The organism is Gallibacterium genomosp. 1 (genome assembly GCF_000771875.1).
In the GTDB taxonomy this organism is placed as follows: Bacteria; Pseudomonadota; Gammaproteobacteria; order Enterobacterales; family Pasteurellaceae; genus Gallibacterium.
In genome coordinates this window covers 115344-173014 of sequence record NZ_JPXX01000005.1, presented here as the reverse complement: position 1 = coordinate 173014, position 57671 = coordinate 115344, and the positions used below count along the sequence as shown (strand labels likewise).

The window sequence follows — 57671 nt, the reverse complement described above, 5'->3', positions numbered from 1 at the left end:
TGATGCTCGTACTCGCCTGCTTGCACTATTAGATCAGGATAGCACTGTCGAAATTGCTGCCGAATTAGAACCGCAAGATATTCTCAAATTCAAAGATCTAAAAAAATATAAAGACCGTCTTTCCGCCGCTCAGAAACAGACTGGTGAAAAAGATGCAATGATTGCATTTTCAGGCAAACTTTATGAAATGCCAATTGTTGCTGCAGCCTCAAACTTTGATTTTATGGGAGGCTCTATGGGTTCAGTTGTGGGTGCAAAGTTTGTTAGAGCAGCAGAAAAAGCCATTGAAAACAACTGTCCGTTTGTTTGTTTTTCTGCTAGTGGTGGAGCGCGTATGCAAGAAGCATTAATTTCATTGATGCAAATGGCAAAAACCAGTGCAGTATTAGCAAGAATGCGTGAAAAAGGTGTTCCATTTATTTCCGTTTTAACCGACCCGACTTTAGGCGGTGTATCCGCTAGTTTTGCAATGCTTGGTGATATTAATATTGCCGAACCGAAAGCATTAATCGGTTTTGCCGGCCCACGAGTAATTGAACAAACAGTGCGTGAAAAATTGCCAGAAGGTTTCCAACGCAGCGAATTTTTGTTAGAAAAAGGTGCGATTGATATGATCGTACATCGTAAAGATATGCGACAAACATTGGCAAGTATTTTAGCTAAATTAACCAACCAACCTTCTCCATTCAAAATGCCGGAAATGGTGGAAGAAACATCTGAGTAAAATAAAGGCATCTGTTTTAATGGCAGATGCTTTTCATTACTCTCAGAGTCTTCTCATATCTTCATTATTTAAGAGCATATAATATAGCAACATCAGTAAAATCATTCTTTCACAAGAACCTATTCCTCATCTAATATTGTAAATTAAATTTTTACTAATTTATCTACCCTTTTATCAGCTCTGTTTTATAATAGCATCTTATTTTTCTTTCTAAACTTTCCTTATGTTTGCAATTCAAGAAGCCTATAAAGCCGGGCTATTACAAAAAAAGTATTGGCTTAATAATTTAATTGCCGGCGTCATCGTCGGTGTTGTTGCACTCCCTTTAGCAATGGCATTTGCAATTGCTTCCGGAGTAAAACCTGAACAAGGTATCTATACTTCCATTATTGCTGGTTTAGCAGTCTCTCTTTTCGGTGGTAGTCGGTTACAAATTGCCGGCCCAACAGGGGCATTTATCGTAGTATTATCTGGTATCACTGCACAATACGGCATTGAAGGATTACAGATTGCAACTTTAATGGCAGGAATTATCCTATTTGCACTCGGTATCAGTAAAATGGGAGCTATTATCAAATTTATTCCAGCTCCAGTCATTGTCGGTTTTACTGCTGGTATCGGAGTCATTATCTGGGTTGGTCAATGGCGTAACTTTTTTGGGTTACCGCCAATTGAAGGTAGCCATTTCCATCAGCAAGTTTGGCAGCTCATTCAGGTTTTCCCTCAATTGCATTTTGCGACAACTACATTAGCAATCGCTGCATTATTGTTAGTTCTTTATGCACCTAAAGTGAAATACCTACATCGCGTGCCTGGGCCATTAATAGCTTTGGTTGTTATTACTATAGTTCAACAATTCGCTCAATTTGAAGGTGTTGCCACTATCGGTTCTGTTTTCGGCGGTATTCCACAAGGCTTACCGGAATTTAAACTACCTCGTTTGGAATGGACACAAATGATGACATTGATCGGCCCTGCTTTTACTATTGCGATGTTGGGAGCAATTGAATCACTGCTCTCTGCTGTGGTTGCTGATGGAATGTCAGGTACGAAACATCATTCCAATCAAGAATTGATTGGACAAGGTATCGCCAATATATTGGCACCGCTATTCGGTGGTTTTGCCGCAACCGGTGCCATTGCACGTACAGCAACTAATATTCGTAATGGCGGCAATAGCCCACTTGCAGGTATTATTCACGCCATCACTTTAGTTATCATTCTGGTTGTTCTCGCACCACTCGCTTCCAATATTCCACTTGCGGCATTGGCTGCTATTCTGTTCGTAGTAGCTTGGAATATGAGTGATGTTAGACGTTTTATTAATATGGTTAAACGTGCGCCTCGTGCCGATATAGTGATTTTACTGATCACCTTCTTTTTGACTGTTTTTTCTGATTTGGTGATTGCGGTTAATATTGGTGTTATTTTAGCCACTCTCTATTTCTTGAAACGTATGGCCGCAAGTGTTGAGGTTTCACCGAACAGTGCCGATCAAATTAATCAGGAGTTAGGACGTCAAGGAGAAAAAGAAGGATTGCCGGAATCAGCACTAGTGTTTGCCTTAGAAGGACCATTTTTCTTTGGTGCAGTTGAAAATTTTGAGCGGGCTTTAGCCGGTACCAATACCGATGCCAGATTTTTGATTATTCGTTTAAAATGGGTTCCTTTTATTGATATGACCGGTATTCAAGCTCTAGAAGATGTCATTAATTCGTTGCAAAAACGCAATGTGATCGTTCTGCTTTCCGGTGCTAATAAAAGAGTGGATCGTGAATTACGAAAATCCGGAATATTAAATTTAATCGGTGAATCTCGTTACTTTGCCCATTTTGAACAAGCTCTGGAACACGTTATTGAATTAGATCAACAGGCTCACTAAACTTGTAGTGCTCAATGTGATCCATATATGTAGTAAAAGATAGAAAATGACAAAACAAGCACCCAAAAAACAGACTAAGCCTAAGAAAAACAACCCTAAACTGAAACAGCGATTTTTCACTTTTTCGATAAAACTCGGCATCACTGCTCTTTGTATGGGTAGCTTTTATGCTATTTACCTAGATGGAAAAATTCGTTCAAAAATGGATGGGCAAATTTGGCAACTTCCTGCCGAAGTATATAGCCAAATTCCGGTTATACAACAACCGGAACATCCTACATTGCTCGAAGTAAAGCAACTACTGATTGATAACGGTTATCGTCAAACCTCTCTGCTTGCCGCTCCGGGTGATTTCAAAATTGATAACAATGATACTTTGGTGTTAATTCGACGGGCTTTTCCTTTCCCTGATATTGCTGAACCGCAACGTGTTTTACGATTACGATTCCAACAGCAACAACTTCACGTCATTGAAGATCTGGTGGCACGAAAAGCAATCACTGAATTTCGCTTATCGCCAAAATTGATTGCAATGTTAAATTCTGATGACGAAGAACGTTTGGCTATTCCATTACAACAATACCCACGTTTTTTGATTGACACCCTTATTTTAACCGAAGATCGCAACTTTTTTACTCATGATGGCGTTAGCTTTATCGGTATTGCTCGAGCCTTAGTTAATAATTTAAAAGCCGGTCATACTGTTCAAGGTGGAAGCACATTAACGCAACAACTTGTTAAAAATCTCTTTTTAAGTAATGAACGTACACTAAGTCGCAAGGCAAATGAAATCATTATGGCATTAATGTTAGATTGGCATTATGACAAAAACCGAATTTTGGAAACCTATCTAAATGAGATTTATTTGGGGCAAAGTGGTGATACACAAATTCACGGTTTCGCCCTCGCCAGTCAATTCTATTTCGGTCGTCCGATTCAAGAAATCAGTTTAGACCAAATTGCGCTGCTGGTAGGAATGGTCAAAGGCCCTTCACTTTATAACCCGTGGCGCAATCCTGAAAATGCAACCAAACGGCGCAATGTGGTATTACAAATGATGCTGGAGCATAACATTATCGATCAATCTTTGTATCAGATGTTAAGCCGACGTCCATTGGGTGTCCAAAGCCAACGCCCGGTGCAACAGGCTCAACCCGGTTTTATGCAAGCGGTTCGACACGAATTAACCGATCTGCTCGGCAATAAAAAGCTCAATTTTTTATCCGGTGCGAGAATTTTCACTACGCTTGATCCTAAATTGCAGACACAAGCGGAAAACGCCATTATCAGTGCAACAACTGCCTTGAAGTTACGCCATAAAATTCCGGATTTGGAAGCAGCGATGATTATTGCCAATTATCATACTGGTGAAATTCAAGCATTAGTGGCAGGAACGAATGTACAATATGCCGGCTTTAATCGTGTTTTGTCAGCAAGGCGACAAATTGGCTCTTTAGTGAAACCGTCCGTTTATTTAACGGCGTTATCCTATCCGGAGCGTTTTGCCTTGAATACCCCGATTAAAAACCAACCCATCAGTATTCCGCTACGTGGACAACCGGCGTGGCAACCGCGCAATTACGATCGCAAATATAGTGGTTCAGTGACCTTATTGAATGCCTTAGTTCGTTCCTTAAATATTCCGACAGTAAATATCGGAATGGCGGTAGGGTTGGATAATATTATTCGCAATCAAAAAAGTATGGGGTGGGATCAAGTCAAAATTCCTCGCGTGCCGTCAATGCTGCTCGGCTCTTACTCTATTTCTCCCTATGATGTAACTAAACTTTATCAGGTCATCGCCAATAAAGGGGCAAAAGTACCATTAACCACTATTCGTCACATTGTCGAGCGTGACGGTCACCAATTTTATCAACATCAAACCAATCCGGAACAGGTCGTTGCTGAAGAGGCTGCTATCGAAACACTGTTTGCTATGCAACAGGTTGTCGATCGCGGTACGGCACGTTCGCTGCAAGCCGATTTCGGCAAACTGCATCTTGCCGGCAAAACCGGCACCACCAATGATGGCCGTGATACTTGGTTTGTCGGCATTGACGGCAATAATGTCACCACTGTCTGGGCAGGGTTGGATAACAACCGCAAAACAAAATTAACCGGTGCTTCCGGCGCGTTGCAAATTTACAAAGCATTATTGCCTACTATTTCGGTGAAACCTTTCAAACTGCCACATACCGATACATTAAAATGGGTGAGAATCGATAATCACGGCAGTTGGAGTTGTGACAACGGAATGGAAATCCCTGTTTGGACTTCTCATAACCCTTGTGCAGTACAACCGCAAAATTCAGCTCCTGCACAAAGTGTATGGGATGCGTTGCAATTAAACGAATCCTCCGATGAGGCAACCGATGATGATAATCCGGATAACAACCAAGTACCAGTAGAAGAAGCTGTTCCTGTACATTAAAAAATATCAGCCAACAGGCTGATATTTTCTTACATCTTCAATTTATCCTGAACAATTCTCGCTTGTCGTAAGAATCTCTGACGTTCTTTACTTGCCATAGTATTATTCATACCCGGCAATTTCACTTTCATTGGGTTAACCGCAACGCCATTGATATGAAATTCATAGTGTAAATGCGGACCGGTTGAACGCCCGGTATTACCTGATAATGCGATGCGTTGCCCTTTCTTTACTGTTTGCCCCGGTTTAACTAATGAGCGACTTAAATGCATATAAACAGTTTGATACTCACGCCCGTGTCGTAACATTACATAACGTCCTGCACCACCTGCCTGATAAGATACCTTCACCACTACGCCATCTGCTGGCGCAATAATTGGTGTACCAATCGGCATTGAAAAATCGACGCCTTTATGTGGTGCAATACGCCCTGTTACCGGATTTTTTCGACGTGGATTAAAATGCGAAGAAATTCTATATTGACGCTGTGTCGGATAACGAGAAAAACCTTTACCCAAAGTTTCACCGTGATTATTGTAATAACGTCCATTCTCTGCTTGAATAGCATAATAACTCTTGCCTCGGCTGATAATATGAATTCCCATCACATTTCCTTGACCGGTCAATTTATTATTCAAATATTCACGATTAACCAAAATAGCGTAACGATCACCTTTTTGTAATTTGGTTAAACTAATTTGCCACTGTAAGGCATTAATCAGCTGATAAATTTGTTTGGAATCTAAACCGTTTGCACGCAAATGGTTATACAAATTACCTTCAATATCCCCCTTTAGTACTTCTTCTTTCCAAATACTTTGCTTTTGGATAACTTGCATCGTAAATTGACCATCTGCCTGCCGCTCATAAATACGCTCCTCTTTTCGAGAAACTAACCAGTTTAAATATTGTAAATCGCCATCCTTAGACAAAATCCAATAAAGCTGTTGCCCAGTTTGTAGTTTTTTCAAAGTCGGATCTAACTGATACAACTCATTGACGGTATCTACCTCTAAACCGCTCGATCCCAATATATCAGCTAGAGTATCACCGTCTGCTACAGTCGCACCGAATTGATTGGTAATACTAAGCGCCTGTCCAGCTGCATTGAGAAGTTCATTAAGTGCATCTTTCGCATCTTGTGGCAACTCATCATCACTAAAAAAGGTATCATCCGATAACTGATCATCAAAATTTTCATCACTATCTGTATCTGTCGCATTAGTATCATTACTCTGTGTAGTCTGATTGTTTTCTATTTGATTACTATTTTTCCATTTTAATCGAGCTTTATTTTGCTCATCAGCAGCAGATGTTTTAGTTTCAACCATTTCTTTCAATAGCTGCTCACCCGTACCACTCATTGGTTTAGTTTGATGCAATAAAAAATAAAGTATTGATGTAAAACAGAGAATCGCAACACTAGCAAGTAGTGTTCTAATTATTATTTTTCGCTTTAAACGATCTCTGGCTAATTTAATATGTTGCATTTTAATTAACTCAAATAACTAACTCATATAATCTATTTTGAATTGAAATAAGACATAATATTAACGGAAAAATTCCCCTTTTTAGGAACATATTTCATTAAATGCATAAATCTTAAACATTATCTAAAAATTTATTTGATCCCCTACAGGATTTGCATAAAATACAGACCGATTTTTAGAAAGGTACCGTTATTATGCACACTTCACAACCGCCCCTAGTTGAATTAAAAAATATTTCAGTTGAGTTTAATAACAAAATTGTATTGCAAGATGTTTCGTTATCAATTCAACCACGATCCATCACTACTATCGTTGGGCCGAACGGCGGTGGAAAATCTACTTTGCTTAAAGTTTTGTTAAAACTGATTATGCCTAAGAGTGGATCTGTCCACTATGCTGCCAATACCAAAATTGGTTATGTACCACAAAAAATACATTTGGATAACTCATTCCCTATTACAGTAAAAAAATTTCTTTCACTTAAACCGAAAACAACGAAACAGGATATTGAAAAGGTACTACAATTGCTTTCTATCACCCGTTTAGGGGAACAAAGTATGCAAAAATTATCCGGTGGAGAAATGCAACGTGTTCTATTGGCGCGCGCTATCTTGAACAAACCTAATCTATTGGTATTGGATGAGCCAACTCAAGGTGTTGATATTATTGGGCAAAATGAACTTTACCAGTTAATTAATCAAATGAGGGAACGATTTGATTGTGCTGTACTAATGGTTTCTCACGACCTACATTTAGTGATGGCAAAAACCGATCACGTACTCTGCATCAATCATCATATCTGTTGTGAGGGTACGCCGGACTCCATCAGTGCTCATCCGAATTTTATTGACTTTTTTAACAATCAGAATGAACAGAATGTTGCTATTTATACGCACCATCATAATCATAAACACAATCTACACGGTGATGTCTGCTGTTCTGGCGAACATCATTCTGCTGATTGCCAACATCAACATTAAGGTTAATTATGTTTGAAATTATTTTTCCTGCTTGGATAACCGGCATTATTTTATCTTTAATCACAGCCCCACTCGGTGCTTTTGTTGTTTGGCGGAAAATGGCTTATTTTGGAGACACCCTGTCACATTCTGCACTGCTCGGTATTGCTCTAGGCATCGTCTTTGATCTTAATCCTTATATTGCCATTCTTTTGCTGATTATTTTATTGGCTCTTATTTTGGTTTGGTTGGAAAATAACACGCATTTTGCGGCTGATACCCTGCTCGGCATTATTGCTCACACTTCCCTTTCCTTAGGTGTTGTCACTATTGGCTTAATTGGCGGCGTCAGGGTTGATTTGATGAATTATCTGTTCGGCGATCTGCTTGCCATTACTTATCAAGATTTACTCTGGATAGGTATTGGCGTTATTTTAGTATTGAGTATTCTATGTTACTTCTGGCAAGCATTGATTTCTGCCACAGTAAACCCGGAATTAGCGCAAATTGAAGGGGTTGATGTCAAAAAAGGACGCATTGTGTTAATGTTGCTAACTGCCATTACGATTGCATTAAGTATGAAATTTGTCGGCGCATTAATTATTACCTCTCTACTGATTATTCCTGCTGCTACTGCTCGCCGTTTTTCCCGCACACCGGAAAGTATGGCAATTGTTGCCGTGGTAATCAGTATGATTGCAGTAACCGGAGGATTACTACTCTCGGCATTTTATGATACAGCTGCCGGTCCATCTGTGGTGATTTGTTCTGCTTTACTATTTGTTTTATCATTACTCAAAAAACAACAGGAGTAGCTATGAGCAAACTTTTAGAAGATCGTAATGATATTGAACTACTGGTTAATCGCTTTTATGATTCGCTTTTAGCCGATGAAAGAATTGGATATATGTTCGCTCATCTACGCGGAAAACATTGGCAAACCCATTTAGAAAAAATGTATCGATTTTGGGAAAGTAATATTTTTGATATGGAAAGTTATCAAGGAAATCCAATGTTGGCACATATCAAAATACACAACCGCCAGCCAATGAGCGAAGAGATGTTCGCTATTTGGCTATCTCACTGGCAAAATACGGTAAATCAGCTCTTCTACGGAGAAAAAGCTGAAAAAGCCCTTTTTCGAGCGGCAACAATTAAAGATTTGATGCAACAACGTGTACTCACTGATGAGCTACCAATGTTTATGCAGAAAATCAGACCAATTCGAGGTTAATAATGAGCTATTGTGATTATGTTAATCAATTAGCGGAGGATGAAGATCCATTTAATAAATCATATCACGATCATCGTTATGGTTTTCCGATTGAAGATGATAATGAGCTGTTTGCCCGTTTAGTAATGGAAATTAATCAAGCAGGGCTTAGCTGGACGTTGATCTTAAAGAAAGAGCAGGGCTTTCGACTTGCTTATGACCAATTCAATATCGCAAAAGTGGCTAACTATAATGATGAAGATCGCCAACGCTTATTGAATAATCCGGATATTATTCGCAATCGTCTTAAAATTAATGCCGCTATTTATAATGCCAAACAGATCTTACAACTACAGCAACAATTCGGTTCATTTAAAACGTGGCTTGATCATCACTATCCCCAAACACTCCCCGAATGGGTTAAACTGTTTAAAAAACAGTTTAAATTTGTTGGCGGAGAAATTGTTAATGAATTTCTTATGAGTACTGGTTACTTACCGAACGCTCACGATAAAACCTGCCCGATTTATCAAAAAATTCTACAAACAAATGTGAAATGGAAAGAATCATCTTGAATTGGTGATGTATTAATTTGTCTACTATGCCTCAAGAAATAGCCAATGCTATTTAAATGGTGTTATTACAGGAGCTAAAGACAAATCATCAAAATGAGGAATGTGGGACAAAATCAGAAAATTTCATCAATCCTTGTCCTATAATGGTTTATAGAATTGATGTAACGTTTTATAAAACCATTATTTAAAAAGTTACATCAACGTTACATCAATCTTGAAAACAAATGCAATCCTATGCAACAAATAAAAATGACCTTTTTTATATTTTTCAATAACTTGCAACGCTATGCAATGTTATGAATATAACCAGTGGTGGAGCTGGGGGGAGTTGAACCCCCGTCCGAAATTCCTCTACCTTCAGCACTACATGTTTAGTCTAGTCTTTAATTTCACTTAATCACTGCGGACAGACACGCGATAACTAAGCTAGTTTGATTCAATTTAGTGTTTCGATCCTCAAACGGCGGCTTCCACACGATCTCGTTTAAGTTGACTCCTCTTTAATCCCCGTCTTACGAGCGGAAGCTAGGGAGAGAAGGCTTTACGCAGGTTATTAAGCTGCTAAAGCGTAGTTTTCGTCATTTGCGACTATTGTTTTGCGGTTTATTTACGAGGCCTACCGCACCTCGACATGCACCTTAGGCTTTGCTAATCCCGTCGAATCCTAGATCAGCCCCAAAATTGGGCAACAGTTTAACAGAAAGAAAAAAAAAGAAAAGTTAAAGTTATCCTTTCTTTATTAGAAAGAATAACTTTTAAGCTATAAATTTAATAAACGTTCTAGAGAAGGTGCAAAATAGTAACTGCCTGTTACTGGTTTAGTAAAACCTAATAGTCGATCTGTTTTTCCGTCTAATTCTCCAAACATACTAAGTAACTGCTGTTCAATATTGTGAAGCTTACTGCAATAAGCAATGAAATATAAACCGTGTTTACCACTTACTGTACCATAAGGTAAGCTTTGGCGAATGATTTTTAAGCCTTTTCCATTTTCTTTTAAATCAACACGACCAACGTGTGAGGTCGGTGGCACATCATCAAGTTCAACACTATCCGGTTTCGTTCTTCCAATAACTTATTCTTGTTTTTGCTGATCTAATTTTTGCCATTTATCCAATTGGTGTTCCCAACGTTGAGCGAATACATAACTACCATCTTTATCTATTCCGTCAGCCACCAGCCCAATTGATCTGCGTAATTCATCTCCTACTGGATTTTCAGTTCCATCAATAAAACCTGTAAGATCTCGTTCTTCTACCCAGCGGAAACCGTGAGTTTCTTCTTTAACCTCAATTGCTTCACCAAAAATTTGTAACGCTTGCTGTGCAAGAGAAAAATTTACATCATGTCGCAACGAGAGAATATGAATTAATAAATCATTCTGTGTTGAAGGCGCTGCCAAATTTCCCTTTCCTAATTGAGTAAAAGGTTTTAATTCTGTCGCATCAGTTTGATTAGATAACTTTCTCCAGGCATCATTACCAAAGGCTACAATACTATAAAGATGTGCATCAGGATATTGTTGTTGTAATGCTTCTGTTGCTTTGATCAAAGCTTTACAGGATTGAGCTACTGCCGAAAAATCAGCAATGTTTGCTTCAATAAAAATTGCCGCTTTGCAATGTTCCAATAAAATGCCTGTTTGTGCGGTCATACTTTCCCCTATTTGTTTCAATAAAAATAATTGAACGTTATTATAATGCAAATGGGGAAAAGGTTGAGGCATTATTTTTAAGCAAACGTTTGCTTAAAAATATTAAAAGAGATTTTCATTTCAATCAAAAATCTGTATAATGCCGCCGCAATATTTTTTAATCATTTTATTTATTAACTTTTAACAAAGAGAGATATTGCAATGCTTAGAGTAATTAAAGAAGCCCTCACCTTCGATGATGTTCTTCTTGTTCCTGCACATTCCACCGTATTACCAAATACGGCAAATCTTTCAACCCAGCTTACTCAAAAAATCCGTTTAAATATCCCTATTCTGTCTGCCGCGATGGATACCGTAACTGAAGCCAAAATGGCGATTGCACTTGCACAGGAAGGTGGTATCGGCTTTATCCATAAAAATATGAGTATTGAACGCCAAGCTGAGCGTGTACGTAAAGTGAAAAAATTTGAAAGCGGTATTGTTAATGATCCAATTACCGTACGCCCAACTACGACACTCGCTGAAGTAGCAGAATTGACAAAGAAAAATAAATTTGCTGGATATCCAGTGACTTCAGAAGATGGGGATTTATTAGGAATCGTAACCGGTCGTGATACTCGTTTTGTTTCTGATTTATCGTTACCAGTTACATCAGTAATGACACCAAAAGAACGACTTGTAACTGTAACTGAAGGCAATTCATTCGATCGGGATCATATTTTTGCCTTGATGCATCGTCATCGTGTGGAAAAAATCTTAGTAGTTAATGAGCAATTTAAATTAAAAGGGATGATTACCCTTAAAGATTACCAAAAATCTGAACAGAAACCAAATGCCTGTAAAGATGAATTTGGACGTTTACGCGTTGGTGCAGCGGTTGGTGCCGGAGCTGGTAATGAAGCTAGAATTGATGCTTTAGTAAAAGCTGGTGTAGATGTTTTATTAATTGACTCGTCTCACGGTCATTCTGAAGGTGTGTTACAGCGTGTTCGTGAAACACGTGCAAAATATCCTGATTTACAAATTATTGCTGGTAACGTAGCGACTGCTGAAGGTGCGATTGCTTTAGCTGATGCTGGTGCGAGTGCAGTGAAAATTGGAATTGGGCCAGGTTCAATCTGTACAACTCGTATCGTGACAGGGGTAGGCGTGCCGCAAATTACAGCAATTGCTGATGCAGCAGAAGCATTAAAAGATCGAGGTATTCCTGTTATTGCAGATGGTGGTATTCGTTATTCAGGTGATATTGCCAAAGCGATTGCTGCTGGTGCATATTGTGTTATGGTGGGGTCAATGTTAGCAGGAACAGAAGAAGCACCAGGCGAAATTGAACTTTATCAAGGACGTGCTTTTAAATCTTACCGTGGTATGGGGTCTTTAGGGGCGATGGCAAAAGGTTCATCAGATCGCTACTTCCAAAGCGATAACGCCGCCGACAAACTCGTGCCAGAAGGCATCGAAGGACGCATTCCATACAAAGGCTACTTAAAAGAAATTATCCACCAACAAATGGGCGGCTTGCGTTCTTGTATGGGCTTAACGGGCTGTGCCACCATTGAAGATCTCCGCACCAAAGCCCAATTTGTGCGAATCAGCGGTGCAGGTATTAAAGAAAGCCACGTCCATGATGTTACCATCACCAAAGAAGCGCCAAATTATAGAATGGGGTAAATAAAAGTGCGGTCAATTTTTTGGAGGTTTTATAGATGAAATTTATTAGGATGTTAAGTTTAAGCACTCTACTATTAACAGGATGTGCAATGTTTTATCCTCAATACAGTGGAGAAAGTACAGCTGATTCTCAATTAAAATCTGATACTGAGCGAGCTTTAATTTTCCCATTTGTGCATTACTATAGTTGTTCTATAGGAAAGATAAAAATTCATACACAAATATTAAATGTTGAACAAGAGCCTAATAGTAATACATTAAAATTGGCTCAAGAATTATGGAAAGTAAATGCTTGCGGAAATCTTAAAGATATTTATATAGATTTCATCCCTGATGGACATGGTGGCACTTTTATAAAAAGTAGATTTACACCTTAAAAATATTATTAATTCTGAGAAAAATAAAAAATGAACAACATCCACAATCACAAAATTTTAATCTTAGACTTTGGTTCGCAATATACCCAATTAATCGCACGCCGTATTCGTGAAATTGGCGTTTATTGTGAATTATGGGCATGGGACGTTGCAGAAGACGATATTCGCCATTTTGCACCAAATGGGATCATTCTTTCAGGTGGTCCGGAAAGTACAACTGAAGCAGGAAGCCCACGTGCACCAGAATATGTATTTAAAGCAGGTGTACCTGTACTTGGTATTTGTTATGGTATGCAAACTATGGCAATGCAATTAGGTGGTTTAGTTGAACCATCTAATGAACGTGAATTTGGTTATGCATCAGTTGAAGTCGTTACACAAGATAAATTATTTGCCAATTTAGCAGATGCACATTCTGCACAAGGTAATGCATTGCTTGATGTATGGATGAGCCACGGCGATAAAGTTACCCAATTACCACCGCACTTTCAAATCACGGGAACAACTCCAACTTGCCCGATTGCGGCGATGTCCGATGAAAGCCGCCATTTCTATGGCGTACAATTCCACCCAGAAGTTACCCACACCAAGAGTGGCTTAGCCCTTTTAACCAATTTCGTGGTGAATATTTGTGGTTGTGAACGCAACTGGACACCAGAAAACATTATCGAAGATGCCGTTGCTCGCATTAAAGCACAGGTGGGTGATGATGAAGTGATTCTCGGCTTGTCTGGCGGGGTAGATTCCTCCGTTACCGCTCTTCTTTTACACCGTGCTATTGGTAAAAATTTGCACTGCGTCTTCGTGGATAACGGCTTGTTGCGCCTAAACGAAGCTGATCAAGTGATGGAAATGTTTGGTGATAAATTCGGTCTAAATATTATCCGTGTTGATGCTGAGGATCGTTTCTTAAATGCGTTAAAAGGTATTGATGATCCGGAAGCAAAACGAAAAACAATCGGTAAAGTATTCGTTGAGGTTTTCGATGATGAATCTAAGAAATTAACTAGCGTAAAATGGTTGGCACAAGGCACTATTTACCCTGATGTAATCGAATCCGCTGCTAGCAAAACCGGAAAAGCACACGTTATCAAATCTCACCACAATGTGGGGGGCTTGCCTGATTATATGAAACTAGGTTTAGTTGAACCATTACGCGAATTGTTCAAAGACGAAGTGCGTAAAATCGGTTTAGCACTTGGTTTGCCTGCTGAAATGCTCAATCGTCATCCATTCCCAGGTCCGGGGTTAGGTGTACGTGTACTTGGTGAAGTGAAAAAAGAATATTGCGATTTACTTCGTCGTGCCGATGCAATCTTTATCGAAGAACTTTACAATTCGGGTTGGTACTATAAAGTTAGCCAAGCGTTTACCGTATTTTTACCAGTCAAATCCGTTGGTGTAATGGGAGATGGACGTAAATATGATTGGGTTGTTTCCTTGCGTGCGGTAGAAACTATTGATTTTATGACAGCACATTGGGCTCATTTACCTTATGATTTGATCGGTAAAATCTCCAACCGTATTATTAATGAAGTAGATGGCATTTCCCGTGTAGTCTATGATGTCAGCGGAAAACCTCCTGCAACGATTGAGTGGGAATAGAAGCTATTTCATCGACAATGACTTTACAAAGTAAAATAAAAATTAGACCGTAGCTTAGTCGTTACGGTCTTTTTATGTCCTTCAATTGCCAAGAGTGATAAAAAAATTTGGAAATGTAGCGTGAAAATGATATGAAAGCAAAAGAAACAAACCAAATAACAGATCTATTGAAAAATATTTAAAGAAAGGATGGTGAATAAGGTGAATAAATTGAAGTTAGGAAAATTAGAGGAAGTTGACATTAGAGAACTATGGAAGCACGAACAGTATGATTTTTCTGAATGGCTTGCCAAAGAAGAAAATATAGAAATGCTAAGTAATAAAGTAGGATTAACATTGACTGATATAAATAAAGAGGTTTTTGTTGGTTCATATCGCTGTGATTTAGTTGCAAAAGATGAAACTACAGAAATTAAGGTTATCATTGAAAATCAGTTGGAAACGACCAACCATGACCATTTAGGAAAAATTATAACGTATGCTTCTGGGTTAGATGCAAATGTAGTAATTTGGATTGTTAAAGAAGCAAGAGAAGAACACAGAAGTGCGATAGAGTGGCTAAATAATAAGACAACTACAGATATTTCCTTTTTTCTAATAGAAATACGTGCATTTAGAATAGGAGATTCTTTGCCAGCACCTCAATTTGTGGTTGTAGAAAAACCTAATGATTTTGTCAAGGTAACAAATGTGGGCGTAGATAATGGAGAATTAAGCAAAGCTCAATCCGAAAGATTTAACTTTTGGAATAAATTTAATGAAATTGTAGCTTCAAGGAATAAACCTTTTAATATAAGAAAAGCAACAACAGATCATTGGTATAATGTTGCTCTTGGTACAAGTGAGGCACATATATCTATTACATTAGTAAATAAAACAAACAGCATTGGGATAGCAGTTTATATAAATGATAATAAAAAACTTTTCAACAAGCTGTACTCTGAATCCGAATCAATACAAAATGAATTAGGATTTAATATGGATTGGCAAAGATTAGATGATAAAAAAGCTTCTAGAATTATTTACTATATTGATGGATTAGATTTTAATAATCATAAAAACTATGATGAACTTATAAATAAAGTAATAGATAAAGTGATTGCTATCAGAGATGCTTTTAAAGATCGCTTATAGTAGAACTAGAATAGGAAGAAAAAATACAAACGAGCTTCAATTAAACAAATTTGCCAGTAAGTAAGCTAACCCAACGCAAGAAAGAAATTTAATTGGAACTTGCGTTGGGATATTTTTAGATAAAAGGAAAATTATTTTCGGCGTTGTTGCAATTCTACCTGACGCATTCCCCAGATACATAACGGAATAAAGGCTAGCAACACCAGTGAACCTAAAATAACACTCTGCCAAGCAAAATGTCGCCATAAGAAAATCAGATAAAAGCCGACAACACTTGAGCCGAAATAATAAAACGAGAGATATAACGCTGAGGCTAATGCTCTTGCCTGTTTAGCCTGTTTGCCGACCCAACCGCTTGCCAATGCGTGTGTTGTAAAAAAACCAACGCTACAGATTAATAACCCCATAATAATTAATGGCAATGATGACACCAACAACCATAACACACCAATAACCAATACACACCATCCTAAAAACATCCCTTGCAAAGACGAATAACGCTGTGTTAATTTCCCGGTCAAACTGGCTGCGAAAGTTCCGCTTAAATAGCATAAAAACAGCAAAGATACTTGTGTGGTTGAAAAATTATAAGGTTCGCTAAGCAGACGCAAACTCACTACAGAATACAAATTAATAAAGACACCGAAACCTAACCCTCCAATAAAAAATGTCCTCCATAATTTTGGATTTCGGATATGTCCGCACAAATTATTTCTTAAATTAGTAAATTCCAATGTCTGTTTCTGAAAATTCTGTTCTTTAGGCAGGCAATAAATAATCAGCAACGCACCAATGACTGCTAATACCCCACAAAATAACATTGGCATATTCAGACCAAAATGATCGGCGAGGAATCCACCCAACAAACGTCCTGAAATACCACCTAATGAGTTTGCTGCTATATATGAACCGACAACAGAAGTAATAGAACGAGGTTCAAATTCCTCACTAATGTAAGCCACCGCCACTGCCGGCAAGCCTCCCAATGTTATTCCTTGAATAACACGCAATGTAATCCAACTGCTTACGCTATCTGCAAAATAAAGAATTATCCCCAAAATTGCCGTTAAAATAAGGCTAATCATCATCATTAATCTACGACCGAAACGATCTGCCAATAATGCCCACGGAATTAAACTCAAACTTAAACCTAATGAAGCACCAGCAAAAATCCAATTCGATAATGTAATAGATACTTGATAAGTTTTAGCAAACTCAGCCAGAATTGGTTGTGCCGAATATAAATTACAGAACACTAAAAAAGAAGAAAATGCCAATGCAACACTAGCAAAATAGAATTCTCGGGAATGGAGTGTAATCATAATGTTTTATCATTTTAGGAAAGCGTGATTTTATCTTAATCCTTTAACATTTATTTTACAAATATTTTATTCCGCACAATATTGCAATACAACCACTTCATCACCGACTCGCACTACTCCACTATTTATCGGCACTAAATTAATACCGAATAATGGCTCACCATCAGCATTAGTATGAATTTTCTTTAAGGTACGAAAAGGCTCACACTTTGCATCCAATTCACCACTTTGCAAATTTCTCGTTGTTAAAACACAACGTGATGAAGGCTTGGTGTGTAAAAATTCCATTTCCCCAATCTTAATTTTTAGCCATCTTTCTTCCGCAAACGCTTCTCCTCCTGTCACCACCAAATTAGCACGGAATTGATCAATGCTGATTGAGGCAGGACAAGCCGCCTGCACTGCCTCAAAGGAGCTTTGCGTAACTAATAACAATGGATAGTCATCCGCAAATGAAACACTATTTTCAGGCATTTTTTTCACAAAACGTTGATCCATTTCCCCTAACCAGCGTAATACTACTTCTTCTTGCAATTTCTCGCTAAACCAACGATTAATATTCGCTGGAGCAATGAATGAAAGGAAATGCGTTCCCCAAACTTCACAGCTTTCCTGAACATTAAAATCACGATAACGCACAACAATTTTCGACCCATCACAATGACGCACAATCAATCCCTGAGCCACAGGAAATGCAGACAGTTGATACAACGCTCCGTGCTTACGCGCAGTAATAAATCTTCCATTAACATCCGTTAACATAAATTCACGATCAAAATTCAAACCGCGAGATTGTACATAAGCTTGTTGCACAAAATAGGGTTGTGTCGATTTAATTGGGAATAGGGTAATTTTTTGCACTTGATTCATTTTGCTTTTCCTCTTTTTTCTCCTGTATCGGCACTAATCTATAACGTTTTCAACTTAAAAACCATATTTTTAATAAAAACATATCTTTTAAACAGATCTGATAAGGATTAAACAAAAAAATCGTGATATCTTAATTTTTTATAAAAATTATAAAAAATTATTTGACACCATCTAATTTTTAATTTTATTTTCTATGCTAAATTTAAATAAAAACTAATTTTAATAAAAAATATCTAATTAAAATTAGACTTTATTAGAAAAACTACGATTGCCCATAGATTCTTATAAAAACATACAGGAGAAAATTATGAAACTCGTTAGTGCAATTATTCAGCCATTCCGTTTGGATGAAGTTCGTGAAGCTTTAACCGACATAGGTGTACACGGCATCACGGTTAGTGAAGTCAAAGGTTTCGGTCGTCAAAAAGGACATACTGAAATTTATCGTGGCAGCGAATATACCATCGACTTTTTACCAAAAATTCAGATCGATATTGCTGTCAGCAATGATTTGGTGGAAAACGTGATTGAAACCATTGTGGAAGCTGCCCAAACCGGTCGTGTCGGTGATGGCAAAATTTTTGTATTGCCACTTGAACAAGTCGTCCGCATCCGTACACGCGAAACCGGAGATGATGCACTCTAAATTTATTCAATAATGCAAATACAACACACTTAGGGGAAATTAAAATGAGAACATATCGTTGGTTATTAGCATTTCTACCAATCACTGCTCACGCAGAACTAACTGATTGGATACAACCAATCTCCGCTATCAGTGCTGGAGATACCGCTTGGGTAATGTTAGCTGCCATTTTAGTGCTATTTATGACTATTCCGGGGTTAGCACTCTTTTATGCAGGAATGGTTCGTAAGAAAAATATCCTTGCCACAATGGTGCAAAGTTTTGCTGTTTGCTGTTTAGTGGCTGTTATTTGGTTGATCTGTGGATATAGTTTAGTCTTTACACCAAATAACGCCTTTATTGGTGGATTGGATCGCCTATTCTTAAACGGATTAAACGTTTTTACTGAACAAGAGAAACTCACTATTTATCCGGGTGCCGCTTCGATTCCAGAATCAGTATTTATGGTATTCCAAATGGCGTTCGCAATTATTGCCGGTGCGATTATTACCGGTGCTTTTGCTGAAAGAATTAAATTTGGTGCGGTTTTGGTTTTTGTCGGAATCTGGACATTATTGGTTTACGTCCCGACTGCCCACTGGGTATGGAGTATCGGCGGTTGGTTAGCGGAAGACGGTGTTCTCGACTACGCAGGTGGAACCGTTATCCATATTAACGCCGGTGTTGCTGGATTATGTGCTGCGCTCTTTATCGGCAAACGTATTGGTTATGGCAAAGATGCAATGCCTCCATACAACCTTACATTAACCTTAATCGGTTGTGCAATGCTTTGGATTGGTTGGTTTGGTTTTAACGCTGGTTCTGCCCTTGCTGCCGACAGCCGTGCTGGAATGGCATTAGCCACCACACAAATTGCTGCTGCTGTTGCTGCATTAACTTGGATGCTTTGTGAAGTGATCAGCAAACATAGACCTTCCGCATTAGGATTAGCATCTGGTGCAATTGCAGGATTAGTCGGCATTACGCCAGCAGCAGGTTTCGTGTCAGCACAGAGCGCAGTTTGGATTGGTTTAATCACTAGTGTATTCTGCTTCATAGCAGTAACAAAAATAAAATATAAATTAGGCTATGATGATTCACTCGATGCATTTGGTATTCACGGAATCGGCGGTATTGTAGGTGCGGTATTGACAGGTGTCTTTGTTTCAACTGACATCACTGGTGGCGATGCCAGCATATTAGCTCAAGTAGAAAGTGTCCTCATTACCCTGATCTACAGCAGTGTAATGTCTGTCTTCATCCTTTGGGTAATGAGCAAATTTACAGACATCCGCGTTTCAACCGATGAAGAACGCCAAGGTTTAGACCTCGTTTCTCACGGCGAACGCTTAGAATAATAAGAACCGAATACTTTCCTATTGCTGTACCAATAAAAAAGGTGCAGCTTTTTTGATCTGTACCGTTCTCTATTCTGCTTATTCAGCAGCAAGTTTAATAAAGATTAGCCCGTTTAGAATGCAAAATCGTCTGTAAATTAGAAGAAGTAAGATAATCTTTTTGTTTCATATCAGAACTCCTAGAGACAAAAAAGTGCGTTTACACGCACCTTTCATTATTTAATGTTCACTAATTCTATTTAATAATTTATAAAAAATAGTTTCCTGATGACTTGCCAACGTTTGAAAATCACCTTGCTCAACCACTTGAGCATTATCCATTACTACAAGTTGATCAAATTGATCCAAACCACTTAATCGATGAGTAACCATAATCAATGTTTTATCTCGACAATGTTGCAATAACAAAGCGAGAATATGACGTTCCGTTTCACGATCCAATCCCTCCGTTGGTTCATCTAATAAAATTATCGGGGCAGATGATAATAAAACTCGTGCAATACCTAAACGGCGTTGTTCACCACCCGATAAAGTTCTGCCACCATCACCCAGCCAACTATCTAGCCCCTGTTCCTGTTCAAGCAGATACTCTAACCCCACTTGCCTAATCACCTCATTAAGCTTTTGATCATCGGCATTAGGGTTTGCCAATAACAAATTTTGACGTAATGTATCACTAAAAATATGAACACGTTGTGTCAATAGGATCATCTGTGAACGCAATGTTGGCTCACTATAAGCCGCTATCGGTTCACCTGCTAACAAAATTTGCCCCTGTGTTGCATCATAATTACGAATCAGAAGCTGCAATAATGTCGATTTACCACTACCGGTTTTTCCCAAAATGGCTATTTTTTGTTGTGCGGTGAAAGTGAGATTAATGCCTGATAACGCCTGTTCGGTACGATCCGGATAATGAAAATGAACATCTTGAAATGTTAATAATTTATCTGTGTGGCTTAGGTTGATTTGTTCAAGGTTGCCGTCAAATGTGACTAACGGCTGCTGCGTAATAATATCATTTACACGTTCCGCCGAAGCAATAACCTGCCCTAAGTGTAAGAATGCCGCACCAATCGGCATTAAAATTTCAAACGAGGCTAACGCAGAAAAAGTGACCAAGGCAATCAATGCCAATTTAAATTCATCATTGCCCATTGGCGTTGCTGCCGCCATCCATAACGTGCAAACAATCATTAAGCCATTGATAAACAACAAAATCGCACTGGATAAGCCTGATAACTGTGCCTCTTTTTGTTGATATTGCAACCAACTTTTTTCTGTTGTTGCTAATTGTTGTTTTAAATTATCGCTGGCATTAAACAGCAATAATTCAGCTTGAGCTTGGATATATTCAACAAATTGACTGCGGTATTGCGCTCGGGTTGCCGTCAGTTTTGCCCCGAACTTTCTACCCAAACGATAAAAAATGGTTGGTAACACCACTAATAACAATAAAAGCGTGCCGGCAATAAAACAGGCAATGGTTTTATCGAGAAAACTCAAGCCAATGCCGATAAAAACAATCATCAAAACTGCACTGACGAACGGTGCAAACAGCCGTAAATAAAGGGTATCCAGCGTGTCCACATCCGCCACTAACCGATTCAATAATTCGCTATTACGATAACGGCTCAACACTGCCGGACTTAACGGAATAATTTTGGAAAAAATCATTACACGTAATTTTGCCAAAATTTCAAAGGTCACATCGTGGGTTACTATTTTCTCAAAATAACGTGCCACCGTACGTCCAACCGCCAATCCCCTTACTCCGGCAGAGGGATAGAAAAAATTAAACATTAACGACACGCCGGCAATAGCCGCTGCAGCTAAGAACCAGCCGGAAAGAGTTAATAAACCAATACTCGCCGCCAAACCGGTCAGCATCAAAATAATGCCTAACATCAAACGTGCCGGCGAGTGTTTAAACATCGCTAAAAATGGTAATAATGATCGCATCACTTTATCCTTAATTCACTTCCGTTTGTCGTTGTGCCAATAATTCAGCAAAAAAGCCTTGATGTTGTAATTGAGCAAAGTGTCCTTGTTGCACAATTTCTCCTGCTTGCATCACTAAAATGCCATCGGATTGCTTCAAATCCTCAATGCGATGGGTAATCATCAATGTAGTTTTCGCTTTACCTAATTGTTGCAAGCTGTTCAACACCTTATTTTCAGAACGGGCATCCAAACTGGCGGTCGGCTCGTCCAACAACAATAATGGCGTATCCTGCTTCAATAACGCTCTTGCCACCGCTAAACGTTGTGCTTGCCCAACTGATACCCCAAAACCGCCATCCTGTAATGGTTTATCCAATAAAGGGATCAGTTCTTCAACATAAGCCTGTTGCAAAGCAGATTTGAGTTGTTCATTGCTAGCATTCTGATTAGCAAGACATAAATTTTCGCGAATTGTGCCTTGCAACAACAATGGGTTTTGCCCCACCCAAGCCAATTTCTGCCGCCATGCATTCAGATCCAGTTGATTCAGTTCAATACCATTAATCAATAAGCTTCCTCGATAAGGCAAAAATCCCAACAATACGTTCATTAGCGAGGTTTTTCCGGCTCCACTTTGTCCGACCAATGCAATATTTTCGCCTGCATTAATCGTGAAAGTTAACGGTTTCGTCAAAGCCTTACCGTCCGGCGACAACACCTCTAACGCTTTAGCTTCAATATGAATTGAGCTGCCATTGATGGTTTCATTTCCTTGCTGTGCGATTAAAAAATCTTGAGAAAGGAACTCTTCTATCGTATCCGCCGCCCCGATTGCTGCCGCTTTGTCGTGATAATAAGTGCCGAGATCACGCAATGGCTGATAAAATTCGGGCGCTAAAATCAAGCAAAAAAAGCCGGCAAACAGTGTTACACCTGTGCCATAACTACCGAATTCAATTTGACCTAAATAACTAAACCCGAAATAAACCGCTGTCAAAGCAATTGAAATTGAAGTGAAAAATTCAAGTACCGCTGATGAGAGAAAAGCGATTTTCAACACATCCATCGTTGTTTCACGAAAATCTTCAGTACTGTCTTCGATTTGTTCCGTCTGTTGTTGTGTGCGGTTAAAAATACGCAAATTTTCCAATCCTTGTAAACGATCCAAAAACTGACCGCTCAGACGGGAAAGTGTGGTGATATTACGCTGATTTGCTTCCGCCGCCTTAATGCCGACCAACGCCATAAAAATTGGAATCAGCGGCGCGGTCAACAATAAAATCAAGCCTGCCGCCCAATTTACCGGGAAAATAGCAATTAATAAAATCAATGGTGCCGCCCCTGCCAAATATTGCTGAGGCAAATAACGCGCATAAAAGTTATGCAAATTCTCTACCTGCTCCAGTGCCAACGTTGCCCAGCTACCTACCGGCTTATAAGACAATGTGGCCGGACCGACTTGCTGCAATTTAGTTAAAATCTGTTGGCGTAAATGTCGACGCAACCGTTGTCCGCTGTAAAAACCGACTTTCTCTCGCGCGTAAAGCAACCCAGCCCTGACCAAAAAAATGATCGGCAAGGCAATAAATGAAGGCAGCAGCTGTTCTCGCGGCAACTGCGCAATGATGAGATCGTGCAGTAATCCTGCTAATAACCAAGTTTGAACAACTAAGAGAATTGTGGAAATAATCGCAAATAGAAGGTTTAGTCTTAAAGGCTTGCGAATCAGTTTATTTTGCTGTTTTAACCAGTTTTGTAATTGTTTTTGGCGTGATTTTTCCATAATGGTTTAAAGACAAAAAGAGAAACAAAATCCCCTCAAAAAATTGAGGGGAATAACATCATTAAGCACCTTTCGCTTGTTGGGCATCGAGATAACGTTCCGCATCCAACGCTGCCATACAGCCGGTTCCTGCTGAAGTAATTGCCTGACGATAATGTTGATCCATCACATCGCCGGCAGCAAATACACCTTCAACCGAAGTCGCGGTGGCATTGCCTTGCAACCCTGATTTCACCACAATATAACCATTATTTAATGCCAATTGACCGGCAAAAATATCGGTATTCGGTGCGTGACCAATCGCTACAAAAACACCATCTACACTCAAAGTTTCTTGTTGTTCAGATTGTGTGTCTTTTAACTGTAAGTGAGTAACCCCCATATTGTCCCCACAAACCTCCGCTAAAGTACGATTAGTGTGCAACACGATTTTCCCTTCTTCCACCTTCTTCATTAGACGATCCAAGAGAATTTTTTCGCTACGAAATTCATCACGACGATGCACTAAATGTACAGTGGACGCAATATTAGCTAAATATAACGCCTCTTCTACAGCAGTATTACCACCACCAATCACAGCTACCGGCTTATTGCGATAGAAGAAACCATCACAAGTAGCACAAGCTGATACACCGCGACCTTTATAATTCTCTTCCGATGGTAAGCCTAAATATTTTGCTGATGCTCCAGTAGCAATAATTAGGGCATCACAAGTAAATGTTTGGCTATCACCATATAAAGTGAATGGACGCTTGGCGAGATCAACTTTATTAATATGATCGAACACAATTTCTGCTTCAAATTTTTCAGCGTGTTCCAACATTCTTTGCATTAATTCGGGGCCTGTGGTTTCACCTGCATCACCTGGCCAATTTTCAATTTCATTGGTTGTAGTTAATTGTCCACCTTGTTGTAAACCGGTTACCAATACTGGTTTTAAATTTGCACGCGCCGCATAAATTGCAGCAGTGTAACCTGCTGGGCCGGAACCTAAAATTAATAATTTACTATGTTTTGTTTCCATTTTTTGCCTCTACTCTTGTTCTTACAAAAACGTCGTTAATATAACAATGAATACACTAACCGACGATATTTATTCGTTAACGGATCACTATTGCCTAAAGCGGATAAAATCGCCAAATACTGACGTTTCACCTCGCCCTCTTCGGCATTCAGATCCTTTTGTAAAATTGATAATAATAAATTCAACGCCTCTTCATTGCGATTTGCCTGATGCAGTTGTACTGCCAATTTAATCGCAATTTCCGCTGTCGGATTTTTTTGATAATCCTGTTGTAATTGCTGAATTTCCGGTGTATCCGCCGCTTGAATTAAGAGTTCAATTTGTGATTGCAGACCTTGCCAACGGCTATCCCTGTCTTGTATTGGAATCTGATTCAGAATTTCCTGTGCCGGCTCAACCTTTTTCATTGCAATATAGGTTTCAGCATATAACAGTGCGACATCACTGTTTTTCTTATCAGAAAGTTCCCACGCCTGTTTTAACAACGGCAATGCCTGCTCATAATTTTCTACCGCTAAATAATCCAACGCTTGGTTAAATTTAATTTCATCCTCTTTCGGTAAAATCACTTGCAAACGTTGCTCCAATTCCGCCTCTGGTAACATACCTTGAAAACCATCCACCGGTGCGCCATCTTTAAAAAGATAGGTGGTCGGCAACGCCTGAATACGAAATTGCGCTGCAATCATCTGTTCCGTTTCACAATTAACCTTCGCCAGGATGAACTGCTCGGCATATTTTGCAGCAAGTCGCTCCATCGTTGCGACAAAATCAAGTGAAGTGCGATCTGAAGCCGCATAAAACAGAAATGCCAGTGGCTGTGTTTTGCCCATATCCAACACTTCTGCCAGATTCTGCCCGTTTACCTCAATAATTTGTTGCATATATTATTCCTATTCTTCCAACAAAAGTTGTTAGAGTTTAGCAAAAAGCGCGTACATTCGCAGTATCAATTTAGGTTGATTCCGTCTATTGTAGGATTTTTCAGCGGAACACTTAATCAAGAAAGAAGTTATAAGTACTTTTGTGTATAATTTGCCGGTTAAATTTATTATGAGAACGATTATGGATTTATTAAAACTAAAATGGCAAGCATTGGCACCTACTTTCTCTTTTTCTCAATCTGTAGATCCGCAACAAACCTTTTGGGATCTTCAACCAAGAGCCACTGCCGCTATTGATAATTGGCTGGCACAAAATAGCAATGCAATTTTAGTGCTAAAAGGCGATGAGCAGTTTGTCGATTTGCTAAGACTGCAACACTATTTAATAGAGCATTATTTTGCCGATAAACCTGTAACAGTGAATGGCGTGCATTACCAATTTCAGCAGCCTGATGCCAATGATTTTCCGACAATTGAGATGCGTCCGGCGCAATCCGTACAAGATAACTTTGCTCAACGTTATTGGGTGAAATGTGCCGATTATCTCTCTCCGCAATATCTTTTTGGGCAAGTGTTACAGCTGGTTAACAGTAATAAAATCCAACTGATACCAGGCTTAATTCACCAAATAAACGGCGGTATCCTCATTTTGTCCGCCGCGCAATTACTCTCACAATTTGACCTTTGGCAACGTTTATTAAGCATTCTGCAACAGCAACAATTTCATTGGCAACTAGATGATATTTTACAGCGTCAAACCTGCGTTATTCCGCCAATGCCATTGAAATTAAAATTAATTATTGTAGGCAGTCGAGATAATCTTGCCGAATTTGAAACTTTTCAGACGGATCTTTATCAATTAGCAGATTATGCTGAAATCGCTGCTTATACAGAGATTGAAGATGAACAGCAACAACAGCAATGGGCAAGCTATCTTATTGAGTTAGCAAAAAATGAGTTGCAATGTAATCTTGATCTTTCCGCCATTAATCGGATTTATCAATGGCTGACCAGAGAAAGTGAAGATCGACATTTAATCGCCAATTCACCAACACAGCTTATCACTATTCTGAAAGGTGCATTAAGTTATCAAGCAAATAGTAACGATAACAGCATTAATGCTGAAATGGTGGAGCAGTTCTATCAACAGCAGTGTTATCAACGCAATTTGTTACAACAACGCAGTTATCAAAGCATTCTTGCTGAACAGGTTTACATCGACACTGAGGGCGAAGAAATCGGACAAATCAATGGCCTATCCGTGATTGAATATCCGGGAGTTCCTTATAGCTTTGGCGAACCATCTCGCATTAGTTGTTTAGTTCAAATCGGCGAAGGTGGAGAAATTATCGATGTTGATCGCAAAAATGAATTAGCTGGCAATATTCACAGTAAAGGAATGATGATTGCACAATCTTGTTTAAGTAATATTTTGCAGCTACCGAGCCAACTTCCATTTTCTGCGTCACTGGTTTTTGAACAGTCGTACACTGAAATTGATGGCGACAGTGCCTCATTAGCAATGTTATGTGTACTTGTCAGTGCGCTTGCCGAATTGCCGTTACCACAAAATATCGCCGTAACAGGAGCTATCGATCAATTCGGCTTGGTTCACGCCGTTGGTGGTGTCAATCAGAAAATTGAAGGTTTCTTTGCCATTTGCCAACAACGTGGTTTAAATGGTAACCAAGGAGTCATTATTCCTGCCGTTGTCTGCAATCAGCTCAGCCTAAATCAAGAAGTGATTGATGCGGTGAGAAATCAACAATTTCATCTTTGGATTGTGGAGGATGCGGCACAAGCATTACAAATTTTATTACAACGTGATTTAATCGAAATGCCGGATAAAACTTATCACATCAATAATCGTCCGTTAAATCAACTCATTTTGCAAAATATCGAACAAAAATCAGAACATAAATCAGGTTGCTCAAAGTGGTTTTCCTGGTTAAGTGCGATGAAAAAAGCATAAAACGAACAAAAACTGATCCGACCATTCAGCTAACAGATGTAAGCTATTTTAAAAAGTATTTTTCCTTGCTAAAATAGTTCACATCTCGTTTTCCCTTTTTAGAAAACTCTTTTTATGCATATCGCAGGAGATCAGTATGCCTAACACAAGTACACAAAAAAGAAATTTTACCGCTCAGAAATCATTTAATTATGAAGACTTATTAGCTTCCGGTCGAGGCGAATTATTCGGCGAAAAAGGACCTCAACTACCAGCACCATCAATGTTAATGATGGATCGTATTGTCGAAATGGATGAATATAAAGGTCGATTTGGCAAAGGTTACATTGAAGCTGAACTTGATATACGCCCAGATTTACCATTTTTCGGTTGTCATTTTATTGGCGATCCTGTGATGCCTGGTTGCTTAGGTTTAGATGCAATGTGGCAATTAGTCGGTTTCTTCTTAGGGTGGATCGGTGGTGAAGGTAAAGGACGAGCATTAGGAGTAGGTGAAGTAAAATTCACTGGACAAATTTTGCCTACTGCTCAAAAGGTAACTTATCGCATCCATTTAAAACGTGTAATTAACCGCAAACTAATTATGGGATTAGCAGACGGAGAAGTAGAAGTTGACGGTCGTATTATTTATACTGCGGCTGATCTAAAAGTAGGATTATTCCAAGATACAACAATGTTCTAATAATCAAATCAAATAAAGATGAGAAATTTTCCATCTTTATTATTATAAAAATTATTTTTAGTTATTAAATATCAAACCTATTTTCTAATGGCATACTGACAAAAATTATAATAATGATTACTAAAAATCATATTTTCTTATAAATCTCATTCTTTAATTTTTTAAATTATCTCATTATAATAGTTTCCTTTTATCAATTGACAGGAGAAGCTATGTCACAAAATACAGAACATGTTAACAATCAAGTTAGCAATGCTTTAGATTTACAAAATGTTGATTGGCATTCATTATTAGATGAACAACATTTACTTAATATTTTTAATGACTGGATTGTTCCTTATTCAATTAAAATTTTATTAGCTATCGTTATTTTCTTGGTTGGGAAGCGACTAGCAAAATTTATTAGTAAATTATTAGCAACAATGATTCTTCGCACAGTAAAAGATGAGATGTTAAGTGAATTTATTCGATCAATTGCCTATTTTGCTTTATTATTAATTGTAGTAATCGCATCACTCTCTCAACTAGGCATTAATACTACCTCTTTGGTAGCATTAATTGGTGCTGCCGGTTTAGCTATCGGTTTATCCCTACAAAATTCACTGCAAAATTTTGCTGCTGGTGTGATGATTTTGATATTTAAACCTTTCCGTAAAGGGGACTTTATCGAAGTTGCCAGTGGTTCCGGAACAGTAACACAAATTGGTTTATTAATGCTGGAACTAAGAACTGGAGATAATAAAACTGTATTAGTGCCGAATAATCAAATTTTCACACAAAAAATTACCAATTATTCTTTAAATTCGACTCGCCGTATTGACTTTATTTTTGATATTTCTTACGAATCGGATATTACCAAAGCAAAAGAAATTATTGCACGTTGTTTGCAAGAAGAACCTCGTGTATTAAAAGAACCAGCACCATTAATCGCAGTGGGTGCATTAGCGGCAAGTAGTGTTCAGTTATTTGTTCGTCCTTGGGTAAAAACTGCTGATTACTGGGGTGTACATTTTGATATTATGGAAAAAGTAAAATTAGAGTTTGATGAAGCTGGTATCGATATTCCGTTTAATCAACTGGATATTAATTTTCCTGAAAAAGCAGTAGAAATTATTAAGCAAAATTCAGAAAATAAATAAACTTTAATTCCAAAAATCAAGGCGTGTTCAAATTAGCACGCCTTTATTGTTGCAATAATCGTTTGGTATATTCGGTCTGTGGATCAGAAATTACTTCTAATGTATCTCCATATTCAATGATTTGCCCATCCTGCAACACTAATAATTGATCAGAAATATGTTTAATAATTCCAATATTTTGCCCAATATAAATATAAGCGATACCTAATTGTTCCTGTAATTTCAGTAATAAATTAATTAATTGAGCGCGTACTAAAGAGTCAAGAAAATTAAGTGCATCATCGACAATAATAACTTCCGGCTCTAAAATTACTGTTCTTGCCAGTGCTACCCGTTGTTTTTGACTGATCGTTAAATCACTGAAACGAATATTGGTATGATTCGGTGATAACCCGACTAAACGTAATGTATGAAAAATTTTCCGATTCCGCTCGCGTTCCGAAAGCGGTGTTGCTAATCTTAACGGTAAATCTAATGTCTGTCCCACATTTAAATGTGTATTAAATGTTGAGTTCGGATCTTGGAATAACATACGGATATGTTTAGAACGAAATGAATAGTCACCAAATTTCAGCAATTTATTTTTAAAATAAATTTCACCTCGGCTTGGCTCAGTAATGCCCATAATCATTTTTGCCAAAGTTGATTTACCCGAACTGTTTTCGCCAATAATTGCTAATGTTTGCTTTTGTTCCAATTGAAATGAAATATCTCTAACTGCATCAAAAGCTCGATTAAATAAGGATTTGCCGCTAGTCGGGAAGGTTTTAGTCAAATTCTCAATGCGTAATACTACTTCACCCATCTTATTACTCTTCTTTTCCAGTTAATGTTGCTTGGATCGTAATCGGCTCCACTTTCTCTTTTGTTTCAGAATGAACACGAATATTTAACGGATAATAACAAGCATATTCGTGTTGTTTTAATTTCCGCAACGGTGGTTTTATCACACATTTACGTTGAGAGAATGGGCATCGTGGCCCTAAACGACAACCAATCGGAATATTCGTTAATAAAGGTACCATTCCCGGTAATGCATTAAGCTGGGTTTTAGGCGCCAACGGAATATTATAATCCGGATTGGAATTCATTAACGCCATTGTATATGGATGAAATGGCGAGTTCATAATAATCTCTTTCGGTCCACTTTCCACTGATTGACCACAATACAAAACATTAATTGTTTCACACCATTCGCTGACAGAAACTAAATCACTGCTTAAAAATAAAATCGTAGTACCGTGATTTTGATTCATTGCTAATAAAAGACGGTAAATTTGACTTTGTGTATTAGTTCCTAGTGCGGTTGTTGCTTCATCAGCAATCAATAAACGGGGCTGATTAGCAATTGCCATTGCGATCATCACTTTTTGTCCTTCACCTTCCGTAATTTCGTTAGGATAACTCCGCATAATATCTTTATGATCACGAATACCAACACGATGCAACAATTCCACAACACGCCGCTTTTTCCAACCAAACCAACGCCACCATTTGCCTTTGAAAGTCCAATTTGGAATAGATTGAATCAGCTGATCTCCAATGGTTTTACTTGGGTCGAGATAAGTCAAAGGATCTTGATAAATTAGTGAAATTTCTCTGCCAACCAGTTTACGTCTCTTTGCCGGTGAAAGTTTTAATAATTCAATATCATTAAAACGGAACCGATCCGCACTAATAATCCAATCATCTTTTACAGCATTACAAATTACTTTAGCAATTAAACTTTTCCCTGAACCCGATTCCCCAACTAATGCATAAATATCTTCTTCATTAATAGTTAAGTTCACATTATCAACAATGCGAATTTTTCCATTTGCTGTTTTAATATCAATACATAAATTACGAATATCCAATAAAGCCATTATTTTCTCCCTCCTATGAATAATATTTATAGAAGGATCGTAATAAGCTGTTACTTAATACGTTAATGACCAAAATAGAAAACATTATCGCAGTTCCTGGTAACACAACCGCCCAAGGCGCAATATATAATAAATCAACCGAATCTCTTATCATCGCTCCCCATTCCGGCATTGTTGATGATGCTCCCAAAGAAATAAAGCTTAATGCACTCACATCCATAATTGCTAGAATAAATATTCTAGCTGTCTCTCTGACAAAAACCGGAAAAATATTAGGTAAAATAGTTTCTTTTAATAAAATATATTTTGAAATACCTTCCAAACGAAGTAATAATACATAATCTTTTTGTAATTCCTGTTGTACAGCATTATCTATTTGATGAATAAAATGAGGTAATAAAGCTAAAAAAATAGCCAACATTGCATTGGTTAACCCACTATTAATTAATGCCGCAATAATAATAGCGACCAATAAAATTGGAATGGATAAAAATACATCACCAAGATATTTTAATGTTCTAGATTTTACCCCTTGATTAATTCCAATGATTAACCCTAGACCACCACCAATTATTAAAATTGCTAACACAATAATCAATGCAGAACCGAATGTATAATGAACTCCCCATAAAATACGACTAAATAAATCTCGTCCGATATCATCAGTTCCCAATAAAAAAACTAAATTACCACTTTTATCCCAAAATGGTGGCATTAATTCATTACCTATAAATTGTTGATCCGGAGAATATGGTGATAAAAATGGTACTAAAATAGCAATAACTACCAATCCGGAAAAACAGAATAAACTGAATAAAGCAATACGATCTTTACTGAATATTTTCCAAATTGCTTTTTTTGCTTTCGTATTCCGGAAATCTTCTACCCTCTGCTCAATCATACCAAGCCTTTTTCTTAAACGGATCTAAAATAAATTCACTTAAATCTGCTAATAAATTAATAAATAATACCACTATTCCAATTACAATAACCCCACTTGCTACCGCATTATAATCCTGTTCAGAAAGTGCAGCAATTAACCACTGACCTATGCCAGACCAATTAAAAATATTTTCAATCAACATACAAGCTGCTAGTGTCAAAGTAAATGTACGAATAATATAAGGCAATATAGGTGCTAATGTGTTACGTAATAAATAAACACGAAGAATCTTAAATTTTGACCAACCACGAGTTAAAGCAGTCTTAGTATAATTGGCCGAAATAACCTGCTCCGCCCTATGCTGTGTTAATCGGATAATCTCCATCATCGGCATAATCATTAAAACCAATGTCGGCAATACCAAATGTTGCAATACACTTTGCACAATTTTAATTTTATACGGTTCTTCCACAAACCAAACATCAATAATCGCAAAACCGGTTACCGGTTTAATTTCATATAATGCATTATATTGACCAACTGATGAAATTTCCCAATTATAAATTGCTGCCAAATATAATAAAATTAAACCAATCCAATAAACTGGAATAGATAGCCCTACTGAAGAAAAACCTCGTATGAATTTACTAACAGAACGATTACTTAATGCTCCTATAAACCCTAATGGAATTCCAAATAACAAAGCCAAAATCATCGCAGCAATACATAATTCTAAAGTTGAAGGTAAAACAGATAAAATTTGATCTCTTAAGAGTTCACCACCGATATATGTAATACCAAAATCTGCATTTGCTAATTTTTCAATATACTGCAAATATCCTTGAAGGGTTGAACCTTCAAATAAGACTTGATTAAGAGGATCTTTCAACATAATGGTATATGCTAATATTGATAAAATCACTAAAGAGATAAAAATCAGTAATAGTCGTCTAATCAAAGCAATAATCATTTTTTCCCCTCATTTAAAGACAATGATGAAAAATGAATATTTCCAAATGACGTCATATTTAATCCTATTACCCGATTATTTGAAACTAATACATTATTTACTGTAGCAATCGGGATAATCGGCACTTGTCTAATAATTAATTGCTGTGCCATATCATAGTCCAATGCTCTTAATAACTGTACATTAGTTTGCAATGCTCTAATTAATAATGCATCAAGTGGTGGATGACACCAATTACTTAAATTAGAGATAGTATTTTGTGATGGACAACTTAATATTGGTCTTAGGAAACTATCCGGATCTAAATTATTTGTAATCCAACCTGTTAAAATCATATCATAATTATCCGTACCATCCTCTACACTCTGTTTAAGAAAATTATAAGATACTACTTTTACATTCAATTTTATACCTAATTGTTCCAAATCATATTTTATCATTTCTGCTAATTTGACTGGATTAGGATCATAAACTTGCTCTTCATTAATTACCCAAAGAGAGAGATTAAGTAATTTATCAGATAATAATGATTTTGCCTTTATTGGATCGTAATTATATTCAAATGAAGTCGCATTAAAACGCGAAGCCCACGAAATTTGTGGAATAATACTTTGTGCAATTTTAGCCGTATCATAAAAAATATGTTTAATAATCCGAGGTCGATTAATTGCATAAGCTATCCCTCGTCTTACATCAATATTTTGCATAATTGGGCGCTTCATATTTAATGCTAAAAAAGATAAATTCATACTATCGGAAGAACTTATTTGCACACTAGGCAAACGTTCATTTAATAATTTGAGCTGGCTTGCATCTGGAAATGCGACAATATCACATTCACCATTTAAAAACCTTGCCAAGCGTCCTGTTTTTGTTGTTGAAACATCAATGACAATATTTTTAATATTCGCTTTTTCTCCCCAATAACCATCATTTCTTACTAAGCGAATATTTTTATCGCGAAAATAACTCTTTAATTGATAAGGCCCAGTACCGATAGGCAAAATATCCAATTGTGCCAAATTACCATCAGCATTGAGTTGTAGAGCATATTCATACGACAAAATCACGGCATTAGGTCCGGAAAGATGGGAAAGCACTGAAGCATCTGGGGAAACCAGATTAATCTGAACTTGATAAGGATTTAAAGCGACAACCGAATTAATTTTATTCCTTAATTTAATACTTTCAAAATAGGGAAAATGTTTATTTTTTGCTTTCTCATTGAACAACTGATATTGCGAAATTTTACTGTTTTCCTCATCAAAATCATCATTCACAGGCAAAATACCGTCATTTTTTCCTAAAATACGATTTAAAGAAAAAACAACATCTTCCGCATTAAAATCTCTTGTTGGCGTAAACCAACCTGTACTGTGAAATTTCACACCTCGACGTAAATTAATCAAAATATGTTTACCGTCCGCTGAGATGTGATACGAAGTTGCCAACGAAGGTACGACCTGATTATCATTTCCCGTCAGTTCAAATAATTTATTATATATCTGATCAGCAACAATATTGGTATGACTACCAATCTCTGCCGTTTGTGGATTCAACGACACAGGTAAATCGTGTGTACAATAAACTAAACCATTATTCAACACCTCTTTTGGAACTCTTGGTGCCGAAAATGCCGTCTGTACGAAGATAAAGCAGATAAAAATTGTAATATATTTAATCAAAGCCATTGAAAAACCAGCTTACTTACTTACTAATCTATTCTCATCTAAATTCAGCAAACCAGCATATTAACTAGCGATTGCTTCTTTGTAAAAGGATATTATCGTTAATAGTCTATTAAATCATCAAAATCACGATCTTAATCAATACTTTGTTTTTAATTCTAGATACAAAAAATATCATAATCTTAATTAAAATACTCCAAACAGAATAAATTTCATTCCTTAATTTATAAAAAATCATCACTAAACCGATTTAGCTTTAATAAAATTGGTGTAATTTTTAACCAAATAACTCCTATTGATTATTTTTTTATTATATAAAATATTTTTTGTTTTATCATTTCGTCAGTTATCATTTCAACAAAATGAAAGCTAATAGTAAAAAACACTATATCTTATTGATAAAATTAGGAAATTTTCACGAACCGGATGCAGAAGTCCCACTTGGTGAAAATCGCTAATCTGATTAAAAAAACCTCCTTTTGAAAATACGTTTTAACATTATGTTAAAACGTATTTTTCTTTAATCTTTCTTAAAAATCGTTCTCTTGATAAAACGCAATTCATCGTTATATATCACAACAAATACTTTTTTCACTTCTAAAAAATCAGCTACACTAACAACAATTAAATAAATTTAAGTCTATTATGCTAAAAACGTTACAAAACGAACTAGATAATTTGATTGAACGCAGCTTGGATCAAACTTTACGTCTGGCGGTAACCGGCTTAAGCCAAAGTGGGAAAACTACATTTATCACCGGATTTATCAATCAACTATTATCATTAAATACGGTAGAACACCCTCAATTGCCATTATTCAATGCTGCTCGTCATCACCGCATTTTAGGTGTTAAGCGCCTAACTCAAAAAAATTGGGAGCTTCCCCGTTTTGAATATGAAGATAATTTGCTATCACTGCAAAAATCACCACCACAATGGCCTCAATCAACTCGTGGATTAAGTGAAACCAGATTAGAAATTCATTACCAACATAGCCGAAGTTTATTACGTCATATTAAAGCAAACGGTGTGCTTTATTTGGATATTTTTGACTATCCCGGAGAATGGCTGCTTGATTTACCTTTATTATCACAAGATTTTCAACATTGGTCGCAAGCTATGCACCAACTGTTGCAAGGAGAACGAAAACAACTGGCTCAGCCTTGGTTGGAAAAATTGCAAAAGCTCGATCTTACACAAGTCGCAGATGAACACTTTTTAGCTCAACTTGCCAAAGATTACACCGACTATCTGCATCAATGTAAATCCGCCGGTTTTTACTTTATTCAACCGGGACGCTTTATTCTTCCCGGAGAAGCGGAAGGCGCAATCGCTTTGCAATTTTTTCCATTGGTTCATCTTTCTGAACAACAATGGCAACAGTTACAAAAAAATGCCGACAAACAGAGTTATTTTTCGGTGTTGCAACAACGTTATTGCTATTACAGAGATCAAATTGTCAAAGCCTTTTACCAGCAACATTTTTCACGTTTTGATCGTCAAATTATTCTGGCTGATTGTCTAACAGCGCTTAATCATAGCCATCAAGCGTTTATTGATATGCAAATGGCATTACGGGCTTTATTCCAAAGTTTTCATTACGGACAACGCAATTTTTTCAGCCGTCTGTTTTCGCCAAAAATCGACAAATTGTTGTTTGCCGCAACTAAAGCGGATCATATTACAACCGATCAAATTCCCAATTTGATCAGTCTGTTACGACAATTAGTTCAGTCAGAAGGTGAGCATCTACAATTTTCACATATTGATATTGATTTCACCGCATTTGCGGCGATTCGTGCCACACAACAAGTGATTGTAGAAGAACAGGGGCAGCAATTTAAAGCCATTCAAGGCGTTAGAAGTATAGATAAAAAATCGGTAACACTCTTTCCCGGATCAGTGCCACAACGGCTACCAACTGCCGATTTCTGGAAAAATTCCGCTTTTGAATTTGATCAGTTTGAACCGCAAACGGCGCTTGAAGGCGAGCCATTACCACACTTACGACTTGATTCAGTTTTAGAATATTTATTAGGAGACAAATTAACATAATGAACAATAAACACCTATTTCAACCCCAAGACAGCGAACCGCAGCCGGAAAAGCTAAAAACAAAACGAGAATTTCACCCTACCCAAGTTGAACTCGATCAAAGCGCATATCAGGAAGAGGGTGAAATGGAGCAACAATTACAACAAGCCATTCAGCGTCCGCTTTCTTGGTGGCAAAAAGGATTAATTGGCACTGTTGCCCTGTTTGGCGCAGCAACCATTGCGCAGGCAATTCAGTGGTTGGTCGATGCTTGGCAGCAGCACCAATGGATTAATTTCGCATTTGCACTCGTTTTTGCTGCCATTGTTGTCTTTGGTGTCAGTGCCGTAGTCAAAGAATTTCGTCAATTACGACAACTCAAAAAGCTGGCAATATTACAACAACAGAGTCAACACTTGCAGCTTAATTCGCCGATCAGCAACACAGAAGATAGTACTAAGCTGACAAAGCAATTACTAAACTATATGCAAATATCACCACAACAACCGCAATATCAACAGTGGCAGCAATATGCAAATCAAGGCTATAACGCATCAGAATTGCTCAAACTCTTCAGTGAAGAATTTCTGCATCCACTCGATCAGCAAGCGCAAAAAATTGTTAATAAACAAGCCCTTGAAGCAACAATGATTGTGGCAATTAGTCCATTAGCACTGGTAGATATGGCTTTTGTTGCTTGGCGTCATCTACGTTTAATCAACAAATTGGCAGCATTATATGGGGTTAAATTGGGTTATTTCAGTCGTATCCGTTTAATCAGAATGGTGTTGTTCAATATTGCTTTCGCCGGCGCAACCGATGTTATTCGTGATATTGGAATGGATTGGCTTTCGCAAGATCTTACTGCAAAGCTGTCAGCACGTGTCGCGCAAGGTATTGGTGTCGGTCTGCTTACAGCACGATTAGGCATTAAAACGATGGAATTTTGTCGCCCCGTTCCTTTCACTGCAAAAGAGAAACCAAGATTACATACCATTCATAAGTTATTAATTACTGAAGTTAAAAATGTGATTAAAGATAATATTTTCAAAACCGCAGAAAAAGAAGCACGTTAATATTATTACCTAGTGGCATGATGACTAACATTTTTTTGATGGGCAACATATGAAGGTTGCCCTATAACTAATTTATATTTATCCGTATTAGTTGTTGCCTTATTTGCCCACACTTTATAGAATAGCTTACCTTGTCTAAATGTGGTTTCATTGAAACTCTTCTTCACCCTTTCGGGTAGAATGCTTCACTAGAAGTGAATCTCACTTCGAAGTCAGAATAGTGCATCAAATGAGTTCCATTTAATGCACTGTTTGATGAGTTGAAACATTTACACATTGTTCAAGTACCAATAAAAATCGTAAGATTTTTTAGTCGCTTGGCATTGGTCGAGCTATGGCATTAACTCACTACTGTAATGGAGAATTTTGTGAAAAAAATCACTACTTTATTAGGTATTAGCGCACTTGCTCTTGGTATCAATACGGCTGTTCACGCTGATGCGGACACCGTTTACCTTTATACTTGGACAGAATACGTACCTGACGGTTTGTTGGATGACTTTACTAAAGAAACTGGCATTAAAGTTAATGTTTCCAGTCTTGAATCCAATGAAACAATGTACGCTAAGTTAAAAACTTTGGGTGATAGTGCAACTTATGATGTCATTGCGCCATCAAATTACTTTGTATCCAAAATGGCAAAAGAAGGGATGTTACAACCTTTAGATCACAGTAAATTACCTGTGATTAAAGACCTTGATCCAAATATGTTGGATAAACCATATGATCCAGGTAATAAATATTCTCTTCCTCAATTGTTAGGCGCGCCTGAAATTGCTTTCAATACTGACACCTACAAAGCGGAACAATTCACCTCTTGGGCGGATCTTTGGAAACCGGAATATAAAGGTAAAGTACAGTTATTGGATGATGCCCGTGAAGTCTTCAACATCGCTTTATTAAAACTTGGTGAAGATCCAAACACTAAAGATCCAGCCATTATTAAAAAAGCATACGAAGAGTTATTAAAACTCCGCCCGAATGTATTGGCATTTAATTCCGATAATCCAGCAAACTCATTTATCGCTGGTGAAGTTGAATTAGGTCAATTGTGGAACGGTTCTATTCGTATTGCGAAAAAAGAAAATGCACCTATCAATGCCGTTTATCCAAAAGAAGGACCGGTTTTATGGGTAGACACTTTAGCTATTCCTAAAACATCTAAAAATCCTGATGCTGCACATAAATTAATTAACTATTTATTAAGTCCTAAAGTTGCTGCTCGTTTGGCAACCGAAATTGGTTACCCAACAACCAACTTGAAAGCAAAAGAATTATTGCCAAAAGAAATTACTGAAGATCCAAGCATCTACCCACCAACAGATGTATTGAAAAACAGTTATTGGCAAGACGATGTTGGTGATGCAATTCAATATTACGAAAACTATTATCAACAATTAAAAGCAGCTGAATAAGTGATATAACAATAAACTTTTTAATTAACGCCCTCATTTTTGAGGGCGTGTTATTTCTACTTTTTGATTTATAGTCTATTTTCTAATTTATTAAAATGAAACAAAGAAATACCACTTTTTTAATTTTAGGCATTATGATGATTGGCGTAGTGCTAAGAATGCCATTTACTGCTATTCCGCCTATTCTGCATGAAATTGCTACTGAATTTTCTATTCCAATCAGTCAACTTGGTATACTAACAACCTTACCACTTATTATGTTTGCTTTAGTTTCGCCTTTTGCGGCAAAACTCGGTCAACGCTTCGGTTTAGAAAAACTATTTGCAATGGCGTTGGTTTTAATGTTAATTGGCTCTACATTAAGAATTTTCTCTTTATCACTGCTCTTTACTGGCACCGTACTAATCGGTATCAGCATTGCAGTACTCAATGTACTGTTACCAAGCACTATTATGGCGAATCAACCAAACCGCTTAGGCAAACTCACTTCACTCTATTCTCTATCAATGACCTTTGCCACTATCATCGGCTCATCATTAGCAATGCCAATTACTACAGCTTACAGTTGGCAAACTATGATTCTGCTACTTTCTGCTATTTTGCTGATTGCATTGTTGGTTTGGTTGCCTAATATCAAACATAACCATTATTTAGACATGCACAATAAAAACCAAAATAATCCGACGCTATGGAAAAATAAATATGTATGGTGTTTCGTGATTTTCGGTGGCTTACAATCGCTTTATTTCTATACTACGTTGGCGTGGTTACCGACAATGGGGCAACAGGCCGGTCTGTCTGCCAACACAACCGGCTATTTGCTTGGTGTTTTTATGTTGGTAACAATTCCATTAATGCTGTTTTTACCCACTGCTTTTATCCGTTGGTCAAGCCAAAAACGCCAAATCGTTATTATACTTTTTATGTTAATCGCTTTACTTGGCGTAATGATGATGTTATTAAATTACCAAAGCATTACCTATTGGCTATTTGTCAATATTTTTACCGGATTAGCAGGTGGTGCATTATTCCCTTATCTTTTAACAATGCTATCTGTAAAAACTACCTCACCAACCAATACGGCTAGATTATCAGGGGTTGTTCAATCCGGAGGATATCTCTTAGCTGCCTGTGGGCCGGTATTATTCGGTTACGGCTATGGTATTTGGCATAGCTGGTTACCACAAATCTGGGTTCTTTGCGGTTTAGTATTAGTAATGGCTATCGCAGCGTGGTTTATTGAAAAAACAGACAAAATTATCTAATTCAATCGACATCGCATAAATTAAATCGCGATGTCGATTTTCTTTGTTAAAATAACGTTTCCTTAATTAGGTTATTGATGATGTTATGATTATTACCACTGATATTATTACTATTTTACAATATACTATTCCTATCACTATCTGGATTTGTCAAGTTTCTATCACTTTACGTCTGTTATTCAAACAGCAGGCAATGTCGGTTACCTTATCGTGGTTATTAATTGTTTATATCGTGCCAATTGTTGGCATCATTGCTTACTTTATTTTTGGGGAAATCAAGTTAGGTTCGCATCGCGCTAAGCTTTTCCACCAATTAAGACCTAAATATGTCGCTTGGTTTAATCAATATAAAGATTATAAAAATCTTGTCGAAAATAAAGAGGCATTACGATACAAATCACTGTTTGATCTTTGTCAACGTCGTCAAAACATTCCTTGTATTATTGGCAATGATCTACATATTTTGCAAACACCACAATCCATTATTCAAAGTATTATTAAAGATATTGAGCAGGCTAATTTTTCTATCAATATGACTTTTTATATTTGGCAAAGTGGAGGGCTTATCACTCAAGTTGAACAAGCATTATTAAAAGCTAAGCAACGTGGTGTGCAAATTCATATTCTACTTGATTCTGTAGGTAGTCGAGATTTTCTCTTGAGTAAGCATTGCCAACAATTACGCGACCAAGGAATCGAATTTTTAGAAGCATTACACGCTAATCCATTACGAATGTTTTTAGAGCGTATTGATCTTCGTCAACATCGCAAAATTGTAGTGATCGATAATCAAATTGCCTATACCGGCAGTATGAATATGGTTGACCCAAGTGAATTTAAACAGGATGCTAACGTTGGGCAATGGATTGATATTATGGTTAGAATTGACGGGCCGGTTTCCTCTATTCTTAATCATCTACACGCATGGGATTGGGAAATCGAAACTGAGCAACAGCAGCCTTTTGCTTTTGCACTTTGCCCATTATTGCCGATTGAAAATGACAATTCGCACGCTGTACAAATTGTTGCCACAGGCCCCGGCTTCCCAGATGATTTAATGTCGCAAACACTTTCAGTAGCCATATTTTCTGCTAGAAAATCAATCACAATCACCTCACCTTACTTCGTGCCAAACCAAAGCATTGAGGATGCTTTAAAAATCGCAGCGCAACGTGGCGTAGAAGTGAATATTATTTTGCCGAAAAAGAATGACTCAACTATGGTGCAATGGGCAAGTCGCGCACTTTTCGATAATTTATTAGCTGCTGGAGTAAAAATTCATCGATTTAAAGGCGGATTATTACACACTAAAAGTATTTTGATTGATCAACGATTAGCATTAGTCGGTAGCGTTAATATGGATATTCGCAGTTTTATGCTTAATTTTGAAGTAATGATGATTGTAGAAGATCGCGATTTTGCCAAAGAAATTTTGCAGCTACACCACAACTATTATCAGCAAACTGAAACCATCGATTATCAACAATGGCAACAGCGCCCTTTGTGGCAACGCTTTTTTGAGCGGTTATTTTTCTTTTTCAGCCCACTTTTGTAAAAACATTATGCAACAACAAGTTAGAACATTTAATCAATTGACTACACGAGAGCTTTTTCAGATTTATCAGGCTCGTACGGCAGTTTTTGTCGTTGAACAACAATGTTCATATCAGGAAGTGGATGAAATTGATCTATGCGCATTTCATCTCTGGCTATCGGAACAGCAACATCTTGTCGCTTATACTCGTATTTTTTTCCAAAATGAGTACGTTCATTTTGGACGTGTTTTAGTAATGCCAGATTTTCGTGGCAAAAGCTATGCTCAAACACTATTAAGAAGCACATTAGCTTTTATTCAACAGCAATTTCCAAACTATCTCATTGAAATTCAGGCACAACACTATTTGCAAGAATTTTATCAGAAATTCGGTTTTGTTGTGGTTTCAGATATCTATCTGGAAGACAATATCCCACATATTGATATGCGTAAATTTTGATGGCATTCTTCTGCCATCAATCATTAACCAAACCTTTTTTCCACCACAATACCAACCGATTTTGCTTGAGCAACGGCACTGGGCTTACTTAGTTTTAAACGAATTTGTGAGATTTGAAAACGCTGATGTAATTGATCCACCACCTCATATGCTACTCTTTCAATCAATGCAAATGATCGGTTACTGACATAATCAATGATAAATTCGCTAACCTCTGCGTAATTTAGACAAAATTGAACATCATCTGTCCGTGCCGCCTGCTCACTATCCCACGCCATTTCTAAATCAAACACTAATTTTTGTTTAATCTGTTGTTCCCAAGCATAAACGCCAATAGTGGTAAAAATAGTTAACTCTTCAATAAAAATAAATTCTTTCGTCATATAAATTTCGCCGTTTAATGAATTAATTGTAGCTATACTAACAATTTTGGTTACAATAAACAAAAGCCCAAATGAGTGAAAAGGAAAAGTTATGAGTCTATTTGCTATTTTTTATATGCTAATTGCCTATTTGATAGGTTCTATTTCGAGCGCGATCATTTTATGCAAACTCTTTCACCTTCCTGATCCTCGAGAAAACGGCTCTCATAACCCCGGAGCAACCAATGTGTTACGAATTGGTGGACGTTTGCCAGCATTACTGGTGCTAATTTTTGATATTCTTAAAGGAATGTTACCAGTTTGGCTCGGTTATTACCTACAACTAACACAGTTTGAATTAGGAATGGTGGCTTTAGGTGCCTGCCTAGGGCATATTTTCCCAATTTATTATCACTTTCGTGGTGGCAAAGGTGTAGCAACCGCATTCGGTGCAATTGCACCGATTGGCTGGTCTGTAGCAGGATTTATGCTTGGTGTCTGGTTATGTGTTTTCCTACTCACCGGTTACTCTTCTCTCAGTGCAGTAATTGCCGCATTAACCATCCCATTTTATGTCTGGTGGTTTCGCCCCGAATTCACCTTTCCAACCGCATTAGTTTGTTGTCTTCTTATCTACCGTCACCACGACAATATTCAACGTTTATGGCGTGGACAAGAAGACAAAATGTGGGATAAATTAAAAAATAAAAAGAAGAAATAATTATCTCAGCATAAATTTAATCGGGATTTTCTGTTCTGTAGCTAAACCTGCCGGACGTATGCCAACACTATTGGCTTTCGCTACTGCATCCATTGCCGACTTATCCAAATCTTCATAACCAGAAGAACGATGTAACCGCACATTTTGGATTGTTCCGTCATCCATCAAAGTAAACTGCACTATGACAGTACCTTGACGATGCAACATTTTTGCTCGTTGCGAATAACGTTTATGTTTTTCAATTTCTCGCCTTAATGCAGAACGATATGCTGCAAGCTCATCACTATTTGTTCCTGTTCCTTGTAAATTTTGTTGCTGTGTTGTAACAGGCGCACCCTGTGCTTTAGATTGTACTGCCTGCGAAACAGGGCGATGATTTTTCTTATGATCACGATGTTTTTTATGTTCCTTTTTACGCTCTACAACTTCTTTTTTAATCTCTTTTTTAGGCTGTTTCGATTCTTTTTTTATTGTCGGATCAGGAACAACTTCTTGTTTCTGAGTTTCAACTATCTTTTCTGGTTCAGGCTTGATTTCTATTTCCGGTTGAGGTTCTGGTTGAGGTTCCTCAACAATATTGGCAGAAAACAATTCCATTGAAATGATTGGTGAAATTTCTCCATTTATACTATTTGCTGACTGTTGCGTTCCATCAAATGACCAAACCACACCGGCAAATAATGCACTATAAATAGCAGTGGTAACATAAAAAGCAGGCTTGGTGTAATGCACTTAATTGCCTCCTTTATCCTTTACAGTAACAATGGCAACATTTTTGATCTCATTTTTACCTAATAAGTCGGTAATACTAACAAATTCTTGGAAAGTAGCTTCAGAATCTACTTTTAATGTTACTTTTTGTGATTTATCCCAACTCGCCATCTCTTTCTCTAAATCGGTTCTATTGATCGGCTTATCATTGAAATAAAGCTCACCATCTTTAGTGATAGTGAGCAGTTTCGCAAGTTCATCCGATTTAAATGCTACCGTGCTACTTGCTTTTGGTACATTCACCTTAATTTTACCTTGCGAAATAAAAGATGCAGTAATCAAAACAATTGCCAACAGTACTAACATAATATCAATGAAAGGAATGATATTAATTTCATCGAACTTCTTCATATCTCATTCCTATCTTGATTGTTCCGCCTGTAAAGATTTCCACTGTAAGCGTTTCACTTCCACTTTACGCCCTAAACCGTTGTAAAACATCATTGACGGAATAGCGACTAAAATTCCCACAGCAGTTGCTTTCAGTGCTAATGACAAATGAAGCATAATGGCACTAGCATCAATGTCGCCACCCGATTGCCCTAACTGGTAGAAAGTGAGCAAAATACCAATAACTGTTCCCAACAATCCCACATATGGTGCGTTTGCACCAATGGAGGAAATAATGGTTAAATGACGTGTAAGATCAATTTCAAGATCGTGGATATTCTGATAATTTTTAATATTGATTTTATGTAAAAACAATAAGCGCTCAATCACCATCCAGACCATTACAAAGCTCATCAACGCCAACAGACCTAAAATAATGTAATCAACATATTGTTGTAAGAAATCAAATAATGCATCCATTTTCCAACCCTTTAAAAACAACAAATATAAGGCATCATTGCAATGCACTTATATAAATTAACAGGAATAAAGACTTTCCGCCTTTATTTAAAGGTTGGCAGAAAGTCAAACCATTACTTAGAATTTATAAGAAACGGTGAATTTATAGTTACGACCGAGTTCATTATCTGAAGCCGCATAATATTTAGTTGCTTGAAAAAGCAGCGAGCGGTAATAATACAAATGAGGTTTTCTTCATTCCAAAATTCTCCTTAGGTTATTGAGGATTAAAAACTATCAATTAAATTAATGAGAACTATTATCAATAAAAAATTTATTGCTTTCAAGATATTTTTAGGAATTATTATCATTTTCTTGCAAAGAATTAGAATGAGATCATTTTGTAAGTTTTTTATAGAATTTATAAGAAAGATTAGGTCTATATAGTGATGAAAGAAACACTGATGAAGAGATTTTACTTTTTTATGCCGACGAATTTTATACTCCATTTATCTTTGAAAGAATCAATCCTGTCGGCAAAAATAAAAACGAATAACTATACTGACTAAATGATACCCTGTTCCTCCAATTTACTTAGAAAAAATGGCATCTGTTTCTTCCACCACGGCCAATCGTGATCAACATCGTATCCCCAAAAATCAAACCAAGCGACAATGCCTTTCGCCTGAAAAGCTTCTTGCAAACGTGCTGTATCTGCAACGTGCTGCTCTTCCCAAGCACCTTGTCCTACTGCCACAATATAGTGATTTTGTCGATAACGATCTAAAAACCAACTATCCTGCTGTCCCCAAAGATAATCTATCGGCGAATTGAAATATATCGCCTGATCCCCATAAAATTCCCCAGTAAAGAAACGAGCATCATAAACGCCACTTAGCGCAATCGCCACATCAAACAAATCCGGATGACGCAATGCAAAATTAATGGTATGAAACGCCCCCATACTGCAACCGGTCGCCATCATTGCGCCACCCCATTGCGATTCGTGCCGAATTAATGGCACCAATTCATTGATGATATAACGATCATAAGCATCGTGTGCTAATGCCATATCGTGTCCGGATTTGTAAGTTGCCAACCACGACTCTTTATCGTAAGAATCAGGCGTATAAAACTTCAGTAATCCACGATCTATAAAAGAACGGCAGGCTTCAATCATCCCGAAATTACCATATTCATTTTGATCACCGCCTGAGGATGGAAACACAATTACCGGCTTACCGGCGTGACCATACACATTAAAATACATTTCACGCCCTAGTTCACCGCTCCAATGACTTCTTCTCTCAAAATGCATAATTCACTTCCTCTCAATTATTGTTTTTGATGTGCAAATTGAATAATTTCCCGCATCTGCTCCAGAGTTTCAGTTCTCGCTAAAATTCCCTCTTCTCCCATAATTTTCGCAAAAATGCCCGGCACCTGTTGCACACTGATAATGTTGTTACCAAATTTTTCGCAAACTGCCTGTGTCGTATTAAGATAGTTTTTATTCGCCTTACGAGAAATATAAACTACATTCCACGGATGAGTAATATGCGCATAGAATCTATTTTCTTTAACAATATTGGCATATTCATTAAATACATCAAAATCATTCGCATAATTCCACATATCAATGGTTAAACCACCCGGTGGACGGCAGTTAATTTCAAGGGGTAATATTTCGTTGCTGCCCTTAACACGGAAAAACTCAAAATGGAAAAACCGCTCTCTGACATTAAAGGCTTCGACACAAATTTTACCGAGTTCAACTAATTTCGGTGAAATTTCACGTGGCACAAAATAGAACATATCGCCACCTTTTTCTACTGTATCCAACACTGCTTCAGAATATTCTAAACTGGAATAGAATACGATATTCCCATTGTGATCGGCTAAACCATCAAACGTCACAATATCTCCATCGATAAATTCCTCCATAATATATTCAACATTTGGTGCTTTATGTTCAAAGAAATGTATTAAATCTTGTTTTGTACGAATTTTATAAGTGTCACTCGCTCCAACACCCGAATTCGGTTTAATAATCACTGGCAATTTTAATTCTGCAGCCAAACGATGAGCATCCTCTTCATCAGAAAAAACACGCCCTTTCGCCACTTTCAACCCTGCTTCTTTAAACACTTCTTTCATTTGTGATTTGGTTTTAATCATTTTCATATCTTCGTTTTTATAACCAAACACATTAAAATCAGTACGAAGTTTTGCATCCAACTCCAACCAATATTCATTATGCGATTCAATACGATCAATCCGTCCATACTTATGTGCAAAATAGCCAACTGCACGATAAACTTGATCATAATCCTCCATATTATCAACACGATAATATTCTGTTAGTGAATTGCGTAGTCCTTCGCTTAATGATTCATAAGGAGCATCAGCAATTCCTAATGTATTAAAACCGTTTTCACGCAACCTATGTGCAAACGTTTCAAAATTGGTGGGAAAATGGGGTGAAATCATTACAAAATTTATTGGTCTTGACATCAAAGATTCCTCAAATAGCAATGGTAATTAAATATAATGCTGTGGTGTACTATTTATATAAATAGTCTGATTGATATTACTATTCCAACATTCCTTGTTGCAATCATATTTTGTATATAAAAGCATATTTTTATGTTTTATTCAGCCAATATGATTCATCAGATCTTTTCATTTTTTCGGTGTTACTGAAATTTTCATCGTGAAATGGTCAAAAGCAATAATTTCCAGTAGAATAATGCTTTTATCAAATCACAAAACAAACAGCGAGAACTATGTCCACACAATTTGTTTTTACAATGCATCGCGTGAGCAAAGTTGTGCCACCGAAGCGTCAAATTTTAAAAGATATTTCATTAAGTTTCTTTCCCGGTGCAAAAATCGGTGTACTCGGTTTAAACGGTGCCGGTAAATCTACCTTATTGCGCATTATGGCAGGTGTAGATAAAGAATTTGAAGGGGAAGCTCGTCCACAACCCGGCATTAAAATCGGTTATTTGCCACAAGAACCAAAACTAGAACCACAACAGACCGTGCGAGAAGCGATTGAAGAAGCAGTTCACGAAGTGAAAAATGCATTAACCCGATTAGATGAAGTTTATGCACTATATGCTGATCCAGATGCGGATTTTGATAAATTAGCAGCAGAACAAGCTGAATTAGAAGCGATTATCCAAGCTCACGACGGTCATAACTTACAGAATCAATTAGAGCGTGCAGCAGATGCCTTACGTTTACCAGATTGGGACAGTAAAATCGAACATTTATCCGGTGGTGAACGTCGCCGTGTTGCGCTTTGCCGTCTACTATTAGAAAAACCGGATATGCTATTATTGGACGAACCAACAAACCATCTTGATGCGGAATCCGTGGCTTGGTTGGAACGTTTCTTACACGATTATGAAGGCACTGTTGTAGCTATTACCCACGACCGTTACTTCTTGGATAATGTCGCCGGTTGGATTTTAGAGCTTGATCGTGGTGAAGGTATTCCTTGGCAAGGTAACTATTCTTCCTGGTTAGAGCAAAAAGAAAAACGTTTAGCACAAGAGGCAGCAACCGAATCAGCTCGTCAAAAATCAATAGAAAAAGAGCTTGAATGGGTTCGTCAAAATCCAAAAGGACGTCAAGCAAAAAGCAAAGCCCGTATGGCTAGATTTGAAGAATTAAATAGTAGCGATTATCAAAAACGTAATGAAACCAACGAACTCTTTATCCCACCTGGTCCTCGCTTAGGAGATAAAGTCATTGAAGTGGAAAATTTATCCAAATCATATGGTGATCGTACTTTAATTGATAATCTATCTTTTAATATTCCTAAAGGTGCAATTGTCGGTATTATCGGAGCAAACGGAGCTGGAAAATCTACGCTATTCAAAATGTTATCCGGTCAAGAACAACCTGACAAAGGCACTGTTACATTAGGGGACACTGTGGTGCTCTCTTCTGTCGAACAGTTCCGTGACAAGATGGATAATAGCAAAACTGTGTGGGAAGAAGTTTCCGGCGGTTTGGATATTATGAAGATCGGTAACTTTGAAATTCCAAGTCGTGCTTATGTAGGACGCTTCAATTTTAAAGGTGTTGATCAACAAAAACGTGTCGGTGAATTATCAGGTGGTGAACGTGGTCGTTTGCATTTAGCCAAATTATTACAACGTGGCGGAAATGTGCTGCTCCTTGACGAGCCAACCAACGATCTTGATGTGGAAACCTTACGTGCATTGGAAAATGCTATCTTGGAATTCCCGGGGTGTGTGATGGTTATTTCTCACGACCGCTGGTTCTTGGATCGTATCGCTACTCACATTTTGGATTATGGTGATGAAGGTAAAGTCACTTTCTATGAAGGTAACTTCTCTGATTATGAAGAGTGGAAGAAGAAAACCTTTGGTGCTGAAGCCGTCCAACCAAAACGTATAAAATATAAACGTATTACGAAATAAATCACTACCAAATAAAATATACCGCCTATATAGTTTTATACACAACTAATAGGCGGAATTATCCATTATAAAAAGCTGAATTAACTTGCCAACGCTAACATCTCCTGTGCATTTGCTAACGATAACTGTGTTACTTCACTACCACCAAGCAATCTACCCAACTCTTTTACCCGTTCCTCAGCATTTAATAAACTGACCTGTGTTTCTGTTTTTCCGGCTTTGCAATATTTTTCAACTTTATAATGTTGATGCCCGTGTGATGCGACCTGCGGCAAATGCGTGATACATAGAATCTGCACTTTTTCACCTAATGAACGCAAAAGTTTACCGACAATATTGGCTGTTGCCCCACTAATTCCAACATCTATTTCATCAAAAATCACTGTCGGAATCGTACTTTGATCTGACGTTAAAGCTTGTAATACCAGTGCAATTCTAGATAATTCACCACCAGAAGCATTTTTATGCAAAGGTTGAAAACTCTCTCCTAAATTGCTCAATAGCATAAACGTGATTTGATCTATACCTTTATTAGATAATTTTTGTGATTCCATAGTGCATTGAATATCAAATTCAGCATTTTCCATTGCTAACTGTTTAATTTCTTCGGTTACCGCTTTCGCTAATAAAATGGCACCTTGTTGCCGACGTTCCGAAAGCTGTTTCGCAATTCTCATTGCCTGTTGATAAGCTTGCTGTTCCGCTTCGACTAACAACTCTTCGCCATCAATATATTCCGCTAACTGTTCATATTCATGCTTTAATTGCTGATGATAAACCGGTAATTCTGAAACATTAACCCGATGTTTTTGTGCTAATTGTAACGCCCGTTTTAAACGCATTTCCGTATTAGCCAATAATTCTGGATCATCCTCAATACGATAGGCAAGATGCTGCACTTCAGAAAAAGCCTCTTGAACGTAAATCTGTGCCTGTTGAATTAATTGCAGTGCCTCTTTAAATTGCTCATCCGCCTCAACCAATTCATCTAAATAGCTCACTGTTTTATTTAATAAATTTTCGATATTCGCGGTTTCATTTTCCGACAACAACTGTAAAACAGATTGCGACCCTCGACTTAACAATTCACTATTTGCTAATCGTTTTTGTGTTAAATCCAATTCTTCAAACTCACCCTGTTTTAAGGCAAATTCATTCAATTCTTCAATTTGATAATGTAATAGCTGTTTTCTTGCCTCGTTTTCTGCACATTGTTGACGAAAATCCGCCAATTTTTGCTGTTGTTGCTTCCACAAATGAAATTGATGATTTAACTGCTGTAATAAACTTTGGTTATGACAAAAAGTATCCAATAGCTGTAATTGATATTCAGGCTTCAATAATTGTTGAGAACAATGCTGTCCACTGATTTGCACCAATAATGCGCCTAACTCACGTAATTGAGCAGCAGGCACCGGTTGATTATTAATAAATCCTTTTGAGCGCCCATCTGCACTAATTGTACGGCGCAAAACACACTCTTCCGGATTTTCTTCATCATCCAATTCGTGTGCTTGTAACCATTGCTGTGCCGCAGAATTATTTTGTAATGAAAACAATGCACTAACATCCGCTCTTGATTCGCCGGAGCGCAACATTCCGCTCTCAGCACGCTGCCCCAAACAGACCTCTAAGGCATCCAATGCAATTGACTTGCCGGCACCAGTTTCACCGGTAATAACAGACATTCCTTGTGCAAAATCTAAGGTAAGACGATTAACAATAGCAAAATTATTGATGCGTAATTGAGTGAGCATAAGAAACCTCCAATACTGTATAAATATCAGTATATACTGTTTTTTTATACAGTAAAGTGTTTCTTGAAATTTAAAATAATTTTTTTAGCCAACCTAATTTAGAACTGAGGATGTTATAGTAGTTATAATCTTGTAAATGCAGCAGTTTCATCCGCAAATCACTCTTTTTCACCACAATCACATCATCAATACAGAAAGGAATATTCACCTGACTATCACAACTCACCTCTAACTGCCGCACGTTATACTGTGCAAAACGAAAGTGCAATTTGCTGTCGCCATCCACCACCAACGGACGAGAAGATAGAGTATGAGGGAACATCGGTACCAATGTAATTGCATTTAATAATGGCGTTAAAATCGGTCCACCGGCAGACAATGAATAAGCGGTTGAACCGGTCGGTGTAGCAATAATCAAGCCGTCAGAGCGCTGCGAAAAACAAAATTTATCATTAATATAAACTTGAAAATCAATCATATGTGCAATTTTTGCTGGATGAATCACAACCTCATTAATCGCTTGATTTGACGCAATAACCTGTCCTTCTCGTTCCACATTCACATCCAATAAAAAGCGTTCTTCCACAAAAAATTCGCCACGATCCAAACAGGATGATAACTGTTGATACACCTGATCTGGGTCAATATCAGTTAAAAATCCCAAATTTCCACGATTAATCCCAATCAACGCTGTATCATAACGAGCAAGTATGCGTGCTTTCCCCAGCATATTGCCGTCACCGCCAATCACAATCACTAATTCTGCCATTGAGCCAATCTCATCCAACGTAGCAATATGTTTTGCACTCAATTGCAGAGCTTTACCGACTTCCTGTTCAACTAAAACGTGATAACCACGATGCTTTAGCCAAATAAATAGATCTTGATGCATTTGCAGGCGATCATCGTGTCGAGGCTGTCCCACTACACCAATCGTGCGAAACGAACGATGTAATGTATGCTGTTGCGGTTTCATTCTAAATTCTTGCATAACAATTACCCAATTGATAACAACGCAATCCTTGAATTGCACTAAATGAGGCTTATATTAACATAACTATCGGCGATAAATTTGACTTAATTAATATCTCACGCCGAATAATTGGCGGTTATGGTGTTTTTTGTTAAACTAGCCGCCGTAAAATGCCTCTTTTTGATTTTGGAGAATATTATGTCTGAACAACAAAACAACGAACAAAACGCGATGAATGAAGAAGTAAATCAACAAGCTACAGAAACAGAACACGTCAACGAGCAAGAAAAAAGCAACGAAATTGATCCATTAAGTGAAGCACTTGCCAAAATCCAAGATTTAGAAGGTCAATTAGAAGAAGCTGCCAAAAAAGAACAGGATATTATGTTAAGAGCTCGTGCTGAAATTGATAATATCCGCCGCCGTACCGAAGCGGACGTAGAAAAAGCACATAAATTCGGCTTAGAAAAATTTGCCAAAGAGATTCTTAATGTAATTGATAATTTAGAGCGAGCTGCTGCAACCCCAAACACCTCTGAAGATGAAAGCGTAAAAGCTCTTTTTGATGGAGTAGAACTTACCCTAAAAGACCTCCTTTCTACCGTAGCTAAATTCGGTATCGAACCAGTCGGCGTTGTAGGTGAAACTTTTAATCCAGATCTTCACCAAGCAATCTCAATGCAACCAACCGAAGGCTTCAACGCTAATCAAATCACTACCGTTCTACAAAAAGGCTATCTACTAAACGGACGCGTTATTCGTCCTGCGATGGTAATGGTTGCCTCTTAAAAAAACAAAAAACCTCTTAAGCTGAACCAAGCAGCCTAAGAGGTTTTCTCATATTATTTATTAGTGTATCTATCAGAAGTTAGATTGATATTTTCAAATAAAGAGGTTAATTGTGATTGAAGCTACTCCACTAACTGTTCCGAACCAAGCACAATCCGATTCGCTTCAACATTGATCGCTTTGATAAGAGATTGGTATTCATTGATAGCCTCCAATAATGGTATCGGGATATACTTTTCTATTTGTTTCCAAGCTTCTGAAAGTATAAATTTTGTTGTTTCTTGATAGAGCGAAACAAACGCAATCTTGCAGGAAATTTCTAATGACATAGTTACTCCTTTGTAAAGTTTGTTACAAATAATAATACTAAAATAGCCTAAAAAACAAAATTACAAATTTGTATTTTTAGCTCTATTTTCTCTTTTAAATCATCATTATGCGATATGGATCACACTTTTCTCTTTGATAACTTATTAAATTATTTTCTTATAAAAACTTACTGTAAACACCCCACAGAAATGATTAAAAATCAATCTTTAATTAATCGTTTTTTATCCAAAATATTGCTCTCCTTCCCATCCCATTAACTTTTGATTAAAATATCGCTCTCATCTCTCATATCAGGAATAGACAGTGAATATTAAAAAGACAGTACGGCTCGGTTTATTATCGGGATTAACTTTATTATTTATCGGCTGTGCAAATGATGGACAATTTGTTGCACCTCAAGTTACGTTACCGCATAACGATCCGGTATGGTTGCAACATCAACAGGCGGTGAATGCGATTAATCATTATGCGGCAGAAGGGCAATTAGGTTATATCAGCAAAGAAGAGCGTTTTTCTTCCTCGTTTCAATGGCAATATTTAGGTGAGCAACATTATCGTTTATATTTTTCTTCCTTATTAAGTCGCAGTACATTAACTATTGAAAAAACAGCAAATAATACTGTAATTTTCGATAATAAAGGCAATTATTATGCCGATAAGGATATTCATCAATTATTACAAGATATTATCGGTTTTGATTTTCCGGTAGAACAATTTCCGAATTGGTTAAAAGGGTTGCCGGGAAATACACAAAATTATGTTGTTAATCAGCAGGGTTTATTAAGCCATTTTGATTATCAATGGCAAAATGAAATATGGCAGGCGAAATATGTAAATTATAATCAACAATCGCCAAAGTTGCCGCAAAATTTATTTATTAGTAGCCCGGATAAAACCTTAAAAATTCAAATTAAAAAATGGACTTTCTAATGGTTGAAAATAACTCTTTTTTAAATCGTTCTTTTTCATTTCCTTGCCCGGCAAAATTAAATCTTTTTTTATATATTAATGGGCGACGTGAAGATGGTTATCACGAATTACAAACATTATTCCAATTTTTAGATTTTTCAGATCAGCTCACTGTAACAATAAATAACAGTGGCAATATCACTTTGGAAAATCAATTGGATGATGTTGTGCCTGAAGATAATCTTATTTTTCGTGCCGCAAAATTATTACAACAATACACGCAAACTTCGCTGGGTGCTTCGCTCTCCATTGAGAAAAAGCTGCCGATGGGCGGTGGCGTTGGTGGCGGTTCATCCGATGCGGCAACAACATTAGTCGCCTTGAATTATTTGTGGCAAACCAATCTTTCACTCTCTCAATTAGCCGAGCTCGGTTTAAAACTCGGTGCGGACGTGCCGATTTTTGTTCACGGTAAAGCCGCTTTTGCCGAAGGTGTCGGTGAAAAAATCAGCTATTGTGAACCGGATGAGAAATATTATGTGGTATTAAAACCGAATGTGGCGATTTCTACCGCAAAAATCTTTCAAGATCCGAAATTGCCGAGAAATACACCAAAACGATCTTTGTCACAATTATTAGCCGACGTTTATACAAACGATTGCGAAAAAGTTGTGCGAGATCATTATCCTGAGGTTGAACAAGCTATTCAGTGGTTGGTACAATATGCACCGACCCGTTTAACAGGGACTGGCGCTTGCATTTTTGCCGAGTTTGATTCGCAAGATGCTGCAATAGCCGTATATCAACAACGCCCGACCCACTTATCAGGGTTTGTTGCCAAAGGGGTAAATCGTTCTCCGTTATACCTTGCCCTTGAGGATATGCAACAAAATTGTTAACGTGTGGATTGCATTGCAATCTGAATTTTAAAAAACCAACTCTGAGGTTAAAAATGCCTGACATTAAGCTGTTTGCTGGTAACGCAACACCAGAACTAGCAAAAAAAATTTCTGAACGTCTTTATACTTCACTTAGCGATGCCATCGTGGGTCGTTTCAGTGATGGTGAAATCCAAATTCAAATCAATGAAAATGTACGTGGTTCCGATGTATTTATCGTTCAATCCACTTGTGCGCCGACAAATGATAGTTTGATGGAATTAGTGGTTATGATCGATGCCCTTCGTCGTGCTTCTGCCGGAAGAATCACTGCAGTTGTGCCTTATTTCGGTTATGCCCGTCAAGACCGTCGTGTGCGCTCTTCCCGTGTGCCGATTACAGCAAAAGTGGTAGCAGATATTTTATCCAATGTCGGCGTTGACCGTGTTTTAACTTGCGACTTGCACGCAGAACAGATTCAAGGTTTCTTTGATGTGCCGGTAGATAATGTTTTCGGTTCACCGGTTCTATTGGATGATATTTTGAAGAAAACTGATTTGGAAAATCCGATTGTCGTTTCTCCGGATATCGGCGGTGTGGTTCGTGCTCGTGCAGTAGCAAAATTATTAAATGACACAGATATGGCGATTATCGATAAGCGTCGTCCTCGTGCCAATGTTTCTCAAGTGATGCATATTATCGGTGATGTTGCCGATCGTGATTGTATCTTGGTTGATGATATGATCGATACCGGCGGTACATTATGTAAAGCGGCGGAAGCATTAAAAGAACGTGGTGCAAAACGTGTATTTGCTTATGCAACGCACGCTGTTTTCTCCGGTTCAGCACCGAAAAACATTGCCAGCCCGGCATTAGATGAAATCGTTGTTACCGACACTATTCCGCTTAGACCGGAAATTATCGCCTTGAATAAAGTACGCGTGTTGACTTTATCCGGTATGTTGGCAGAAGCAATCCGACGTATCAGTAACGAAGAATCTATTTCAGCAATGTTTAATAATTAATAGATTCGCTGCAATACTCCATAACAAAAAACCTGCTGATCTAGCAGGTTTTTTCATTGTCATTATGTCTATTTTGAGAAATCGACTACAAACGGCGAACTTGCCAAAACGCTTTATTCCAATAAGGATTATTCAGTGAGGAATAGATAACACCACCTTTGGTAGAAGCGTGTAAAAATTGGTTATTTTTGACATAAATACCAACGTGGTAACCATTAGGACCTCTGCCGGTTTTAAAGAAAACCAAATCACCGGTCTGGATTTCATCTAAACCGACCTCAATGCCGACTTTAGATTGTGCAGTAGTGGTGCGTGGTAATTGAATCGCAAAACGATCCGAAAACGTTCTCATCACAAAGCCGGAACAATCAACCCCACTTTTCGTATTGCCGCCTATCCGATAAGGAGTGCGATACCACTCGTGCTGCTGCTCACTGAGCTGTGCCATCGTATAAATCGGATCAGGCATCCGACTGTTATATGAATGACGATGTGATGAACAAGCTGCCAATCCTAAGACTAAACCAATAATTAAACTTGTTTTAACAGAAGATGTTAGTTTTATTTTTAACACGGACATTCTCCATTCTTACAAGAAACAGATAAAATAAAGAGTACCCCTGTTCAAGGAATACTCTTTTTATTCAATTAATCTTTCGGTTTAGATTTCTCAACGCGTGCCCGCAATTTTTGCCCTGCTTTGAACACTACAACACGACGCGCAGTAATCGGCACATACTCACCTGTTTTAGGGTTACGACCCGGACGTGATGTTTTATCACGCAATTCAAAGTTTCCAAAACCGGATAACTTCACCTCTTCACCGGACTCAAGCGCCTGACGGATTTCTTCAAAAAATGATTCAACCAACTCTTTTGCATCATTTTTATTTAGATTGAATTTCTCAATCAAATTTTCAGCAAGTTCTACTTTTGTTAGTGTCATAAATTAATCTCTCAAATAAGCGTTTAATTTCTCTTTCAATGCAGATAACACGGTATCTACCACTGCTGAAATTTCTTCATCACTTAGCGTTTTTTCATTATCTTGCAAAATCAAGCTAATCGCTAAACTCTTCATTCCTTCGGCAATCCCTGCACCTTGATAAACATCAAATAAATTAATTTGTGTTAATTGTGCGCCGGCAGCCTCACGACAAACCGTTAACACCTCATCGGCAGTCACATTCTCTGCCACAATAATCGCCAAATCGCGGCGGTTAGCAGGGAATCGGGAAATTTCTTTGGCTTGAATAACATCTTTATGTGAAATCTTATCCCATAAAACTTCAAACACGACAACTTTTCCGTTTAAATCCAATTTTTGTGCTACACGAGGATGGATCGTACCGATAAAACCGATCTCCTCATCACCCAACATAATGGCAGCTGATTGCCCCGGA

52 protein-coding genes, 1 other RNA gene and 1 pseudogene (2 of these 54 cut by a window edge) are annotated in these 57671 nt (G+C 37.6%); 28 read left to right on the top strand and 26 right to left on the bottom strand.

What is annotated here, in order from left to right:
- From accD to mrcB, 3 genes are all read left to right on the top strand, one after another.
- On the top strand, positions 1 to 724 hold the 3' portion of the coding sequence (gene accD / locus JP36_RS02060; RefSeq protein ID WP_039171447.1) for an acetyl-CoA carboxylase, carboxyltransferase subunit beta. Its footprint begins 170 nt before the window's first position; only the last 724 of its 894 coding nucleotides appear in the window; its start codon lies beyond the left edge, outside the window; it ends in the stop codon at positions 722 to 724.
- Positions 725 to 947: 223 nt separating this feature from the next.
- Entirely contained in the window at positions 948 to 2606 is a 1659-nt protein-coding gene (locus JP36_RS02055; protein WP_013747197.1) for a SulP family inorganic anion transporter, read from the top strand.
- Positions 2607 to 2652: 46 nt separating this feature from the next.
- Complete coding sequence (gene mrcB, locus JP36_RS02050) at positions 2653 to 5037, top strand: penicillin-binding protein 1B (protein WP_039171445.1); 2385 nt, start codon at positions 2653 to 2655, stop codon at positions 5035 to 5037.
- Between the two features lie 29 nt (positions 5038 to 5066).
- Here the strand turns inward: mrcB and mepM are convergent, their stop codons facing one another.
- Entirely contained in the window at positions 5067 to 6527 is a 1461-nt protein-coding gene (gene mepM / locus JP36_RS02045) for a murein DD-endopeptidase MepM (protein ID WP_039171442.1), read from the bottom strand.
- Between the two features lie 194 nt (positions 6528 to 6721).
- Between mepM and znuC the strand changes: the two genes are divergently transcribed.
- Genes znuC through JP36_RS02025 form a run of 4 tightly spaced genes read left to right on the top strand, consistent with a single transcriptional unit; the run spans position 6722 to position 9274 of the window.
- Entirely contained in the window at positions 6722 to 7507 is a 786-nt protein-coding gene (znuC, locus tag JP36_RS02040; protein WP_039135759.1) for a zinc ABC transporter ATP-binding protein ZnuC, read from the top strand.
- Positions 7508 to 7515: 8 nt separating this feature from the next.
- Complete coding sequence (znuB, locus tag JP36_RS02035) at positions 7516 to 8301, top strand: zinc ABC transporter permease subunit ZnuB (protein ID WP_039171440.1); 786 nt, start codon at positions 7516 to 7518, stop codon at positions 8299 to 8301.
- A 2-nt stretch (positions 8302 to 8303) separates the two neighbouring features.
- Complete coding sequence (locus JP36_RS02030) at positions 8304 to 8720, top strand: group III truncated hemoglobin (RefSeq protein ID WP_039135761.1); 417 nt, start codon at positions 8304 to 8306, stop codon at positions 8718 to 8720.
- A 2-nt stretch (positions 8721 to 8722) separates the two neighbouring features.
- Entirely contained in the window at positions 8723 to 9274 is a 552-nt protein-coding gene (locus tag JP36_RS02025; protein ID WP_039135762.1) for a DNA-3-methyladenine glycosylase I, read from the top strand.
- Between the two features lie 310 nt (positions 9275 to 9584).
- On the opposite strand, the gene ssrA is transcribed toward JP36_RS02025, so the two are convergent.
- Positions 9585 to 9951: a transfer-messenger RNA gene (gene ssrA, locus JP36_RS11275) on the bottom strand.
- Between the two features lie 83 nt (positions 9952 to 10034).
- A pseudogene (locus JP36_RS02020) lies at positions 10035 to 10928 on the bottom strand (Dyp-type peroxidase).
- 201 nt (positions 10929 to 11129) lie between these two features.
- On the opposite strand from JP36_RS02020, the gene guaB reads away from it, so the two are divergent.
- The 4 genes from guaB to JP36_RS02000 all read left to right on the top strand — a co-directional run bounded on the left by guaB (position 11130) and on the right by JP36_RS02000 (position 15715).
- The gene (guaB, locus tag JP36_RS02015) at positions 11130 to 12599 is read left to right on the top strand and encodes an IMP dehydrogenase (protein ID WP_039135764.1); all 1470 of its coding nucleotides are present in this window, start codon (positions 11130 to 11132) and stop codon (positions 12597 to 12599) included.
- Positions 12600 to 12688: 89 nt separating this feature from the next.
- Positions 12689 to 12976, top strand: coding sequence for a hypothetical protein (locus JP36_RS02010; RefSeq protein ID WP_126372104.1), 288 nt, complete (start codon positions 12689 to 12691; stop codon positions 12974 to 12976).
- Between the two features lie 30 nt (positions 12977 to 13006).
- Complete coding sequence (gene guaA, locus JP36_RS02005) at positions 13007 to 14581, top strand: glutamine-hydrolyzing GMP synthase (RefSeq protein WP_039135765.1); 1575 nt, start codon at positions 13007 to 13009, stop codon at positions 14579 to 14581.
- A gap of 201 nt (positions 14582 to 14782) precedes the next feature.
- Entirely contained in the window at positions 14783 to 15715 is a 933-nt protein-coding gene (locus JP36_RS02000) for a DUF4268 domain-containing protein (protein WP_039135790.1), read from the top strand.
- Between the two features lie 131 nt (positions 15716 to 15846).
- On the opposite strand, the gene JP36_RS01995 is transcribed toward JP36_RS02000, so the two are convergent.
- Both JP36_RS01995 and JP36_RS01990 read right to left on the bottom strand, forming a co-directional pair.
- Complete coding sequence (locus tag JP36_RS01995) at positions 15847 to 17037, bottom strand: MFS transporter (RefSeq protein ID WP_039171438.1); 1191 nt, start codon at positions 17035 to 17037, stop codon at positions 15847 to 15849.
- A 66-nt stretch (positions 17038 to 17103) separates the two neighbouring features.
- The gene (locus tag JP36_RS01990) at positions 17104 to 17907 is read right to left on the bottom strand and encodes an MOSC domain-containing protein (RefSeq protein ID WP_039171435.1); all 804 of its coding nucleotides are present in this window, start codon (positions 17905 to 17907) and stop codon (positions 17104 to 17106) included.
- Between the two features lie 307 nt (positions 17908 to 18214).
- On the opposite strand from JP36_RS01990, the gene JP36_RS01985 reads away from it, so the two are divergent.
- Both JP36_RS01985 and JP36_RS01980 read left to right on the top strand, forming a co-directional pair.
- Complete coding sequence (locus tag JP36_RS01985) at positions 18215 to 18553, top strand: P-II family nitrogen regulator (protein WP_039171432.1); 339 nt, start codon at positions 18215 to 18217, stop codon at positions 18551 to 18553.
- A 44-nt stretch (positions 18554 to 18597) separates the two neighbouring features.
- The gene (locus JP36_RS01980) at positions 18598 to 19890 is read left to right on the top strand and encodes an ammonium transporter (RefSeq protein ID WP_039171429.1); all 1293 of its coding nucleotides are present in this window, start codon (positions 18598 to 18600) and stop codon (positions 19888 to 19890) included.
- Between the two features lie 219 nt (positions 19891 to 20109).
- Here the strand turns inward: JP36_RS01980 and cydC are convergent, their stop codons facing one another.
- The 4 genes from cydC to JP36_RS01960 form a co-directional block, all read right to left on the bottom strand.
- Entirely contained in the window at positions 20110 to 21852 is a 1743-nt protein-coding gene (cydC, locus tag JP36_RS01975; RefSeq protein WP_039171427.1) for a heme ABC transporter ATP-binding protein/permease CydC, read from the bottom strand.
- Between the two features lie 10 nt (positions 21853 to 21862).
- Entirely contained in the window at positions 21863 to 23617 is a 1755-nt protein-coding gene (cydD, locus tag JP36_RS01970; RefSeq protein WP_039171423.1) for a heme ABC transporter permease/ATP-binding protein CydD, read from the bottom strand.
- A 61-nt stretch (positions 23618 to 23678) separates the two neighbouring features.
- Positions 23679 to 24641: a thioredoxin-disulfide reductase gene (gene trxB / locus JP36_RS01965; RefSeq protein WP_039171421.1), complete on the bottom strand. Its 963-nt coding sequence runs from the start codon at positions 24639 to 24641 to the stop codon at positions 23679 to 23681.
- Positions 24642 to 24676: 35 nt separating this feature from the next.
- The gene (locus tag JP36_RS01960) at positions 24677 to 25525 is read right to left on the bottom strand and encodes a co-chaperone YbbN (RefSeq protein ID WP_039171417.1); all 849 of its coding nucleotides are present in this window, start codon (positions 25523 to 25525) and stop codon (positions 24677 to 24679) included.
- Between the two features lie 181 nt (positions 25526 to 25706).
- On the opposite strand from JP36_RS01960, the gene JP36_RS01955 reads away from it, so the two are divergent.
- The 3 genes from JP36_RS01955 (at position 25707) to JP36_RS01945 (ending at position 29318) form a co-directional block, all read left to right on the top strand.
- Positions 25707 to 27497: an AAA family ATPase gene (locus JP36_RS01955; protein ID WP_081964323.1), complete on the top strand. Its 1791-nt coding sequence runs from the start codon at positions 25707 to 25709 to the stop codon at positions 27495 to 27497.
- A gap of 136 nt (positions 27498 to 27633) precedes the next feature.
- Positions 27634 to 28179, top strand: coding sequence for a bifunctional 3-hydroxydecanoyl-ACP dehydratase/trans-2-decenoyl-ACP isomerase (gene fabA / locus JP36_RS01950; RefSeq protein ID WP_039171415.1), 546 nt, complete (start codon positions 27634 to 27636; stop codon positions 28177 to 28179).
- A 212-nt stretch (positions 28180 to 28391) separates the two neighbouring features.
- Positions 28392 to 29318 carry a mechanosensitive ion channel family protein gene (locus tag JP36_RS01945; protein ID WP_039171412.1) on the top strand — a complete coding sequence of 309 codons (927 nt, stop codon included), beginning with the start codon at positions 28392 to 28394 and terminating at the stop codon, positions 29316 to 29318.
- 43 nt (positions 29319 to 29361) lie between these two features.
- Here the strand turns inward: JP36_RS01945 and JP36_RS01940 are convergent, their stop codons facing one another.
- From JP36_RS01940 to JP36_RS01920, 5 genes are read right to left on the bottom strand one after another with little or no spacing between them, the layout of a single operon-like run.
- Positions 29362 to 30123, bottom strand: coding sequence for an ATP-binding cassette domain-containing protein (locus JP36_RS01940; RefSeq protein WP_039135776.1), 762 nt, complete (start codon positions 30121 to 30123; stop codon positions 29362 to 29364).
- Between the two features lie 4 nt (positions 30124 to 30127).
- Positions 30128 to 31183 carry an oligopeptide/dipeptide ABC transporter ATP-binding protein gene (locus JP36_RS01935; RefSeq protein WP_039171409.1) on the bottom strand — a complete coding sequence of 352 codons (1056 nt, stop codon included), beginning with the start codon at positions 31181 to 31183 and terminating at the stop codon, positions 30128 to 30130.
- A 13-nt stretch (positions 31184 to 31196) separates the two neighbouring features.
- Positions 31197 to 32084: an ABC transporter permease subunit gene (locus JP36_RS01930; protein ID WP_039135778.1), complete on the bottom strand. Its 888-nt coding sequence runs from the start codon at positions 32082 to 32084 to the stop codon at positions 31197 to 31199.
- Positions 32077 to 33036, bottom strand: coding sequence for an ABC transporter permease (locus JP36_RS01925; RefSeq protein WP_039135779.1), 960 nt, complete (start codon positions 33034 to 33036; stop codon positions 32077 to 32079). The genes JP36_RS01930 and JP36_RS01925 overlap by 8 nt, the downstream gene beginning before the upstream one ends.
- Positions 33033 to 34727: an ABC transporter substrate-binding protein gene (locus JP36_RS01920; protein ID WP_039171408.1), complete on the bottom strand. Its 1695-nt coding sequence runs from the start codon at positions 34725 to 34727 to the stop codon at positions 33033 to 33035. Before JP36_RS01920 ends, JP36_RS01925 begins: the two co-directional genes overlap by 4 nt.
- A gap of 642 nt (positions 34728 to 35369) precedes the next feature.
- Here JP36_RS01920 and JP36_RS01915 point away from each other — a divergent pair.
- The 6 genes from JP36_RS01915 to JP36_RS01890 all read left to right on the top strand — a co-directional run bounded on the left by JP36_RS01915 (position 35370) and on the right by JP36_RS01890 (position 42508).
- The gene (locus JP36_RS01915) at positions 35370 to 36779 is read left to right on the top strand and encodes a YcjX family protein (protein WP_039171405.1); all 1410 of its coding nucleotides are present in this window, start codon (positions 35370 to 35372) and stop codon (positions 36777 to 36779) included.
- Complete coding sequence (locus JP36_RS01910; RefSeq protein ID WP_039171402.1) at positions 36779 to 37834, top strand: YcjF family protein; 1056 nt, start codon at positions 36779 to 36781, stop codon at positions 37832 to 37834. Before JP36_RS01915 ends, JP36_RS01910 begins: the two co-directional genes overlap by 1 nt.
- A 395-nt stretch (positions 37835 to 38229) precedes the next feature.
- The gene (locus tag JP36_RS01905; RefSeq protein ID WP_231924170.1) at positions 38230 to 39249 is read left to right on the top strand and encodes an extracellular solute-binding protein; all 1020 of its coding nucleotides are present in this window, start codon (positions 38230 to 38232) and stop codon (positions 39247 to 39249) included.
- Positions 39250 to 39344: 95 nt separating this feature from the next.
- Positions 39345 to 40514: an MFS transporter gene (locus tag JP36_RS01900; RefSeq protein ID WP_039171396.1), complete on the top strand. Its 1170-nt coding sequence runs from the start codon at positions 39345 to 39347 to the stop codon at positions 40512 to 40514.
- A gap of 85 nt (positions 40515 to 40599) precedes the next feature.
- Positions 40600 to 42069 carry a cardiolipin synthase gene (gene cls, locus JP36_RS01895; protein WP_039135786.1) on the top strand — a complete coding sequence of 490 codons (1470 nt, stop codon included), beginning with the start codon at positions 40600 to 40602 and terminating at the stop codon, positions 42067 to 42069.
- Between the two features lie 7 nt (positions 42070 to 42076).
- Positions 42077 to 42508, top strand: a complete 432-nt coding sequence (locus tag JP36_RS01890) for a GNAT family N-acetyltransferase (protein ID WP_039171394.1) — start codon at positions 42077 to 42079, stop codon at positions 42506 to 42508.
- A gap of 23 nt (positions 42509 to 42531) precedes the next feature.
- Here JP36_RS01890 and folB read toward each other — a convergent pair whose 3' ends face one another.
- Positions 42532 to 42891, bottom strand: a complete 360-nt coding sequence (gene folB, locus JP36_RS01885; protein ID WP_039136238.1) for a dihydroneopterin aldolase — start codon at positions 42889 to 42891, stop codon at positions 42532 to 42534.
- A gap of 91 nt (positions 42892 to 42982) precedes the next feature.
- Between folB and plsY the strand changes: the two genes are divergently transcribed.
- Complete coding sequence (gene plsY, locus JP36_RS01880) at positions 42983 to 43591, top strand: glycerol-3-phosphate 1-O-acyltransferase PlsY (protein WP_039136240.1); 609 nt, start codon at positions 42983 to 42985, stop codon at positions 43589 to 43591.
- Here plsY and JP36_RS01875 read toward each other — a convergent pair whose 3' ends face one another.
- From JP36_RS01875 to JP36_RS01855, 5 genes are all read right to left on the bottom strand, one after another.
- Complete coding sequence (locus JP36_RS01875; protein WP_039136242.1) at positions 43592 to 44323, bottom strand: energy transducer TonB; 732 nt, start codon at positions 44321 to 44323, stop codon at positions 43592 to 43594.
- Positions 44324 to 44713 carry a TonB system transport protein ExbD gene (gene exbD / locus JP36_RS01870; RefSeq protein ID WP_039136244.1) on the bottom strand — a complete coding sequence of 130 codons (390 nt, stop codon included), beginning with the start codon at positions 44711 to 44713 and terminating at the stop codon, positions 44324 to 44326. It lies immediately after the preceding gene.
- Between the two features lie 9 nt (positions 44714 to 44722).
- Complete coding sequence (gene exbB / locus JP36_RS01865) at positions 44723 to 45172, bottom strand: TonB-system energizer ExbB (RefSeq protein WP_018347365.1); 450 nt, start codon at positions 45170 to 45172, stop codon at positions 44723 to 44725.
- 544 nt (positions 45173 to 45716) lie between these two features.
- Entirely contained in the window at positions 45717 to 46469 is a 753-nt protein-coding gene (locus JP36_RS01860) for an esterase family protein (RefSeq protein ID WP_039136251.1), read from the bottom strand.
- 17 nt (positions 46470 to 46486) lie between these two features.
- Entirely contained in the window at positions 46487 to 47665 is a 1179-nt protein-coding gene (locus JP36_RS01855) for an ATP-grasp domain-containing protein (RefSeq protein WP_039171392.1), read from the bottom strand.
- 272 nt (positions 47666 to 47937) lie between these two features.
- Here JP36_RS01855 and ettA point away from each other — a divergent pair, with 272 nt between their 5' ends.
- Entirely contained in the window at positions 47938 to 49608 is a 1671-nt protein-coding gene (gene ettA, locus JP36_RS01850) for an energy-dependent translational throttle protein EttA (RefSeq protein ID WP_039171388.1), read from the top strand.
- A gap of 80 nt (positions 49609 to 49688) precedes the next feature.
- On the opposite strand, the gene recN is transcribed toward ettA, so the two are convergent.
- Both recN and JP36_RS01840 read right to left on the bottom strand, forming a co-directional pair.
- Positions 49689 to 51365, bottom strand: a complete 1677-nt coding sequence (recN, locus tag JP36_RS01845) for a DNA repair protein RecN (protein ID WP_039171385.1) — start codon at positions 51363 to 51365, stop codon at positions 49689 to 49691.
- 70 nt (positions 51366 to 51435) lie between these two features.
- Positions 51436 to 52356, bottom strand: a complete 921-nt coding sequence (locus JP36_RS01840) for an NAD(+) kinase (protein WP_039171382.1) — start codon at positions 52354 to 52356, stop codon at positions 51436 to 51438.
- A gap of 180 nt (positions 52357 to 52536) precedes the next feature.
- Here JP36_RS01840 and grpE point away from each other — a divergent pair, with 180 nt between their 5' ends.
- Positions 52537 to 53127, top strand: coding sequence for a nucleotide exchange factor GrpE (grpE, locus tag JP36_RS01835; RefSeq protein ID WP_039171378.1), 591 nt, complete (start codon positions 52537 to 52539; stop codon positions 53125 to 53127).
- Between the two features lie 122 nt (positions 53128 to 53249).
- Here the strand turns inward: grpE and JP36_RS01830 are convergent, their stop codons facing one another.
- Positions 53250 to 53456 (bottom strand): hypothetical protein, encoded by a 207-nt coding sequence (locus tag JP36_RS01830; RefSeq protein WP_039171376.1) that lies wholly within the window; start codon positions 53454 to 53456, stop codon positions 53250 to 53252.
- A 304-nt stretch (positions 53457 to 53760) separates the two neighbouring features.
- On the opposite strand from JP36_RS01830, the gene lolB reads away from it, so the two are divergent.
- From lolB to JP36_RS01815, 3 genes are read left to right on the top strand one after another with little or no spacing between them, the layout of a single operon-like run.
- Positions 53761 to 54387 (top strand): lipoprotein insertase outer membrane protein LolB, encoded by a 627-nt coding sequence (gene lolB, locus JP36_RS01825; RefSeq protein ID WP_013747050.1) that lies wholly within the window; start codon positions 53761 to 53763, stop codon positions 54385 to 54387.
- A complete protein-coding gene (ispE, locus tag JP36_RS01820; protein WP_021462335.1) occupies positions 54387 to 55265 on the top strand; it encodes a 4-(cytidine 5'-diphospho)-2-C-methyl-D-erythritol kinase in 879 nt (292 codons plus the stop codon). Before lolB ends, ispE begins: the two co-directional genes overlap by 1 nt.
- Before the next feature lie 53 nt (positions 55266 to 55318).
- Positions 55319 to 56269 (top strand): ribose-phosphate pyrophosphokinase, encoded by a 951-nt coding sequence (locus tag JP36_RS01815; RefSeq protein ID WP_013747048.1) that lies wholly within the window; start codon positions 55319 to 55321, stop codon positions 56267 to 56269.
- A gap of 85 nt (positions 56270 to 56354) precedes the next feature.
- On the opposite strand, the gene JP36_RS01810 is transcribed toward JP36_RS01815, so the two are convergent.
- The 3 genes from JP36_RS01810 to pheT all read right to left on the bottom strand — a co-directional run.
- Entirely contained in the window at positions 56355 to 56849 is a 495-nt protein-coding gene (locus JP36_RS01810) for a C40 family peptidase (protein WP_013747047.1), read from the bottom strand.
- Positions 56850 to 56917: 68 nt separating this feature from the next.
- A complete protein-coding gene (locus JP36_RS01805; protein WP_018347353.1) occupies positions 56918 to 57214 on the bottom strand; it encodes an integration host factor subunit alpha in 297 nt (98 codons plus the stop codon).
- Between the two features lie 3 nt (positions 57215 to 57217).
- A protein-coding gene (gene pheT, locus JP36_RS01800) for a phenylalanine--tRNA ligase subunit beta (RefSeq protein WP_039171373.1) crosses the window boundary here: on the bottom strand, positions 57218 to 57671 show its final stretch. The gene runs 1934 nt beyond the window's last position; only the last 454 of its 2388 coding nucleotides appear in the window; its start codon lies off the right edge, out of view — the gene reads right to left on this strand; it ends in the stop codon at positions 57218 to 57220.

Bases quoted from the DNA above. Each gene is read 5' to 3' on its own strand.
- JP36_RS02055 (WP_013747197.1), top strand. From the start codon at position 948: ATGTTTGCAATTCAAGAAGCCTATAAAGCCGGGCTATTACAAAAAAAG.
- mrcB (WP_039171445.1), top strand. From the start codon at position 2,653: ATGACAAAACAAGCACCCAAAAAACAGACTAAGCCTAAGAAAAACAAC.
- mepM (WP_039171442.1), bottom strand. From the start codon at position 6,527: ATGCAACATATTAAATTAGCCAGAGATCGTTTAAAGCGAAAAATAATA.
- znuC (WP_039135759.1), top strand. From the start codon at position 6,722: ATGCACACTTCACAACCGCCCCTAGTTGAATTAAAAAATATTTCAGTT.
- znuB (WP_039171440.1), top strand. From the start codon at position 7,516: ATGTTTGAAATTATTTTTCCTGCTTGGATAACCGGCATTATTTTATCT.
- JP36_RS02030 (WP_039135761.1), top strand. From the start codon at position 8,304: ATGAGCAAACTTTTAGAAGATCGTAATGATATTGAACTACTGGTTAAT.
- JP36_RS02025 (WP_039135762.1), top strand. From the start codon at position 8,723: ATGAGCTATTGTGATTATGTTAATCAATTAGCGGAGGATGAAGATCCA.
- guaB (WP_039135764.1), top strand. From the start codon at position 11,130: ATGCTTAGAGTAATTAAAGAAGCCCTCACCTTCGATGATGTTCTTCTT.
- JP36_RS02010 (WP_126372104.1), top strand. From the start codon at position 12,689: ATGTTTTATCCTCAATACAGTGGAGAAAGTACAGCTGATTCTCAATTA.
- guaA (WP_039135765.1), top strand. From the start codon at position 13,007: ATGAACAACATCCACAATCACAAAATTTTAATCTTAGACTTTGGTTCG.
- JP36_RS01995 (WP_039171438.1), bottom strand. From the start codon at position 17,037: ATGATTACACTCCATTCCCGAGAATTCTATTTTGCTAGTGTTGCATTG.
- JP36_RS01990 (WP_039171435.1), bottom strand. From the start codon at position 17,907: ATGAATCAAGTGCAAAAAATTACCCTATTCCCAATTAAATCGACACAA.
- JP36_RS01985 (WP_039171432.1), top strand. From the start codon at position 18,215: ATGAAACTCGTTAGTGCAATTATTCAGCCATTCCGTTTGGATGAAGTT.
- JP36_RS01980 (WP_039171429.1), top strand. From the start codon at position 18,598: ATGAGAACATATCGTTGGTTATTAGCATTTCTACCAATCACTGCTCAC.
- cydC (WP_039171427.1), bottom strand. From the start codon at position 21,852: ATGCGATCATTATTACCATTTTTAGCGATGTTTAAACACTCGCCGGCA.
- cydD (WP_039171423.1), bottom strand. From the start codon at position 23,617: ATGGAAAAATCACGCCAAAAACAATTACAAAACTGGTTAAAACAGCAA.
- trxB (WP_039171421.1), bottom strand. From the start codon at position 24,641: ATGGAAACAAAACATAGTAAATTATTAATTTTAGGTTCCGGCCCAGCA.
- JP36_RS01960 (WP_039171417.1), bottom strand. From the start codon at position 25,525: ATGCAACAAATTATTGAGGTAAACGGGCAGAATCTGGCAGAAGTGTTG.
- JP36_RS01955 (WP_081964323.1), top strand. From the start codon at position 25,707: ATGGATTTATTAAAACTAAAATGGCAAGCATTGGCACCTACTTTCTCT.
- fabA (WP_039171415.1), top strand. From the start codon at position 27,634: ATGCCTAACACAAGTACACAAAAAAGAAATTTTACCGCTCAGAAATCA.
- JP36_RS01945 (WP_039171412.1), top strand. From the start codon at position 28,392: ATGTCACAAAATACAGAACATGTTAACAATCAAGTTAGCAATGCTTTA.
- JP36_RS01940 (WP_039135776.1), bottom strand. From the start codon at position 30,123: ATGGGTGAAGTAGTATTACGCATTGAGAATTTGACTAAAACCTTCCCG.
- JP36_RS01935 (WP_039171409.1), bottom strand. From the start codon at position 31,183: ATGGCTTTATTGGATATTCGTAATTTATGTATTGATATTAAAACAGCA.
- JP36_RS01930 (WP_039135778.1), bottom strand. From the start codon at position 32,084: ATGATTGAGCAGAGGGTAGAAGATTTCCGGAATACGAAAGCAAAAAAA.
- JP36_RS01925 (WP_039135779.1), bottom strand. From the start codon at position 33,036: ATGATTATTGCTTTGATTAGACGACTATTACTGATTTTTATCTCTTTA.
- JP36_RS01920 (WP_039171408.1), bottom strand. From the start codon at position 34,727: ATGGCTTTGATTAAATATATTACAATTTTTATCTGCTTTATCTTCGTA.
- JP36_RS01915 (WP_039171405.1), top strand. From the start codon at position 35,370: ATGCTAAAAACGTTACAAAACGAACTAGATAATTTGATTGAACGCAGC.
- JP36_RS01910 (WP_039171402.1), top strand. From the start codon at position 36,779: ATGAACAATAAACACCTATTTCAACCCCAAGACAGCGAACCGCAGCCG.
- JP36_RS01900 (WP_039171396.1), top strand. From the start codon at position 39,345: ATGAAACAAAGAAATACCACTTTTTTAATTTTAGGCATTATGATGATT.
- cls (WP_039135786.1), top strand. From the start codon at position 40,600: ATGATTATTACCACTGATATTATTACTATTTTACAATATACTATTCCT.
- JP36_RS01890 (WP_039171394.1), top strand. From the start codon at position 42,077: ATGCAACAACAAGTTAGAACATTTAATCAATTGACTACACGAGAGCTT.
- folB (WP_039136238.1), bottom strand. From the start codon at position 42,891: ATGACGAAAGAATTTATTTTTATTGAAGAGTTAACTATTTTTACCACT.
- plsY (WP_039136240.1), top strand. From the start codon at position 42,983: ATGAGTCTATTTGCTATTTTTTATATGCTAATTGCCTATTTGATAGGT.
- exbD (WP_039136244.1), bottom strand. From the start codon at position 44,713: ATGAAGAAGTTCGATGAAATTAATATCATTCCTTTCATTGATATTATG.
- exbB (WP_018347365.1), bottom strand. From the start codon at position 45,172: ATGGATGCATTATTTGATTTCTTACAACAATATGTTGATTACATTATT.
- JP36_RS01860 (WP_039136251.1), bottom strand. From the start codon at position 46,469: ATGCATTTTGAGAGAAGAAGTCATTGGAGCGGTGAACTAGGGCGTGAA.
- JP36_RS01855 (WP_039171392.1), bottom strand. From the start codon at position 47,665: ATGTCAAGACCAATAAATTTTGTAATGATTTCACCCCATTTTCCCACC.
- ettA (WP_039171388.1), top strand. From the start codon at position 47,938: ATGTCCACACAATTTGTTTTTACAATGCATCGCGTGAGCAAAGTTGTG.
- recN (WP_039171385.1), bottom strand. From the start codon at position 51,365: ATGCTCACTCAATTACGCATCAATAATTTTGCTATTGTTAATCGTCTT.
- JP36_RS01840 (WP_039171382.1), bottom strand. From the start codon at position 52,356: ATGCAAGAATTTAGAATGAAACCGCAACAGCATACATTACATCGTTCG.
- grpE (WP_039171378.1), top strand. From the start codon at position 52,537: ATGTCTGAACAACAAAACAACGAACAAAACGCGATGAATGAAGAAGTA.
- JP36_RS01830 (WP_039171376.1), bottom strand. From the start codon at position 53,456: ATGTCATTAGAAATTTCCTGCAAGATTGCGTTTGTTTCGCTCTATCAA.
- ispE (WP_021462335.1), top strand. From the start codon at position 54,387: ATGGTTGAAAATAACTCTTTTTTAAATCGTTCTTTTTCATTTCCTTGC.
- JP36_RS01815 (WP_013747048.1), top strand. From the start codon at position 55,319: ATGCCTGACATTAAGCTGTTTGCTGGTAACGCAACACCAGAACTAGCA.
- JP36_RS01810 (WP_013747047.1), bottom strand. From the start codon at position 56,849: ATGTCCGTGTTAAAAATAAAACTAACATCTTCTGTTAAAACAAGTTTA.
- JP36_RS01805 (WP_018347353.1), bottom strand. From the start codon at position 57,214: ATGACACTAACAAAAGTAGAACTTGCTGAAAATTTGATTGAGAAATTC.